Source organism: Enterobacter sp. 120016, from assembly GCF_018383635.1.
Lineage (GTDB): Bacteria > Pseudomonadota > Gammaproteobacteria > Enterobacterales > Enterobacteriaceae > Enterobacter > Enterobacter asburiae_D.
This window is the reverse complement of sequence record NZ_JAHAWC010000019.1, coordinates 1-57311: the sequence shown is the minus strand read 5'-3', so window position 1 is coordinate 57311 and position 57311 is coordinate 1. Positions and strand designations below refer to the sequence as shown.

54 protein-coding genes, 6 tRNA genes and 1 rRNA gene (2 of these 61 only partly in view) are annotated in these 57311 nt (G+C 56.5%); 16 read left to right on the top strand and 45 right to left on the bottom strand.

The annotated features are described in order from the left end of the window. Window positions 1-17, top strand: partial view of an HTH-type transcriptional regulator MetR gene (gene metR / locus KIF87_RS20275; RefSeq protein WP_023333797.1) — the end only. It extends 937 nt beyond the left edge of the window; 17 of the gene's 954 nt are visible here — the last part of the coding sequence; its start codon lies off the left edge, out of view; it ends in the stop codon at window positions 15-17. On the opposite strand, the gene KIF87_RS20270 is transcribed toward metR, so the two are convergent. The 3 genes from KIF87_RS20270 to pldB all read right to left on the bottom strand — a co-directional run. Further along, window positions 1-804, bottom strand: partial view of a carboxylate/amino acid/amine transporter gene (locus KIF87_RS20270; protein ID WP_047652229.1) — the 5' portion only. 96 nt of this gene lie to the left of the window's left edge; only the first 804 of its 900 coding nucleotides appear in the window; the start codon lies at window positions 802-804; its stop codon lies off the left edge, out of view. The genes metR and KIF87_RS20270 overlap by 113 nt on opposite strands. A gap of 82 nt (window positions 805-886) precedes the next feature. Beyond that, window positions 887-1687, bottom strand: coding sequence for a sugar/pyridoxal phosphate phosphatase YigL (gene yigL, locus KIF87_RS20265; RefSeq protein ID WP_121423318.1), 801 nt, complete (start codon window positions 1685-1687; stop codon window positions 887-889). A 31-nt stretch (window positions 1688-1718) separates the two neighbouring features. Beyond that, window positions 1719-2711, bottom strand: a complete 993-nt coding sequence (gene pldB, locus KIF87_RS20260) for a lysophospholipase L2 (protein ID WP_121423319.1) — start codon at window positions 2709-2711, stop codon at window positions 1719-1721. Between the two features lie 109 nt (window positions 2712-2820). Between pldB and rhtB the strand changes: the two genes are divergently transcribed. Next, window positions 2821-3441 carry a homoserine/homoserine lactone efflux protein gene (rhtB, locus tag KIF87_RS20255; RefSeq protein ID WP_213330366.1) on the top strand — a complete coding sequence of 207 codons (621 nt, stop codon included), beginning with the start codon at window positions 2821-2823 and terminating at the stop codon, window positions 3439-3441. On the opposite strand, the gene rhtC is transcribed toward rhtB, so the two are convergent. From rhtC to pldA, 3 genes are all read right to left on the bottom strand, one after another. Further along, window positions 3438-4058, bottom strand: a complete 621-nt coding sequence (gene rhtC / locus KIF87_RS20250; RefSeq protein WP_010426287.1) for a threonine export protein RhtC — start codon at window positions 4056-4058, stop codon at window positions 3438-3440. The two genes, rhtB and rhtC, sit on opposite strands and share 4 nt — an antisense overlap. Window positions 4059-4119: 61 nt before the next feature. After that, window positions 4120-5949, bottom strand: coding sequence for an ATP-dependent DNA helicase RecQ (gene recQ / locus KIF87_RS20245; RefSeq protein ID WP_213330364.1), 1830 nt, complete (start codon window positions 5947-5949; stop codon window positions 4120-4122). Window positions 5950-6039: 90 nt separating this feature from the next. Beyond that, on the bottom strand, window positions 6040-6909 hold the full coding sequence (gene pldA / locus KIF87_RS20240) for a phospholipase A (RefSeq protein ID WP_023333803.1): 870 nt from the start codon (window positions 6907-6909) through the stop codon (window positions 6040-6042). Window positions 6910-7072: 163 nt separating this feature from the next. Between pldA and yigI the strand changes: the two genes are divergently transcribed. Both yigI and rarD read left to right on the top strand, forming a co-directional pair. Further along, entirely contained in the window at window positions 7073-7540 is a 468-nt protein-coding gene (gene yigI, locus KIF87_RS20235; RefSeq protein WP_032644790.1) for an acyl-CoA thioesterase YigI, read from the top strand. Window positions 7541-7591: 51 nt separating this feature from the next. Continuing rightward, window positions 7592-8488: an EamA family transporter RarD gene (gene rarD, locus KIF87_RS20230; RefSeq protein ID WP_023333804.1), complete on the top strand. Its 897-nt coding sequence runs from the start codon at window positions 7592-7594 to the stop codon at window positions 8486-8488. 84 nt (window positions 8489-8572) lie between these two features. Here rarD and corA read toward each other — a convergent pair whose 3' ends face one another. The 8 genes from corA to lptM form a co-directional block, all read right to left on the bottom strand. Continuing rightward, the gene (corA, locus tag KIF87_RS20225) at window positions 8573-9523 is read right to left on the bottom strand and encodes a magnesium/cobalt transporter CorA (protein WP_008501540.1); all 951 of its coding nucleotides are present in this window, start codon (window positions 9521-9523) and stop codon (window positions 8573-8575) included. A gap of 151 nt (window positions 9524-9674) precedes the next feature. Further along, on the bottom strand, window positions 9675-9731 hold the full coding sequence (ysgD, locus tag KIF87_RS20220) for a YsgD/CorL family protein (RefSeq protein ID WP_212743980.1): 57 nt from the start codon (window positions 9729-9731) through the stop codon (window positions 9675-9677). A 149-nt stretch (window positions 9732-9880) separates the two neighbouring features. Continuing rightward, window positions 9881-12043, bottom strand: a complete 2163-nt coding sequence (gene uvrD, locus KIF87_RS20215; RefSeq protein ID WP_213330362.1) for a DNA helicase II — start codon at window positions 12041-12043, stop codon at window positions 9881-9883. A 107-nt stretch (window positions 12044-12150) separates the two neighbouring features. Beyond that, window positions 12151-12867, bottom strand: a complete 717-nt coding sequence (yigB, locus tag KIF87_RS20210; protein ID WP_213330360.1) for a 5-amino-6-(5-phospho-D-ribitylamino)uracil phosphatase YigB — start codon at window positions 12865-12867, stop codon at window positions 12151-12153. Beyond that, complete coding sequence (gene xerC, locus KIF87_RS20205; protein ID WP_121423322.1) at window positions 12867-13769, bottom strand: tyrosine recombinase XerC; 903 nt, start codon at window positions 13767-13769, stop codon at window positions 12867-12869. The genes yigB and xerC overlap by 1 nt, the downstream gene beginning before the upstream one ends. Beyond that, complete coding sequence (locus KIF87_RS20200) at window positions 13766-14473, bottom strand: DUF484 domain-containing protein (RefSeq protein ID WP_023309626.1); 708 nt, start codon at window positions 14471-14473, stop codon at window positions 13766-13768. The genes xerC and KIF87_RS20200 overlap by 4 nt, the downstream gene beginning before the upstream one ends. Then, window positions 14470-15294: a diaminopimelate epimerase gene (dapF, locus tag KIF87_RS20195; protein ID WP_008501545.1), complete on the bottom strand. Its 825-nt coding sequence runs from the start codon at window positions 15292-15294 to the stop codon at window positions 14470-14472. Before dapF ends, KIF87_RS20200 begins: the two co-directional genes overlap by 4 nt. A 35-nt stretch (window positions 15295-15329) precedes the next feature. Continuing rightward, window positions 15330-15533: an LPS translocon maturation chaperone LptM gene (gene lptM / locus KIF87_RS20190; RefSeq protein ID WP_014885650.1), complete on the bottom strand. Its 204-nt coding sequence runs from the start codon at window positions 15531-15533 to the stop codon at window positions 15330-15332. 135 nt (window positions 15534-15668) lie between these two features. Here lptM and cyaY point away from each other — a divergent pair, with 135 nt between their 5' ends. Beyond that, on the top strand, window positions 15669-15989 hold the full coding sequence (gene cyaY / locus KIF87_RS20185) for an iron donor protein CyaY (protein ID WP_213330358.1): 321 nt from the start codon (window positions 15669-15671) through the stop codon (window positions 15987-15989). A 138-nt stretch (window positions 15990-16127) separates the two neighbouring features. Here the strand turns inward: cyaY and cyaA are convergent, their stop codons facing one another. Further along, a complete protein-coding gene (cyaA, locus tag KIF87_RS20180) occupies window positions 16128-18671 on the bottom strand; it encodes a class I adenylate cyclase (protein WP_213330356.1) in 2544 nt (847 codons plus the stop codon). A 350-nt stretch (window positions 18672-19021) separates the two neighbouring features. On the opposite strand from cyaA, the gene hemC reads away from it, so the two are divergent. Genes hemC through hemY form a run of 4 tightly spaced genes read left to right on the top strand, consistent with a single transcriptional unit; the run spans window position 19022 to window position 23119 of the window. Further along, entirely contained in the window at window positions 19022-19963 is a 942-nt protein-coding gene (gene hemC, locus KIF87_RS20175; protein ID WP_159515112.1) for a hydroxymethylbilane synthase, read from the top strand. Then, complete coding sequence (gene hemD / locus KIF87_RS20170; protein WP_148244762.1) at window positions 19960-20700, top strand: uroporphyrinogen-III synthase; 741 nt, start codon at window positions 19960-19962, stop codon at window positions 20698-20700. Before hemC ends, hemD begins: the two co-directional genes overlap by 4 nt. Before the next feature lie 20 nt (window positions 20701-20720). Continuing rightward, on the top strand, window positions 20721-21917 hold the full coding sequence (gene hemX / locus KIF87_RS20165) for a uroporphyrinogen-III C-methyltransferase (protein ID WP_063145026.1): 1197 nt from the start codon (window positions 20721-20723) through the stop codon (window positions 21915-21917). 2 nt (window positions 21918-21919) lie between these two features. Then, window positions 21920-23119, top strand: coding sequence for a protoheme IX biogenesis protein HemY (gene hemY / locus KIF87_RS20160; protein ID WP_213330390.1), 1200 nt, complete (start codon window positions 21920-21922; stop codon window positions 23117-23119). Between the two features lie 541 nt (window positions 23120-23660). Here the strand turns inward: hemY and KIF87_RS20155 are convergent. The 17 genes from KIF87_RS20155 to trxA form a co-directional block, all read right to left on the bottom strand. Next, window positions 23661-23737 (bottom strand) — tRNA-Pro (locus tag KIF87_RS20155). Window positions 23738-23783: 46 nt separating this feature from the next. Then, window positions 23784-23869: transfer RNA gene (locus KIF87_RS20150), tRNA-Leu, on the bottom strand. A 22-nt stretch (window positions 23870-23891) separates the two neighbouring features. Continuing rightward, window positions 23892-23967: transfer RNA gene (locus KIF87_RS20145), tRNA-His, on the bottom strand. A 67-nt stretch (window positions 23968-24034) separates the two neighbouring features. Beyond that, window positions 24035-24111, bottom strand: a tRNA-Arg gene (locus tag KIF87_RS20140). Between the two features lie 102 nt (window positions 24112-24213). Next, window positions 24214-25599, bottom strand: a complete 1386-nt coding sequence (thrP, locus tag KIF87_RS20135; protein ID WP_213330354.1) for a bifunctional threonine/serine APC transporter ThrP — start codon at window positions 25597-25599, stop codon at window positions 24214-24216. Window positions 25600-25796: 197 nt separating this feature from the next. Continuing rightward, a complete protein-coding gene (wecG, locus tag KIF87_RS20130) occupies window positions 25797-26537 on the bottom strand; it encodes a lipopolysaccharide N-acetylmannosaminouronosyltransferase (RefSeq protein WP_029739560.1) in 741 nt (246 codons plus the stop codon). Window positions 26538-26549: 12 nt separating this feature from the next. After that, the gene (gene wzyE, locus KIF87_RS20125; protein WP_213330352.1) at window positions 26550-27902 is read right to left on the bottom strand and encodes an ECA oligosaccharide polymerase; all 1353 of its coding nucleotides are present in this window, start codon (window positions 27900-27902) and stop codon (window positions 26550-26552) included. Then, window positions 27899-28978: a TDP-N-acetylfucosamine:lipid II N-acetylfucosaminyltransferase gene (locus KIF87_RS20120; protein WP_213330350.1), complete on the bottom strand. Its 1080-nt coding sequence runs from the start codon at window positions 28976-28978 to the stop codon at window positions 27899-27901. Before KIF87_RS20120 ends, wzyE begins: the two co-directional genes overlap by 4 nt. Then, entirely contained in the window at window positions 28975-30225 is a 1251-nt protein-coding gene (gene wzxE / locus KIF87_RS20115) for a lipid III flippase WzxE (protein ID WP_213330348.1), read from the bottom strand. The genes KIF87_RS20120 and wzxE overlap by 4 nt, the downstream gene beginning before the upstream one ends. 1 nt (window position 30226) lies before the next feature. Further along, a complete protein-coding gene (gene rffA / locus KIF87_RS20110; protein WP_023309640.1) occupies window positions 30227-31357 on the bottom strand; it encodes a dTDP-4-amino-4,6-dideoxygalactose transaminase in 1131 nt (376 codons plus the stop codon). A 4-nt stretch (window positions 31358-31361) separates the two neighbouring features. After that, on the bottom strand, window positions 31362-32039 hold the full coding sequence (rffC, locus tag KIF87_RS20105) for a dTDP-4-amino-4,6-dideoxy-D-galactose acyltransferase (protein ID WP_213330346.1): 678 nt from the start codon (window positions 32037-32039) through the stop codon (window positions 31362-31364). Beyond that, window positions 32036-33298: a UDP-N-acetyl-D-mannosamine dehydrogenase gene (gene wecC, locus KIF87_RS20100; protein WP_213330344.1), complete on the bottom strand. Its 1263-nt coding sequence runs from the start codon at window positions 33296-33298 to the stop codon at window positions 32036-32038. The genes rffC and wecC overlap by 4 nt, the downstream gene beginning before the upstream one ends. Further along, the gene (gene wecB / locus KIF87_RS20095) at window positions 33295-34425 is read right to left on the bottom strand and encodes a non-hydrolyzing UDP-N-acetylglucosamine 2-epimerase (RefSeq protein WP_121423335.1); all 1131 of its coding nucleotides are present in this window, start codon (window positions 34423-34425) and stop codon (window positions 33295-33297) included. Before wecB ends, wecC begins: the two co-directional genes overlap by 4 nt. A gap of 56 nt (window positions 34426-34481) precedes the next feature. Further along, window positions 34482-35528 carry an ECA polysaccharide chain length modulation protein gene (wzzE, locus tag KIF87_RS20090; RefSeq protein WP_213330342.1) on the bottom strand — a complete coding sequence of 349 codons (1047 nt, stop codon included), beginning with the start codon at window positions 35526-35528 and terminating at the stop codon, window positions 34482-34484. Between the two features lie 13 nt (window positions 35529-35541). Next, on the bottom strand, window positions 35542-36645 hold the full coding sequence (wecA, locus tag KIF87_RS20085) for a UDP-N-acetylglucosamine--undecaprenyl-phosphate N-acetylglucosaminephosphotransferase (RefSeq protein WP_024907962.1): 1104 nt from the start codon (window positions 36643-36645) through the stop codon (window positions 35542-35544). Between the two features lie 242 nt (window positions 36646-36887). Beyond that, the gene (gene rho, locus KIF87_RS20080; RefSeq protein ID WP_001054528.1) at window positions 36888-38147 is read right to left on the bottom strand and encodes a transcription termination factor Rho; all 1260 of its coding nucleotides are present in this window, start codon (window positions 38145-38147) and stop codon (window positions 36888-36890) included. Between the two features lie 345 nt (window positions 38148-38492). Continuing rightward, on the bottom strand, window positions 38493-38822 hold the full coding sequence (gene trxA, locus KIF87_RS20075; RefSeq protein ID WP_006179218.1) for a thioredoxin TrxA: 330 nt from the start codon (window positions 38820-38822) through the stop codon (window positions 38493-38495). A gap of 144 nt (window positions 38823-38966) precedes the next feature. Between trxA and rhlB the strand changes: the two genes are divergently transcribed. Together rhlB and gppA are read left to right on the top strand one after the other, a co-directional pair. After that, entirely contained in the window at window positions 38967-40235 is a 1269-nt protein-coding gene (rhlB, locus tag KIF87_RS20070; RefSeq protein ID WP_213330340.1) for an ATP-dependent RNA helicase RhlB, read from the top strand. A 5-nt stretch (window positions 40236-40240) separates the two neighbouring features. Continuing rightward, a complete protein-coding gene (gene gppA / locus KIF87_RS20065; protein WP_047646987.1) occupies window positions 40241-41725 on the top strand; it encodes a guanosine-5'-triphosphate,3'-diphosphate diphosphatase in 1485 nt (494 codons plus the stop codon). A gap of 59 nt (window positions 41726-41784) precedes the next feature. Here the strand turns inward: gppA and rep are convergent, their stop codons facing one another. After that, a complete protein-coding gene (gene rep, locus KIF87_RS20060; protein ID WP_213330338.1) occupies window positions 41785-43809 on the bottom strand; it encodes a DNA helicase Rep in 2025 nt (674 codons plus the stop codon). 112 nt (window positions 43810-43921) lie between these two features. On the opposite strand from rep, the gene ppiC (KIF87_RS20055) reads away from it, so the two are divergent. Further along, the gene (ppiC, locus tag KIF87_RS20055) at window positions 43922-44203 is read left to right on the top strand and encodes a peptidylprolyl isomerase PpiC (RefSeq protein WP_213330337.1); all 282 of its coding nucleotides are present in this window, start codon (window positions 43922-43924) and stop codon (window positions 44201-44203) included. Between the two features lie 50 nt (window positions 44204-44253). Further along, on the top strand, window positions 44254-44535 hold the full coding sequence (gene ppiC, locus KIF87_RS20050) for a peptidylprolyl isomerase PpiC (RefSeq protein WP_023309650.1): 282 nt from the start codon (window positions 44254-44256) through the stop codon (window positions 44533-44535). 93 nt (window positions 44536-44628) lie between these two features. Here the strand turns inward: ppiC (KIF87_RS20050) and ilvC are convergent, their stop codons facing one another. Beyond that, complete coding sequence (ilvC, locus tag KIF87_RS20045) at window positions 44629-46104, bottom strand: ketol-acid reductoisomerase (RefSeq protein WP_213330335.1); 1476 nt, start codon at window positions 46102-46104, stop codon at window positions 44629-44631. A gap of 152 nt (window positions 46105-46256) precedes the next feature. On the opposite strand from ilvC, the gene ilvY reads away from it, so the two are divergent. After that, window positions 46257-47147 carry an HTH-type transcriptional activator IlvY gene (gene ilvY / locus KIF87_RS20040; protein ID WP_032641403.1) on the top strand — a complete coding sequence of 297 codons (891 nt, stop codon included), beginning with the start codon at window positions 46257-46259 and terminating at the stop codon, window positions 47145-47147. Here ilvY and ilvA read toward each other — a convergent pair. The 7 genes from ilvA to ilvL all read right to left on the bottom strand — a co-directional run bounded on the left by ilvA (window position 47144) and on the right by ilvL (window position 53694). After that, a complete protein-coding gene (gene ilvA / locus KIF87_RS20035) occupies window positions 47144-48688 on the bottom strand; it encodes a threonine ammonia-lyase, biosynthetic (RefSeq protein ID WP_155858068.1) in 1545 nt (514 codons plus the stop codon). The two genes, ilvY and ilvA, sit on opposite strands and share 4 nt — an antisense overlap. Before the next feature lie 2 nt (window positions 48689-48690). Then, window positions 48691-50541, bottom strand: a complete 1851-nt coding sequence (ilvD, locus tag KIF87_RS20030; protein ID WP_063145043.1) for a dihydroxy-acid dehydratase — start codon at window positions 50539-50541, stop codon at window positions 48691-48693. 60 nt (window positions 50542-50601) lie between these two features. Further along, window positions 50602-51531 carry a branched-chain-amino-acid transaminase gene (gene ilvE / locus KIF87_RS20025; protein WP_023309654.1) on the bottom strand — a complete coding sequence of 310 codons (930 nt, stop codon included), beginning with the start codon at window positions 51529-51531 and terminating at the stop codon, window positions 50602-50604. 18 nt (window positions 51532-51549) lie between these two features. Next, entirely contained in the window at window positions 51550-51813 is a 264-nt protein-coding gene (gene ilvM, locus KIF87_RS20020) for an acetolactate synthase 2 small subunit (protein ID WP_003860184.1), read from the bottom strand. Beyond that, complete coding sequence (gene ilvG, locus KIF87_RS20015; RefSeq protein ID WP_213330333.1) at window positions 51810-53456, bottom strand: acetolactate synthase 2 catalytic subunit; 1647 nt, start codon at window positions 53454-53456, stop codon at window positions 51810-51812. The genes ilvM and ilvG overlap by 4 nt, the downstream gene beginning before the upstream one ends. A gap of 2 nt (window positions 53457-53458) precedes the next feature. Beyond that, window positions 53459-53509 (bottom strand): peptide IlvX, encoded by a 51-nt coding sequence (gene ilvX / locus KIF87_RS20010; RefSeq protein ID WP_211356990.1) that lies wholly within the window; start codon window positions 53507-53509, stop codon window positions 53459-53461. An 86-nt stretch (window positions 53510-53595) separates the two neighbouring features. Further along, entirely contained in the window at window positions 53596-53694 is a 99-nt protein-coding gene (ilvL, locus tag KIF87_RS20005) for an ilv operon leader peptide (protein ID WP_001311244.1), read from the bottom strand. A 341-nt stretch (window positions 53695-54035) separates the two neighbouring features. On the opposite strand from ilvL, the gene KIF87_RS20000 reads away from it, so the two are divergent. Beyond that, window positions 54036-55556 (top strand): YifB family Mg chelatase-like AAA ATPase, encoded by a 1521-nt coding sequence (locus tag KIF87_RS20000; RefSeq protein WP_159515126.1) that lies wholly within the window; start codon window positions 54036-54038, stop codon window positions 55554-55556. A gap of 30 nt (window positions 55557-55586) precedes the next feature. Here KIF87_RS20000 and KIF87_RS19995 read toward each other — a convergent pair whose 3' ends face one another. Continuing rightward, window positions 55587-55925 carry a MaoP family protein gene (locus tag KIF87_RS19995; RefSeq protein ID WP_023309658.1) on the bottom strand — a complete coding sequence of 113 codons (339 nt, stop codon included), beginning with the start codon at window positions 55923-55925 and terminating at the stop codon, window positions 55587-55589. A gap of 118 nt (window positions 55926-56043) precedes the next feature. Here KIF87_RS19995 and hdfR point away from each other — a divergent pair, with 118 nt between their 5' ends. Further along, on the top strand, window positions 56044-56865 hold the full coding sequence (gene hdfR / locus KIF87_RS19990; RefSeq protein WP_029739573.1) for an HTH-type transcriptional regulator HdfR: 822 nt from the start codon (window positions 56044-56046) through the stop codon (window positions 56863-56865). Between the two features lie 98 nt (window positions 56866-56963). Here the strand turns inward: hdfR and KIF87_RS19985 are convergent. The 3 genes from KIF87_RS19985 to rrf all read right to left on the bottom strand — a co-directional run. Next, window positions 56964-57039 (bottom strand) — tRNA-Trp (locus KIF87_RS19985). A gap of 52 nt (window positions 57040-57091) precedes the next feature. After that, window positions 57092-57168, bottom strand: a tRNA-Asp gene (locus KIF87_RS19980). A gap of 56 nt (window positions 57169-57224) precedes the next feature. Next, a 5S ribosomal RNA gene (rrf, locus tag KIF87_RS19975) occupies window positions 57225-57311 on the bottom strand; the annotation flags it as partial.

Below are 57311 nucleotides of genomic sequence, written 5' to 3'. Positions count from 1 at the left end.
CACCGCTCCCCCAATAATGAAGCTCGGCCAGTGCGGCTGTTGCTGCCAGATGGCGAGGTTGACCAGCAGCCCTGCCGGGACGTGCACGTTGTTCATGATCCCCAGCGTACCGGCGTCTACCTGCGTAGCGCCGTAGTTCCACATGAAGTACCCCAGCCCTGACGCCACCACGCCCAGCCAGACCAGAACGCCCCACTGCACGGTGGTGGTCGGCAGTTTTTGCGGGTTACCGAGCATAAACCACGCCGCCACCGCGACAATCGCGGCGCCCATATAAAACCAGGCGAATGCGTTATGCTGCGGCATCGGACGGGTTTCCATCAGGCGTTTGTAGCCCACCATGCCGATGGCAAAACTGATGTTGGCGAGCTGGACGAACATCAGCCCGGTCCAGAAGTGATCGCTGACTTTGTCATAGCGAATGATCGCCGCGCCGATCACCGCCAGCGCCGCGCTCAGCAGGTATCCCCAACGCAGGCGGCGCCTGCTGAGCAGGTCGTAAATCAGCGTGATATAGAGCGGCGTCAGCACGGTAAAGAGCAGGAACTCGGAGACAGACAGGTAGACGTAGGCCCGGAAGCTAAACAGATACATGATGCCGAGCTGCATCGCCCCCACCAGCATGTACAGCACAATCGTTTTCAGCGATTGCCCGCGCGTGCGCAGAAACGGCAGGAACACCAGCGCCGCCAGCCCCACGCGCATCAGCACCGAGAAGTAGCTGTCGACCGAACCGGCAAGGTATTCGCCAATCAGGCTAAAGGAGAAGGCCCACAGGATAGTGGTGATAATGAGTAGCGCCACAATGCTTGTCTCTCAAAAAGAAGGAGAGGCATTGTAGCGAACTCTTTAGTTGACATCTGAGCAATAAACAACCAAATGAAGATTATTCAAGGAACAGTTTGCGCAGATACTTCGGCACCGCGTTGTCTGCGTTGGTGCCGATCACTTCCAGCTCCGGGTGCAGGTCTTTCAGACGCTGGTGCGCATTTTCCATAATGCAGCCCTTGCCTGCCATCGAAAGCATTTCGGCATCGTTCATGCCGTCACCAAAGGCGATACAGTCTTTCAGCTCGAAGCCCAGACGTTTCGCGACGGCTTCCAGCGCGTGACCTTTGGAGACGCCCCCCGCCATCACTTCCAGGCAGGTCAGGGTTGAGAAGCTCACGTTGACGCGATCGCCCCAGCGGGCGTTGATCGCCTGCTCCAGCGGCAGCAATTCCTCATGGTTTACACAGGTGAAGAACACCTTACTGATCCCTTCCGGCTCCAGCAGACCCGGCTCGTACAGTGAGTACTGGAATACGGCTTCCTTGAAGAAACGCATCTCTTCCGGGCGGTGGCGGTTCATAAACCAGTCGTCGTCGCGGTAGACGTTGGTGACGATATCCGGGTTATTGTGCACCACGCCGAACAGATCGGCGGCAATATCGCGATCCAGGTTGTGGGTAAAGATCAGGTTGCCGTCAGTATCGTGCACGCGGGCACCGTTGGAGGTGATCATGTACGATTTGATTTCCAGATTATCGCGGATCTGCCCCACGTCCACGTGGTGGCGACCGGTGGCAAACACGAAGTTCACGCCACGGGCGGTCAGGAGTTTTAAGGTCTCTTTCGCGTAAGGCGAGAGGGTGTGGTCGGGGGAAAGCAGCGTGCCATCTAAATCAGATGCAACAACCTGGTACATAGGGATTTCAACCTCTGGTGGAAAACAAGAATCAATTATGCCTGTTGAAAAATTCAACAATGGCGTTGAGCGCGACTGAGCGCATAGCGTCCTTTTCAAAAAGGATCTCATGGTACGCGCCGTTAATGACCAGCGGTTTTCCCCCTTCACAAGGGTGACCGGCGGCAGCGCGCAGTTCGCAATAACGGTCATGCATGCGGTTATCCACCACACGCTCTTCTTCAGCCTGAATCAGGAGCGTTGGCGTGTCGTCATTGCCGACGCCAGCCAGCACCTGCTCACCGGCAAGAATACCTTCCCGCACCCAGTGATAGGTCGGGCCGCCCACGCGCAGGCGCGGTTCATCGGCATAAAAACGCAGGTTACGACGATAGCGCTGTCGGCTGTGGGTCAGCACGTTCATCGCAAACGGCAGTGCACGCCAGCGCCCCGTCCCGATGGCATAGCCTTCTCGAATGCGCTGATGGCCCTCAGCCCAGTCAAGAATATGACGCACCATCCAGTCAGGAAAACGCATGACGATGCCATACATCGGCGCGGTGAGCGCAATGGCGTCGCACTGGTGCGCGTGGCGCTGTAAAAACAGCGTTGAAATCGCGCCGCCCATTGAGTGCGCCAGAATATAGCGCTTCCGCCAGGGGCCAGGCTCGACCTCCTGCTGCCAGAACGCGGCGAGATCGTCGACGTAATCGCTGAAGTTATCCACGTGGCCGCGATGCGTATCCGATAGCAGGCGGCCAGAAAGCCCCTGCCCGCGGTGATCGATAATCAACACATCGAAGCCCAGATGGAACAGGTCATAGGCCAGTTCGGCGTATTTGATATAGCTCTCAATACGCCCGGGGCAGACCACAATGACCCGGTCATTTTTCTTATCGTGAAAACGCACAAAGCGTACCGGAATTTCACCGACGCCCGTAAACTCATCTTCCTCACGCTGGCGCCAGAAATCGGTCAGCGGCCCCATGGAGAAAGCAGCAAATGCGTTTTCTCGTGTTTCCCAGTCCTTTTTCTGCTGAAACATCGGGTTTCTACTCACCTAAGCCAAGGAATATCGTTTTTTCGTAACCGGTCACAAAATGACTCAACAATAGCGTATTGTGGCATAAAAACAGACGATTCGGGAGTTTCAAATGACCTTCGAGTGGTGGTTCGCTTACCTGCTAACATCCATCATCCTTAGTCTTTCACCGGGCTCGGGCGCCATTAACACCATGACCACCTCCATCAACCACGGCTATCGCGGTGCGGCGGCGTCGATTGCCGGTTTGCAGACCGGGCTGGGCATTCATATTGTGCTGGTCGGGATTGGTCTGGGGACCCTGTTCTCCCGCTCCGTACTGGCCTTTGAGGTGCTGAAATGGGCCGGGGCAGCGTATCTGATTTGGCTCGGTATCCAGCAGTGGCGCGCGGCAGGCTCCATCAACCTGAATACGCTCGCTCAGACGCAAAACCGCGGCCATCTGTTTAAGCGCGCGGTGTTCGTCAACCTGACCAACCCGAAGAGCATCGTTTTCCTCGCCGCGCTGTTCCCGCAGTTTATCGTGCCGCACCAGCCCCAGGTGATGCAGTACGTGGTGCTGGGCGCGACCACCATTATCGTCGATATCATCGTGATGATTGGCTATGCGACGCTGGCGCAGCGAATTGCGGCGTGGCTTAAAGGGCCTAAGCAGATGAAGGCCCTGAATAAAGTCTTTGGCTCGCTGTTTATGCTGGTTGGCGCGCTGCTTGCGTCAGCGCGTCACGCTTAGCGAGAAATGATGAGATGAATGCCGAAGCCGGCGAACAGCGCGCCGGCGAAGCCGTCAATCCACTTCGCGATACGCTGGTAGCCGCGGCGCATCGCCGGTAAGGCAAACAGGCTGGCCACGATGGTAAACCAGGCAAAGGTTTCAACGACGATCAGCAGGAAGATGCCCCAGCGCGCGCCCGCACCGACGCTATCGCCGACAAACAGCGAGAACACGGAGCCGAAATAGATAATCGCTTTTGGGTTCGCCAGATTGGTCAGCAGCCCTTTTACAAAGCTGCGGCCGCCCGTTGCCAGCTCCACCTTTGGCTCTTCCGGTTTTTTCTCTTCTTTCTTCAGCGCCCCGCGCAGCATCTGGTAGCCCATCCAGCACAGGTACAGCCCGCCGCCGACCATGATGATGTTATGCAGCCAGGCCATCTTCGCCAGGATAAGGTTCAGACCGAGCAGCGCAACGGCCGCCCAGACCATAACGCCCATGGTGATACCGAGCACGCCCATCATCGCCTCTTTGCGGGAGCGGCTAACGGCCGTTTGTGATACGAAGAAAAAGTCTGGGCCGGGGCTCATCAGCGCAACGATGTGCACTAACGCCACGGTGAGAAATAGCATCAACATAATTAACTCGCGGGGAAATAATTCAGTGAGTCATCATCCTGGCACTTTTTCGCCCGGCTGACTACTCCTCATCATCACCATCGGCGTGAGAGCGGATGAGCGCCATAAACTCTTTACCGAAGCGCTCCAGCTTGCGCGTCCCCACGCCGTTGACGCTGAGCATCTCGCTGGCGCTCAGCGGCATCTGCTCGGCCATCTCAATCAGCGTCGCGTCGTTGAACACCACGTAAGGCGGGATGTTTTCTTCGTCGGCGATGGCTTTACGCAGCTTGCGCAGTTTGGCGAACAGCTTGCGGTCGTAGTTGCCGCCGTAGGATTTCTGCATCACGCGCGGCTTCAGGGCGATGACGCGCGGCACGGCGAGCTTCAGTTCAATTTCACCACGCAGAACGGGGCGAGCGGCCTCCGTAAGCTGAAGCGCGGAGTGCTGGGCAATATTTTGCGTGGCGAAGCCGAGGTGGATCAGCTGGCGAATGATGCTCACCCAGTGCTCGTGGCTCTGCTCCTTGCCAATACCGTAGACCGGCAGCTTGTCATGCCCCATATCGCGGATACGCTGGTTGTTGGCACCGCGCAGAACTTCCACCACGTAGCCCATCCCGAAGCGCTGGTTCACACGGTAAATGGTCGAGAGCGCCTTACGCGCGTCCATCAGGCCATCGTACTGCTTCGGCGGATCCAGGCAGATATCGCAGTTGCCGCACGGCTCCTGTCGCCCTTCACCAAAGTAGTTGAGCAACACCAGACGGCGGCAGGTTTGCGCTTCGGCAAACGCGCCCATCGCGTTGAGCTTGTGGCGCTCGATATCCTGCAGCTGTCCCTGCGGTTTTTCCTCCAGGCAGCGGCGCAGCCACGCCATATCGGCCGGATCGTAAAACAGCATCGCTTCCGCAGGCAGCCCGTCACGCCCGGCGCGGCCGGTTTCCTGATAGTAGGATTCGATATTGCGCGGGATGTCGAAATGCACCACAAAGCGCACGTTCGGCTTGTTAATGCCCATTCCGAACGCCACCGTCGCGACGACGATCTGCAGGTCGTCGCGCTGGAATTTTTCCTGCACGTCGGCGCGGATGTGGTTCTCTAACCCGGCATGATACGCGGCGGCGCTAAAGCCGCGGTTTTGCAGACGCGCGGCGGTGTCTTCCACCTTCGCACGGCTGTTGCAGTAGATGATGCCGGACTTGCCGCGCTGCTCCTGGACGTAGCGCAGGAGCTGATCCAGCGGCTTGAACTTTTCCATCAGCATATAGCGGATGTTAGGGCGGTCGAAGCTGCTGACCTGAATATAGGGGTCGTTCAGCCCCAGCAGACGAACGATATCCTGCCGCGTTGTGTCATCCGCCGTGGCGGTGAGCGCCATAAACGGCAGCTCGGGGAAGCGCTGACGCAGCTGGCCGAGGGCAGCGTATTCCGGGCGGAAATCGTGTCCCCACTGGGAAATACAGTGCGCTTCATCCACCGCCAGCAGCACCGGGTTCCAGTGCGCAAGATGGTCGAGGAAGTTATCCAGCATCAGGCGTTCCGGGGCGATATACAGCAGGCGGATCTGCCCGGTGCGGCACCCGGCCATCACCTCTTGCTGCTGCTCCCGGGTTTGCGTGGAGTTAAGACAGGCTGCCGCCACGCCGTTGGCGAGCAGTTGGTCAACCTGGTCTTTCATCAGAGAAATGAGAGGGGATACCACGACCGTCAGGCCGTTAAGCACCAGCGCGGGCACCTGATAACAGAGGGACTTACCGCCGCCGGTCGGCATCACCACCAGGCAATCACGACCTTCCAGCACCGTTTCAATGATGGTTTCCTGGCCGGGGCGGAACTGCTGGTAGCCAAAGGTTTCATGCAAAACCTGTTTAGCCAGCGACTCCTGATTCAATACTTCCGCCTGCGCCACGTTAACCCCATATGCCTGAAATGAAACAGGCGCTATTTTCAGCGCCTGAGAGAGAAACTTCAACGTTTAACGCAAAAACATTCGAGCAGCCTAGAGAATATCGTTCAGCATCACGCCCACGCCGACGCGGGTCTGGTTGAAGTTGTAATCGATAAGCGACTCGCCGTAACCGCTGTACACCTGAGTATAGATACGGACATGCTTCGTCATTGGATAGCTTAAGCCCACTTCTGCACCGCCGTAGCCGGTGTTCCAGTTGTACTGACCTTTGGCGCTGAGCACGGCATCACCTAACTGGTAGCCGACTTTGAGCTGGTAGTAGCCCATATATTTGGTGATATCCGGGTTATCATCGGTTTCGCCCACCACATACCACGGCTTCACTTCCACCATCCAGTTACCGTTCTGCGCCATCAGACGCGTATAGGCACGGTTCCAGCTGCGCGAGGTGGGGTCAGAGCGACCGTTTGAATCGTGGTTAAAGCCCACTTCAACGTCACGCAGCGTCCAGCCCGCAAACTCATAATCCGTTGCAAAACCGAGGAACAGCTGCGGCTCATAGTTGGTTTCACGGAACGGTGAGGACTCGCCGCTGTTAGAGAGCTGCCACCAGGATTTCTGCGTGTAAGACGCCCCGAGCACCGAGTTCGGCCCCAGAATGCCGCGCCAGAACGGGAACGCGAGGCTGAGCTGGAACTTCACCTCATCTTTACGCGCATTATCAGACCAGTTATAGGAGCTTATCGCCTCTTTGTTGAGATCGCTGGTCTGGGTATAAATCACGTAGTTGGTGTCATACGGGTAGAGCGTGAACGGATTGTCATGCTCCTGAAGAAGGTTCGCGATAATGCTACCGTGAACGGCAGGTTTATCATGCACCTCTTTGATCGTCGCTTCCTGCGCATATGCTGTGAGGGGCAGCGCAACCGCCGCCAGTAACCAGGCCAGATACGTCCGCATCGGTGGTGTTCTCCTGCAAAAGAGTAAAATTAGCTGAATAGTTATGTGGCGGACATTCTACAGACTTCTGCGACAACTGCTGCATCCTCGTTTCTGAAAGTGGAATTCCTTGTTGCCGAGGCATAAAATCAACATTTCGTTAACAATAAGGATGTGATGCCTCATGTCAGCCATGCTTACCGCCGAAGAAGTGTTAAAACTCGTGGGCGAGATTTTTGTTTACCATATGCCGTTTAACCGTGCGCTGGGACTGGAGCTGGAGCGTTACGAAAAAGACTTCGCCCAACTGAGCTTCAACAACCAGCCGATGATGGTGGGTAACTGGGCGCAAAGTATTTTGCACGGCGGCGTGATCGCCTCCGCGCTGGATGTGGCGGCAGGTCTGGTCTGCGTGGGCAGTACGCTGACCCGCCATGACACCATCAACGAAGACGAACTCCGCCAGCGTCTGGCGCGCATGGGCACCATTGATTTGCGCGTCGACTACCTTCGCCCGGGGCGCGGAAATCGCTTTACCTGTTCCAGCAGCCTGCTGCGCGCGGGGAATAAAGTGGCCGTGGCGCGCGTTGAGTTACACAACGAAGAACAGGTGTATATCGCCAGCGCAACCGCCACTTATATGGTGGGTTGATACGGCAAAATCGGGTAAAATTAATTCACTTCTTTGTAACGGATTTTCCCGATGGATGCTAAACAGACGCGGCAGGGCGTTTTACTCGCCCTTGCCGCTTATTTTATTTGGGGTATCGCCCCGGCGTATTTCAAGCTTATCGCCTACGTTCCGGCCGATGAGATCCTGACTCACCGCGTTATCTGGTCGTTCTTTTTTATGATCGCGCTGATGAGCCTCAGCCGTCAGTGGTCGGGCGTCAAAACGCTGTTTAAAACCCCTAAAAAGGTCTTCCTGCTTGCGCTGTCAGCGGTTCTGATTGGCGGCAACTGGCTGCTGTTTATCTGGGCGGTGAATAACCATCACATGCTCGAAGCGAGCCTGGGGTACTTCATTAACCCGCTGGTGAACATCGTGCTGGGGATGATTTTCCTCGGAGAGCGCTTCCGCCGGATGCAGTGGGTGGCGGTGATTCTGGCCTTCTGCGGCGTACTGGTGCAGCTCTGGACCTTCGGCTCGCTGCCGATTATTGCCCTCGGTCTGGCGTTCAGCTTTGCGTTCTATGGCCTGGTGCGTAAGAAGATTGCGGTGGAAGCGCAGACGGGGATGCTGTTTGAAACCCTGTGGCTGCTGCCCGTGGCGGCGATTTATCTCTTTGGCATCGCCGACAGCGCCACCAGCCATATGGGCAGCAACCCGTGGTCGCTGAACCTGATGCTGATGGCGGCGGGCGTGGTGACCACCATTCCTCTGCTGTGCTTCACCGGTGCCGCGACGCGCCTGCGTCTCTCCACGCTGGGCTTCTTCCAGTACATTGGCCCGACGCTGATGTTCCTGCTGGCAGTGGTGTTTTACGGCGAAGTACCGGGGGCGGATAAGATGGTGACGTTCGCCTTTATCTGGGTGGCGCTGGCGATTTTCGTCGCGGATGCGATTTATACCCAGCGCAGGGTGCGCAAAGGGCTGTAGTGCCTTTTTGCCGGATGGCGGCTGCGCCTTATCCGGCCTACAAGATCTGTAGGCCCGGTAAGCGCAGCGCCACCGGGCGGATTCTCAAAGCCAGTTACGACGCTTAAAGTACAGATACGGCGCCAGCCCCGCGAGGATCATAAAGATAATCGCCCCCGGGTAGCCAAAGCTCCACTTCAGCTCCGGCATAAACTCAAAGTTCATCCCGTAGCTGGACGCCACCAGCGTCGGCGGCAGGAACACCACGGACACCACCGAGAAGATCTTGATGATGCGGTTCTGCTCGATGTTGATAAAGCCCATCGCCGCCTGCATCAGGAAGTTCACCTTCTGGAACAGAGATTCGTTGTGCGGCAGCAGGGATTCGATATCTCGTAAGATCTCGCGCGCCTGCTCCAGCTGACCGCCCGGCAGACGCGCCTTGCGCACCAGGAAGTTCAGCGCGCGCTGGGTATCCATCAGACACAAACGCACCTTCCAGCCGATATCTTCCAGCTCCGCCAGCGTGGAGAGCGCTTCGTCGTACTCATCGCCCTGATGGCCTTCCATGATCACGCGGCTCAGCTTTTCCAGATCGCTGTAGATGTTTTCAATTTCGTCCGCCAGCTGTTCAATTTTGGTCTCGAACAGATCGAGCAGCAGCTCGTAAGCGTTACCGTCCACCATTGCCTGGCTGCGGGCGCGCATGCGGTAGAGACGGAATGCCGGCAGCTCGCGCTCGCGCAGGGTAAACAGACGGCCGTCGCGAATGGTAAACGCCACGGTGGAGTTACCCGCGTGGTCTTCCGCATCTTCGAAGAAGAAGAAGGAGTGAATGTGCAGGCCGTCTTCGTCTTCAAAAAAACGCGCGGATGCTTCGATATCTTCCAGTTCCGGGCGGGTTGCCAGGCTTTGCCCCAGCTCAGATTGTACGCGAAGGCGCTCATCGTCGTCCGGCTCGACCAGATCCACCCATACGGCATCAATGAGGGGCTGTGACTCTTCGGCTTCAAGCCGAGTCAGTCGGTTATTTTCGAGTTGAAATGCGCTCAACATGACCGGGACTCCCAATGCAAAAAATATCGGACAGTTCGGTGGGCACACAGAAACAAATTGGGTTTCAGACCATTAAACAGCCTGACTCAGCGCGACGGGAATAGTGCAGGTCGCTGACAACCACTAAGGCCATCAGCAAGAGGAGATAGCCTTAGGAGTTGTTCCTGGATGACAGGGAATTGAGCCAGTATCTACTGGGTGTGTCCAAGGCGAATGTCCTCTTAGCGTAATCGTGCGCGCATGTTACGCCAGCTATAACTGTGGCGTCAACACGCAACGGAACGCTGAAGGGCATTAATTGACCTTCACTGTATAAGGCTAGCAGATTATTACAAAATAATTATATTTTTCTGAATGTTAGACTGTTTCCAGCTTCGCATAGGCCGCCACCAGCCATTTGATCCCCTGCCCCTGGAACGCCACCTGCAGACGGCTGTGCTCGCCGCTGCCTTCCAGATTCACAATGGTACCTTCGCCAAACTTCGAATGGCGCACGCGCTGGCCCAGCTTATAGCCGGTGTCGGTTTCCGCAATCGGCGAGCCCATGCGCTGATGGCTGACCGGACGGCTGATGCTCGCCCGCAGACGCACCTCTTCCACGCACTCCTCCGGCAGTTCGCCGATAAAGCGCGACGGACGGTGATAAACCTCTTTACCGTACAGGCGGCGGGTTTCGGCATAGGTCAGCGTCAGCTTTTGCATCGCGCGCGTCACGCCCACGTAGGCCAGACGACGCTCCTCTTCCAGACGACCGCCCTCATCCAGCGACATCTGGTTCGGGAACATCCCCTCTTCCATCCCGACAATAAACACCTGCGGGAACTCCAGGCCTTTGGCGGAGTGCAGGGTCATCAGCTGAACCGCATCCTGCCAGGTATCCGCCTGCCCTTCGCCCGCTTCCAGCGCGGCGTGGGAGAGGAACGCCTGCAGCGGCATCAGGTCTTCGTCTTCTTCGTTATAGCTGAACTGGCGCGTTGCCGTGACCAGTTCCTCTAAGTTCTCAATACGGGTCTGGCCCTTCTCGCCCTTTTCCTGCTCGTACATGGTGCGCAGGCCGGAGTCTTTAATCACCCGGTCGGTCTGCACGTGCAGCGGCATATCGACGGTTTCCTGCGCCAGGGCGTCAATCAGCTCAAGGAAGCGCTGTAACGCGCTGGCGGCGCGCCCGGCGAGGGCTTTTTCCTGCAGCAGCTCGCGGCACGCCTGCCACAGCGTCAGTTGGCGATCGCGCGAGGCCTGACGCACCACGTCCAGCGTGCGGTCGCCAATCCCGCGGGTCGGCGTATTGACCACGCGCTCAAACGCCGCGTCGTCGTTACGGTTCGCAATGAGGCGCAGATACGACAGCGCATCTTTGATTTCCTGGCGTTCGAAGAAGCGCATGCCGCCATAAATGCGGTACGGCATGCTCACCTGCAGGAGCGCCTCTTCCAGCACGCGCGACTGGGCGTTGCTGCGGTAGAGAATGGCGCACTGCTCCAGCGCGCCGCCGTTGTCCTGCCAGGTTTTTATGCGGTTCACCACGAAGCGGGCTTCGTCGAGCTCGTTGAAGGCGCAGTAAATCGAAATCGGTTCGCCGTCGACGCCGTCGGTCCACAGCTTTTTACCCAGACGCCCGTTGTTGTTTTCAATCAGGGCGTTGGCCGCGCTCAGAATGTTGCTGGTTGAACGGTAGTTCTGCTCCAGACGGATGGTTTCCGCGCCGGGGAAGTCGTTGAGGAAGCGCTGGATATTTTCTACCTGCGCCCCGCGCCAGCCGTAAATCGACTGGTCATCATCGCCCACGATCATCACCTTGCCGGTATCACCGGCCAGCAGGCGGATCCACGCGTACTGGATGTTGTTGGTATCCTGGAATTCGTCCACCAGGATATTGGTGAAGCGTTCACGGTAGTGCTGCAGGATGTGCGGCTTGTTGAGCCACAGCTCGTGGGCGCGCAGCAGCAGCTCGGCGAAATCCACCAGACCGGCGCGATCGCACGCTTCCTGATAGGCCTTGTAGACGTTCTGCCAGGTCTGCTCGACCGGGTTGCCGAAGCTCTGAATGTGGTGCGGGCGCAGCCCCTCGTCTTTCTGGCCGTTGATGTACCACATCGCCTGACGCGGCGGCCACTGCTTCTCGTCGAGGTTCATCGCCTTGATCAGGCGCTTCAGCAAGCGGAGCTGGTCTTCGCTGTCGAGGATCTGGAAATCCTGCGGCAGGTTGGCGTCCATATGGTGCGCGCGCAGCAGGCGGTGCGCCAGGCCGTGGAAGGTGCCGACCCACATGCCGCCCTGGCTGGTGCCCATCAGTTGGGCAATACGGTGGCGCATCTCTGCCGCCGCCTTGTTGGTAAACGTCACCGCCATAATGGAGTACGGTGAGCAGTTCTCCACGCTCTGCAGCCAGGCGATACGGTGAACCAGCACGCGCGTCTTACCACTGCCCGCCCCAGCCAGCACCAGCATGTTGGTGCGCGAGGCGGCAACCGCGTCACGCTGTTTGTCATTAAGGCTGTCGAGCAGGTAAGAAACGTCCATTGGCACCGTCACATAGTATTCAGGAACACAGCAAAACGCCCGGTGGCGCTTCGCTTACCGGGCCTACAACTGCAAACCCCTGGTAATTTATACAATATTACTGGTGATTATATCAGCGTCGTGAGGGATGCCAACCGTGAAATTTCCACGTGCGGCAGAAGACGACTGTCCAGCGTGGTCATCAGGTCGGCGTTTTCCGGCTTGATCCAGCAGGCCTGCATGCCGCAGCGGATAGCCCCGGCCACGTCCGTGGTCAGATCATCCCCCACGTGCAGAATGTTACCCAGCGGCAGGTTAAGCTTTTCCGCCGCCAGATGGTACATATCGCTGAACGGCTTCGCGCGCCCGTGAGGGCCTGCGCGCAGCACAAATTCAAAGTAATCGCTGAGGCCAAACAGCTCGGGCTGGGCATTGCCGTTGGTGATGGCCACCAGCGGCCACTTTTCAGCAAGCTTCGCCAGCGTCTCGTGGGTTTCCTGCGGCACGTCGATACGGCTGCGCCATTTGGCAAAGTTTTCCATTGCCGCTTCGGCCCCGATGGCGGCGTCCTGCACGCTCAGGCCCACGTTGAGCATCGCCTGCTCAACCGCACGACGACGCCATTCGGTCACGTCGTGGTAAATGTCCGGCTCGGTCTCACGCAGGGACTGACGCAGCTTCTGAAAATCCTTGTTCTGTATCGCTTTCAGCGCGGGATGGTAGTTCTGCACAAACGCCAGCGACTCCTGCTCGGTACGCAGGATCACCTCGCGGTTGTCATAAAGGGTGTCATCAAGGTCAAACGTCAGGGCCGAGATCTGACCAAGTGGGCGGTAAAAACGCATTATTTCCCCCGTTTGGCGCGTGGATGCGCCGCGTCATACACCGAGGCAAGGTGTTGGAAGTCTAAGTGGGTATAGATTTGAGTGGTCGACAGATTTGCGTGGCCAAGCAGTTCCTGCACGCCGCGCAGATCGCCGCTCGACTCAAGCATGTGTGTCGCAAAGGAGTGGCGCAGCTTGTGCGGGTGAACGTGGCTGTTCAGCCCCTGCTTAATGCCCCACTCCGCAAAGCGCTTCTGCACGTTACGCGCCGAGATCCGTTTGCCGAGTTTCGACAGGAACAGCGCATCCTCTTCGCTGCCAAACAGCCCGCGTAGGTCAAGCCAGTGCTCAATCCAGGAGACCGCGTTGCGGCCAATCGGCAGACGGCGCTCTTTGCTGCCCTTACCCATCACCCACACTTCACCAGATTCCAGATCGAGATGCTTGAGGTCAAGGTTGACGAGTTCAGACAGACGCAGGCCTGCGCCGTACATCACCTCCAGCATCGCGCGGTCGCGCACGGCCAGCGGATCGTTAAGGTCGATATCCAGCAGGCGGTTTACGTCATCGACGTCGATATTTTTAGGCAGATGGCGCGGCGCTTTCGGCGTGGCGATCCCCTTTGCCGGGTTGGCTTTTAAGCCCCCCTGGCTGACCAGCCAGTCGAAGAAACTGCGCAGCGCTGAGAGCCTGAGCGCCAGGCTCGCCGGGCTGAGATTTTTTTTACGGCTACGCACGACGAACCCGCGTACCGTCGCAGCGTCACATTGTTGCCAGCTTTTCAGGCCGATTTCGTCGGCAATCTGCATGATGGCATCAAGCTGACGCTGATAGTTAAGCAGGGTAATGGGGCTAAGCTGACGCTCCACGCCCAGATAGCGCAGAAAGCGCGAAACATCAGTGGCGAGCAGTCCGTCCGTCATACGCGCTCAATCCAGCGCTCCAGCAGCTCGGGCAGCATCAGGGCGATCTCCTGCAGCAGGTGCGTGGCTTGCCCCTGCTCATAGTGATGCGCGTCGCGGCTGGTAAATAACATGACCCCCAGATCGCCATCGCGCCCCATCAGCGACATCGCTACCGAGCCAATCGCTTTGGCTTCCGGTAATACCACCAGCAGCTCAGGCCCGTTCAGCGGCCCCAGATAGTGGTGCTCATGGCCCAGACGCTGAATGCGCAGCGGTTCAAACGCCTGACGGCTGAGCGCCAGATGGGTAAACCCCGACGGCGCGCCAATGCGCCAGCGGTCAGGGAACAGACGAATCGTTGCGCCTGCCAGCCCCAGCTCCCGGGCCCAGCGGTGAAAGCGGCTGAGGAACTCGTCAAGGCTATGCGCCGACGCCAGACGCGCCTGCAGGTGCAGCAGACGATAGAACAGGCTTTCGTTGGTGCTGGCCTGCTCCATCAGCAGCGTCATGTTCTCTTCAAGCTGATTGATGTGGTTACGCGAGCGCGCCATGTGCCATTCGACCAGCGACACGGTCCCGCGAACCGGATGCGGCACGCGCATCTCTTCGACGACGCGTGCATTGCGAATAAAAAACTCAGGATTGCGCAGCAGATAATCAACAACAGCTCTGTCGTCCAGTTCCGTCACTGTTTCCTGCAGTTCTTCCCCTGGTTGTTTCATAGATGGATAAACCCGTCATAGACATGTGCCGCCGGGCCAGTCATATACAGTGGATGACCCGGTCCTTTCCAGGCGATATCAAGCCGACCGCCCGGTAACTCCACGCGAACCTCTTCTGCCAGTAACCCCTGAGAGATGCCCACGGCCACCGCAGCACAGGCACCGCTTCCGCAGGCCTGAGTCTCGCCCGCGCCGCGCTCGTAAACCCGCAGGCGAATGTGCTCGCGCTTCACCACCTGCATAAAGCCGATGTTCGCGCGCTCCGGGAAACGCTCGTGGCTTTCCAGCACCGGGCCGAGCGTTTCGACCGCGGCGGTTTCCACATCATCAACCTGAATCACGCAGTGTGGGTTACCCATTGAGACGACGCCGCACAATACTGTCTGCTCGGCCGCACGCATAATATAGGTCTTTTCCGCTTTGTTTGCGCGAAACGGCACGACGGAGGGCTCGAAGTTAGGCTCGCCCATGTTCACGCGCACCAGTTCATCATCGGTGACGCTGAGCACCATGCGACCATTGGCCGTGCTGACGCGAATATCACGCTTGTTGGTCAGCCCTTTCAGGCGGACAAAGCGGGCAAAACAGCGCGCGCCGTTTCCGCACTGGTTAACTTCGCTGCCGTCCGCGTTAAAAATACGGTAGTGGAAATCGAGGTCGGGATCGTACGGTGGCTCGACCACCAGCAGCTGATCGAACCCCACGCCCAGATGCCGATCCGCCAGGCGACGGATCAGTTCCGGGGAGAAAAACACATTCTGCGTTACCGCGTCGACGACCATAAAATCGTTGCCAAGGCCATGCATTTTAGAGAACTGCATCATTTGCTCCATTGCGCGGGTACAGAACGTTGTCGTCAGAGATTAACCTGAGTCGGGCCACCGTTGTCGCCACGATCGTTAGTATTTGGCGTGGTAGACTCAATGCCGCTTTGCACGGGTTTCGTCGGCGGCGGCGCGGTTTTATCCGCAGGTGGGAAGTACAGTGGTCCCTTCAGTCCGCAGCCAGTCAGGCTAAACAGCGTGATGAGAACGGCAAGCGTTCGGAAAGCGTTTTTCATTATAAAGTTGCCCGTAAGTTCAAATCTGTTTCTATCATCGCAGGAGAAGACACAAAAGCAAGAGTTTGCCGCTTTCCTGCAACGGGAATTATTTAGGGTTATACTGCCGGCATCACGAAAAACAGGAACAAAACCATGAACGACAGTGAATTCCATCGCCTTGCCGACAACCTGTGGATGACCATCGAAGAGCGTCTTGACGACTGGGACGGCGACAGCGATATCGATTGTGAAATCAACGGCGGCATTCTGACCCTGAGCTTCGAAAATGGCAGCAAAATTATTATTAACCGCCAGGAGCCGCTTCACCAGGTCTGGCTGGCCGCGAAACAGGGCGGCTATCATTTCGATCTGAAAGCCGGGGAGTGGGTTTGCGACCGCAGCGGCGTCACGTTCTGGGATCTGCTGGAACAGGCCGCGACCGCGCAGGCGGGTGAGGCTGTGAGTTTCAGGTAGTTTTGTTGCCCGGTGGCGGCTGCGCCTTACCGGGCCTACAACGGCTCGAACCGTGGGCCGGGTAAGCGTCATCGCCACCCGGCAACAGCGACTCGGACCGTAGGCCGGGTAAGCGTCAGCGCCACCCGGCGAAAAGGCTCAGGAGAAATACTGCTGCAACAGCGGCGCGGTTTCCTGATTGGCAGGCGCGGCAGGCGTTACGGCCTGGGTCCGGAACGGGATCACCTGCGTACGACCGTCGACGTTCACAATCTGGTAGAACTGCGGCAGGTTAAAGTTGATAAAGCTTGAGCCGTAGGTGAAACGGTCATGCGAAGAGGAGTAGAAGCGGCTGACGTCGCGCACCAGCTCCTCTTTACTGCCTTCACAGTGGTGATACACCTCGGCGCGGTTGGTTTCATCCAGAATGTAGATGTTGAACCCGGCGTCCTCACCCGACTCTTCAAAGAAGAACTGAATAATCCCTTCGCTGGCGAATCCGTCCACCACCTGCGGCAGCTTAACGTGGTTAGTTTCCACCTGCACCGACAGGCCATGCAGCTTGTTGTGCGAAATCGCGCCGTAGAACTCGATGGCGTTTTCCAGCTTCTGTACCGACACGTTCAGGCGCTCGAAGAACAGGCCCCAGGTCTGACCGGAGACGCGCAGCGCTTTGAAGCGTCCGGTCTCCTGACGGGTGCTGGAAAGACGCAGTTCGATACACTCAGAAACCAGCTGCTGCACGCGAGTACGAATTAAACCGCGCAGATGCTGGCTATAGCAGAACACTTCGACGCTGTCCGGCGGGGCGGCATCCTGGTGCATCTTGCCGAGAATGGTTTTCAGCGCTTCGATCATCGCCTGCTCGCCGTTGAAATGCAGGGTACGCACTTCGTTCCACGAGTTGCGGTACAGCAGATCCACGCTGCCCACCAGACAGTTTTGCTGCTCGCCAAAGCTGAAGACGTCCAGCTTGCGGAAGTCAAAGTGAACCACCTGATTGCGGAAGGCCGCCGTCGGGTCGTATTCCAGGTTGACAATAATCGCCAGATGGCGAATCTCGCATGGGCTGTAGAGCGCTTTCGGCGTTGGGGCAGGCAGACGCAGCGGGAAGTGGTGCGACACATCCGCGACCATCTCCTGCAGCTTAGCGAGATCAACCACCTCGTTGCCTTTGATAAACAGGCGCGTGCGCGAGGTCAGCAGGCCGTTAAACCAGGCCCAGGCCACCAGCTTGTTCAGGTAGCGGTTATATTCCAGCGGCTGATGGCTGACGATCGAATCCATGCTTGGCGCACGGTTATACAGATACCACCCGGTGCGGTTCGCGCGGCCCGGCGGCACAAAGATAAAGGTCAGGTTCGGTTCTGACAGGTCTGGCGAAATCTGCGGGTTAACCAGGGTGACTTTACCCGGCAGCGCTTCAAACGCGGCGTACAGCTTACGGGTCAACACCCCGATGTCCTGCGGGCTGGCGGAAACGCTGAGGTTGTTACGACGCGCAAAGCGGATCAGGTTACGGTAGCTTTGCATCATCGCATCGAGCAGTTCGTTGTGCGCTTCACGCACCTGATCGATTTTCCAGTTGGCCCGGTTGTCGAGCATGGACAGACGCGCTTCGTCCCATCCCCACTCTTTCACTAACTGACTGACCACTTCACGACGCCAGCCCACGCAGGCGCGCTCGCGGCTCAATTTCTCACAGACTTTGAGATAGAAACATCGACGCACCAGGTCAAGACGCGTGGTGTCATCAATGGCTTTCAGGTATTCGGTCACGCGCTCCAGCATCATGCAGTAGGCGTCCAGCCCGAAGGAGACGATCTCCCCGTCGTGCAAACGCTGCTTGATATCTTTCGCCAGCAGGCGCGGCGTAGGGTATTCCCAGGAATAGGCTTCCAGCAGCAGCGTTTTCAGCACCGCTTTGTACGGTGAGTCGATACTTTTATAGAGCTGCCAGAGGCTTGCGCCAAAATACTCTTCGGCTGACAGAGAGCTCAGACCGCCGAGGTCCAGCCATTCGTTTGGCGTCAGTACGCCCTGCGCGTAAAGCGACATGACGTAGTCATCGTAATGCTCTTCTTCTTCGCACGGGACCATATTCCACAGAATACGCTTCCCGGCCAGACGCACAGCAGTACGGTAAAATTCATCCAGCAATAAGATGTGCTGAGTCGAGCCGCAGTCCTCCCCCCCCAGACTGCCGCTTTCGTTATGGCGGAAACGGTTTTCATCAATCAGGAAGAAGCTCACTTCCACGCCGAGCGAGGCCGCCCAGCTCTCCAGCAGGCTGCACTTGCGCTGCAGCAGCTGACGCTCGTCGTTATCAAGCCAGGACTGATGGCAGACCCAGATGTCCAGGTCCGAAGAACAGCTTTGCCCTACCGATGAGGTGCTCCCCATAGAGTAAACGCCGGTAATCGGCAGTTCACCTTTCGGAGACTCCTGTGGCGGCATGCCGCGGTAGAGTTCCAGCTCGTTCAGGTAATGCTGTTGGGTTTCATCAGGCGTGAAAAGGCAAATGCCCTGGGGAACGTTACCGTCAAGGTAGCCAGGCATCAGCGGATGGTGATAGTGCAATAATGTCGGCAGCAGACTGTATACCTGCTGGAAAGCAGGGCCCATGGCAGCAAGCGCGCGATCCACACGCAGTTGATTAATGGCATCCAGTCTCTGTTTCAGAGTCTCAATATAGAGGTACAAGACGTATCGCCTGATGTTTCCGGGTGTCGCAAGCTATTCAAAACACGAATAACAGCGGACCCGCAGTATTTCAAAAAGATAACCGTTACCCTTTTTCGCCCTTATCATTTTTGGTGGTAGCGACGAAAAAATGGTCTAAAACGTGATCAATTTAACACCTTGCCGGTTGACCGTAAAGAAAGATGCGCTACATACAAGTGTAGCACCGTTCTGTACGTGTAAATTCCTGAATACGGCTATGGCTGACGAATACGCCGCCTTGTCCCTCTCACGCTTCATCAACCGTAAAACTGCCATCCCAGAGTCAACAATGTTAGGATGGTTAGCGATTGATAATGACGGTAACAAGCATGTTAGACAATGTTTTGAGAATTGCCACACGCCAAAGCCCTCTCGCGCTCTGGCAGGCACATTATGTGAAGCAGCGCCTCGAAGCCTGCCACAGTGGATTGCGCGTCGAGCTGGTGCCGATGGTCACGCGCGGTGACGTGATCCTCGATACGCCCCTGGCGAAAGTGGGCGGCAAAGGCCTGTTTGTCAAAGAGCTGGAACTGGCATTGCTTGAGAACCGCGCCGATATCGCCGTACATTCGATGAAAGACGTGCCCGTCGAGTTCCCGGAAGGGCTGGGGCTGGTGACTATCTGCGAGCGCGAAGATCCGCGCGATGCGTTTGTCTCTAACCACTATGACTCCCTCGACGCGCTGCCGGAAGGGAGCGTGGTTGGCACGTCCAGTTTACGCCGTCAGTGTCAGCTGGCGGAGCGTCGTCCTGACCTAATCATTCGCTCGCTGCGCGGTAACGTCGGCACGCGTCTGGGCAAGCTGGATAACGGCGATTACGATGCCATTATCCTCGCCGTTGCCGGCCTGAAGCGTCTGGGGATGGAGTCGCGCATTCGCGTGGCGATGCCGCCAGAACTGTCGCTGCCGGCCGTGGGCCAGGGTGCCGTCGGCATCGAGTGCCGTCTGGACGATGCGCGTACCCGCGAACTGCTCGCGCCGCTGAACCACGACGAGACCGCTATTCGCGTAAAAGCCGAGCGTGCAATGAATACCCGCCTCGAAGGGGGATGCCAGGTACCGATTGGCAGCTATGCTGAATTAACAGATGGCGAACTGTGGCTGCGCGCGCTGGTGGGCGCCCCGGACGGTTCGCAGATGGTACGCGGCGAACGTCGCGGTAAAGCGCAAGATGCCGAGCAGCTTGGCGTGTCGCTGGCTGAAGAGCTGCTGGATAACGGCGCCCGCGAGATTCTGGCTGACGTTTATAATGGAGAGCCCCCTGCATGAGTATTCTCGTCACCCGCCCTTCTCCCGCAGGAGAGCAGTTAGTGAGCCGTCTGCGCGCACTGGGGCAGGTGGCCTGGAGTTTTCCGCTCATTGAATTCTCCCCCGGTCGGGAGCTCTCTGCGCTCGCCGACCAGATGAATACCCTTCAGGAAGGCGACCTGCTGTTTGCGCTGTCGCAACATGCCGTGGAATTTGCCCACGCGCAGCTGCAACAGCAGGGTTTGACCTGGCCAACCGCCCCCCGCTATTTCGCGATTGGCCGCACAACGGCACTGGCGCTGCATACCGTAAGCAGCGCGGACGTTCGTTACCCGTTAGATCGGGAAATCAGTGAAGTCTTGCTACAATTACCTGAATTACAAACTATTGCCGGAAAGCGTGCGCTCATTTTACGCGGTAATGGTGGCCGCGAACTATTGGGCGAAACGCTGCGTGAACGTGGTGCAGACGTAACGTTCATTGAGTGTTATCAGCGCTGTGCAAAACACTACGATGGCGCGGAAGAGGCGATGCGCTGGCACGCGCGCGGCATTAATACGCTGGTGGTCACCAGCGGTGAAATGTTACAACAGCTTTGGTCGCTGATACCGCTTTGGTATCGCGAAAACTGGTTACTCCGCTGTCGGCTTCTGGTCGTCAGTGAGCGTCTGGCGAACCAGGCCCGGGAACTGGGCTGGCAGGATATTCGGATCGCTGATAACGCCGACAACGATGCGCTGCTGCGCGCATTACAATAACTCTCAAATGGGAAGCCATAATGACGGAACACGACAAATCCTCCGCCGTGGTTGAAGAGACCAGGGAGACTGTGGAGACGACGCCACAGCCAGAGACGACAGAGAAAACCGCTGAGAAGAAAAACGGCAGCAATAAAACGAGCCTCACGCTGAGCGCGATTGCCATCGCCATTGCGCTGGCAGCAGGGGTTGGCCTGTACGGTCTGGTGAAGCAACAGGGTGCTAATCAAACGTCCACCAGCGATGCGCTGGTGAATCAGCTCACTGCCCTGCAAAAAGCGCAGGAGACGCAGAAAACCGAGCTGGAAGCTGTGATTAAGCAGCAGGCCGCCGCGCTTGCCGAGGCGAACAGCAAACAGGAAGAGCTGACCAAACAGCTGGGCGACGTGCAGCAGAAAGTCGCCACGATTTCCGGCACCGATGCCAAAACCTGGCTGCTCTCGCAGGCGGACTTCCTGGTGAAGCTCGCCGGACGTAAGCTCTGGAGCGATCAGGACGTCACCACTGCCGCCGCGCTGCTGAAAAGCGCCGATGCGAGCCTGGCAGACATGAACGACCCGAGCCTCATCGCGGCCCGTCGCGCGATTACCGAAGACATCGCCAGCCTCTCCGCCGTCTCGCAGGTGGATTACGACGGTATTATCCTCAAGGTGAACCAGCTTTCGAATCAGATTGATAACCTGCAGCTGGCGGATAATAACGACGACGACTCCCCGATGGATTCCGACGGTACCGAGCTTTCCAGCTCCCTGAGCGAATGGCGCATAAACCTGCAGAAAAGCTGGCAGAACTTTATGGACAGCTTCATTACTATTCGCCGTCGCGACGAAACCGCCGTGCCGCTGCTGGCGCCGAACCAGGATATCTATCTGCGCGAGAACATTCGTTCCCGCCTGCTGGTAGCGGCTCAGGCCGTACCGCGTCATCAGGAAGAGACCTACAAACAGGCACTGGATAACGTCTCAACGTGGGTACGCGCCTACTACAACACCGATGATGCGACGACCACCGCCTTCCTCGAAGACATTGATAAGCTGAGCCAGCAGAACATCACCATGAACGTGCCGGATAAGCTGGCCAGCCAGCCGATTCTGGAGAAACTGATGCAGACGCGCGTACGTAACCTGCTGGCGCAGCCGGGCGTGCCGGCAGAGCCGTCGGGCGGGGCGGCACCTGCCCCGGCTCCGGCACCTGAAAGCGCACCGCAAGGAGAGTAATGATGCTAAAAGTTCTCTTACTCTTCATCCTGCTGATCGCCGGGATCGTGCTGGGCCCCATGCTTGCGGGCCATCAGGGTTACGTCCTGATCCAGACCGATAACTACAACATCGAAACCAGCGTAACGGGCCTGGCGATCATTCTGATCCTCGGCATGGTGGTGCTGTTTGCGATCGAGTGGATCCTGCGCCGTATTTTCCGCACCGGTGCCCACACGCGCGGCTGGTTCGTTGGCCGTAAGCGCCGTCGTGCCCGTAAGCAAACGGAGCAAGCGCTGCTGAAACTGGCCGAAGGCGATTATCAGCAGGTAGAAAAGCTGATGTCGAAAAACGCCGACCATGCCGAACAGCCGGTGGTGAATTATCTGCTCGCAGCCGAAGCGGCGCAGCAGCGCGGTGACGAAGCCCGCGCCAATCAGCATCTGGAGCGAGCGGCAGAGCTGGCTCATGGTGACCCGATTCCGGTAGAAATCACGCGCGTTCGTCTGCAGCTGGCGCGCAATGAAAATCACGCGGCTCGCCACGGTATCGATCGCCTGTTGGAAGTTGCGCCACGTCATCCGGAAGTGCTGCGTCTTGCCGAGCAGGCGTATATTCGTACCGGCGCCTGGGGTTCACTACTGGACATCATTCCGTCAATGGCGAAGGCCGAGGTAGGCGACGATGAACATCGTGATGAGCTTCAGCGTCTGGCATGGATTGGCCTGATGGATCAGGCGCGCGCCGACCTGGGCAGTGACGGTCTGAAAACGTGGTGGAAGAATCAGAGCCGTAAAACGCGCCAGCAGGTTCCTCTGCAGGTTGCCATGGCGGAACATCTTATTGAATGTGACGACCATGACACGGCTCAGGAAATCCTTCTCGACGGTCTGAAGCGCCAGTATGACGATCGTCTGGTGATGGTGATCCCGCGCCTGAAAACTAATAATCCAGAGCAAATCGAAAAAGTGCTGCGTCAGCAGATTAAAACCGTCGGTGACCGCCCGCTGCTGTGGAGCACGCTTGGTCAATCGCTGATGAAGCACGGAGAATGGCAGGAGGCGAGCCTCGCCTTCCGCGCGGCGCTGAAACAGCGTCCGGATGCCTTCGACTACGCATGGCTTGCCGATACGCTGGACAAGCAGCATAAGCCGGAAGAGGCAGCCGCCATGCGGCGAGATGGGTTGTTGTTGACGCTGCAAAATAACGGTACGCAGCAGTAAATAAAAAGGAGGCCATCTGGCCTCCTTTTTTACGCCCATAAAAAAACGCCTGCTATAAAAGCAGGCGTTAAAACAGGTCTGTAAGACAACATATTTGGTGCTTCACTCAACGTTGTGTCCATGGTGTCTGATGAGGCCGAAGCGACATCTGTCAGTGGACGATAAGCACCGTAAATGGCTCTGCGTCATTCCTGAGTTTATGAGGCACTAAGGCGAACATAAGAGATGGAATGAGCATCTACACGCATATTATTGCACGTAACGTGCCAACATGACACCCAGAACTTTTACATGACGCAACATTTTAAGATAAAAGGAAATTATGCTGTTAAGCGCCGTCTTAAGCGCTAGAACGTATCGGGAAAAGACGGGAATATGTCGCCAGGAGGAGACAGCAAAACGCATAACTGGTTTTTTATCTATCTTTCAATGAGTTGTATGTCGCTGGATTGCGACAATGAAAAAGGACGTTGTTGGGAAAAGACGACAGGGATGAAGAATCGCAGAAAACAAAAAACCCCGCCGAAGCGGGGTTCAAAATTGGTCGGCGAGAGAGGATTCGAACCTCCGACCCACTGGTCCCAAACCAGTTGCGCTACCAAGCTGCGCTACTCGCCGATGTACTGCTTTTTTGAATTTTTAGTTCAATTCATTTAAAAAGTCGTGGTGCGAGGGGGGGGACTCGAACCCCCACATCCAAAGGACACTAACACCTGAAGCTAGCGCGTCTACCAATTCCGCCACCTTCGCAATTCACAACTCTTTCAAATAATGGGGTGGCTAATGGGATTCGAACCCACGACAACTGGAATCACAATCCAGGGCTCTACCAACTGAGCTATAGCCACCACTGTATTCTTAACTCACGCGGTACTGACTACTTCTCAGACCACCGCAGCTCCAGCACCGGGTAAATGGTGCGCCCGACAGGATTCGAACCTGAGACCTCTGCCTCCGGAGGGCAGCGCTCTATCCAGCTGAGCTACGGGCGCTTAGCGCCGTTGCGGGGCTGGATATTACGTACCTCCGTCCCCGCTGTCTAGTGCTTTTTTGAAAAAAATGCGCGTTTGGTTATGGTTTGCACATTTTGCCGCTTATTCCTCCACTTTCTGCGTGGTAGCACGGCGGCCCAGGCCAAAAAGCTTATATGCAGCCGTTACAGCCGCAAGGAAGATCACCCCGACAAACAGCGACATGCGGGTATCTTCATTAAAGTACATCCCGATTAATACGCAAATCAGGAACGCCATCGTCAAATAGTTCGCATAGGGGAACAGAATTGAGCGGAACGGATGGCTTTCAATCGCCTTTTTATGCGCCTGACGGAAACGCAGCTGGCTGATGAGGATAACAAACCACGGCACCATGCCCGGCAGTACGCTGGCGCTGTAGACGTAAACGAACACGCGCTGAGGGTTAGGAATGATGTAATTCAGGCAAGAGCCAATCAGCAGGATCACTATGGAGACCGCCACCCCCGCCACCGGCACCCCGGCACGTGAGACTTTGCTCATTGCCGCAGGCAGCTGGTTGTTCTTCGAGAGCGCATAGAGCATACGCCCGCAGCTGTACATCCCACTGTTACAGCCTGACAACGCTGCCGTCAGGACCACAAAGTTGATGATACCCGCCGCCGCCGTGATACCAATTTTGGCGAAGGTTAATACAAACGGGCTACCGGTCGTGCCAATTTCGTTCCACGGGAAGATGGTCACGATGACGAAGATCGCGCCCACATAGAAAATCAGGATACGCCACAGCACTTTGCCTACTGCGCTACGCAGCGTGACCTGCGGGTTTTTCGCTTCACCGGCGGTAATACCGATCAGCTCCACGCCCTGATACGAGGCCACTACGATACACAGCGCGGTCAGGAAGCCCTTCCAGCCGCCGGCGAAGAAGCCGCCGTTTTCGGTCAGGTTGCCGAAGCCGATAGCGTGTCCACCGTTGCCAAAGCCGAAGAAAATCACGCCCAGGCCGACGACAATCATCACGATAATCGTGGTGACTTTGATCATTGCGAACCAGAACTCAATTTCACCGTAAAGGCGCACGGCGGCCAGGTTTGCCAGCGCCACCAGCCCCACGGCAATGAGCGCGGGTATCCACTGGACCATGTCCGGGAACCAGAACTGGACGTAGACCCCTATCGCGGTGATCTCAGAGATGCCCACCGCCATCCACATAAACCAGTATGACCAGGCCGTCAGGTAGCCGAAGAACGGGCTCATATAACGATGCGCGTATACGGCGAAGGAGCCGGTTACCGGCTCCAGGAAGAGCATTTCACCCATGGAACGCATAATGAAGAAAACAAACAGCCCGGCGATAATATACGCCAGTAATACGGAAGGGCCTGCCCATTTGAGCGTACTTGCGGAGCCCATAAACAGGCCCACGCCGATAGTGCCGCCCAGCGCTATCAGTTCAATATGACGAGCTTCCAGCCCACGCTGTAGCTCCGGTTTTTTCTCTGCCATAGATCCTCGATTGTGTTTGCTGTTTCCCGGCTTAAGACCGGGTATTGTTTTTTAGGGGTACTAAAATACGGAGCGAATGGTTTCTTAAAATCTGCCAAATGGCAAACGATGCATTAAAAAAATGAATGCATTGCACAGATTATCAGCAGTTTTGCAGGCGAGTTGCAGCGCGAATAGCATATCGCGCTACATTTTGATTACATTTTCCCGGTGTAATGCCAGGCGAGGTAGCGAAGCAGACGGATCTGTCGTTTAATGCGCGTCGGTTGCGATAGCAGGCGGTACAGCCACTCCAGCCCCAGATTTTGCCAGACCTTGGGCGCACGCTTAACGTGGCCGGTAAAGACGTCGTACGTGCCGCCGACGCCCATGTAGAGGGCATCCGGACAGACCAGACGGCAGTCGCGCATCAGGATCTCCTGGCGCGGGGACCCCATCGCCACGGTGACAATTTTCGCCCCGCTGTCACGAACGCGCTCAAACAGAGCCTGCCGATCTTCCGGCTTGAAGTAACCATCCTGGCTGCCGACAATATTAACATTCCATTGACGACGCAGTTTCTCCTCCGTCTGGGCCAGTATCTCCGGCTTACCGCCAATAAGGAACACGGGCGTGCCCTGCGCACCTGCGCGGGCCATAAGCTGCTCCCAGAGATCGGCACCCGCCACGCGGGAAACATTAGCGTCAGGATACTTTTTACGGATAGAGCGGACCACGCTGATCCCGTCCGCATATTTAAATTCAGCCGCTTCAATCAGGCTTTTGACTTCCGCATTATCCTCAACCGCCAGCATTTTTTCCGCGTTGATGGCCACCAGCGTACCGGATTTCATCTGGCCGTCGGCGAACAGAAAGTCCAGCGCGTGCTGCATGTCGCGCCAGCCAATAAGCTGCAGGCCACGTAGCGCATAGCGCGGTGCAGAAATTTTATCAGTCATTACTATCCTTACTCAGACTTGCGACAGCGTTGTGCTGCCCTGCCGCTCGCGCTTGTGCACAAGCCCTGCGCTGTCAAACAGCCAGTACAGCAGTTTGGCCAGTAACAGGCAGATGCCGAACACGACCATGAAAAACACCACGCGCGACACGAAAGAGTCCAGCCCTTCGCGCGCCAGAACGATCATATTGAAAATGGCACCAAAGCAGAAGCTGTGCAAAATGGCGGCTTTATAGCGGTTGGTCTCTTCGTTGCCACGCACGTAAAGCCAGTCGAACCACTTGATAATCAGCCCCACGGCAACCGCCCCGGGGAGTATGAACCACGCCCCTCCCATCACCACCAGGGAACCAATCAGCGTTGGCGAGATTGCCAGACCGGAATGGTTATTCAGCACTTCCCAGGTAAAGTAATTTGCCGTGTTAAGCACCACGCCAGGCCGGTCCGGCCATAGCCAGGAAGGGATAAAGACGTAGAAGTCGCGAACAATCGGTGCCAGCCCCTGGAAATCAATCTTGTCGTAGTTTTGCAGCAGCAATGCCAGGTTTTCCCACGGCGAGAAGGTATCGCGCGTCAGGTAGAGGAACGTGTAAAACGCCTCATCGCCCGCCACGTTCATCCCGTAGCGCTTCAGCGCCAGCCAGAACATCCCCACAATGCCAAACACCCCTGCCGCAACCAGCATCCACAGCGAGATCCAGCCGCGGATGATGCCGATAAACAGGAAGATAGCGAAGGCGATAATAATGTTCGCGCGCGTACCGCCCACAATCATGTAGGTCAGAATGCCAAACGCGACGGTGCTAACCAGGAAGAACAGCCACGCTTTGCTGTCCTGACGCAGAAAAAAGATCACCAGCATCGCCGGAATGAAGAAGTAGAAGAAACGCTTAAGCGCCACGCCCGAGACTTCTGCCGAAAAAATCTGGCTGTAAGAGTGGAGCTTAAACAGCAGGAAGCCGTTGTGCATGAAGAAGATACCGACGCTGACCAGGGCGATGGTCATCAGCATCACCCACGTCAGGTGGGTCTCCACCCGATTCATGGTAAAAAGCGCCCGACGCGGGGCTGCAGCCTGCGCTGAACGCAGACGCGTTTTATAGGTGACGTAGTAGACCGCATAGAAGCAGGTCGCCGCCAGAAGCGCCTGGAGCAGGATTTCCGGCGGCGCGACGCTCACGTCAAAACGGAAGACCAGGATGCTGGTGAGCGGGAAGCCGAAAAAGAAGGTCAGCAGAAACAGTAACGAGAAGAACACGTTAAAGTTGAAGCGCACCCGGCGGAACTCAAACCAGGTAAGCGTGGCGATAAACAGGGTGCTCAGAAGCCAGACAACCAGTAAGCCGCTGAATTGCAACTGACTCATGCTTTGTCTCCTGAAGCGATACGCAGCGCGCGATGCCACGGCGTGAGGTAGTTCGGGCTGAAAAAATCGATGCTATTTTTATCCACCAGCGTGAGCTGGCGTTGGGCTTCCCGTACCACCTCGACATTCAGCGTGTCAGAGGTAAACAGCACCGGAATATGCTGCTCGGCCATGTCCTGCCAGAACGGGTTGTCGCGGTTGAGCACGCACGGTACACCCGCCTGAATCAGCAGACACAGCGTGCCGATTCCCTGCTGTCGGGCAAAGATGAAATAGCCGAGATCGCATTTTCTCAGCAGCGCAAGATACTCATCAAATTCCAGCTTATCGCTGAGGATGTGCAGATTTTCTGCACTAAACAGCGCAAGTCCCTGTTGGCGAACCTCATCAATATAGGCGTCGTTGTTGGCGGGATAGCCCATCGGCACCACCACGTTCACCGTGTCGCCGAACTGCTGATGCACCGCCCTGAGCGCCGCGACGTGTTCGTTACTGCGATCGCCGGAATTCCCCACCAGGATCGTTAGCTTGCCTTCACGCACCGCGTCATTCGCCATGGCGTTCAGCGCCGGATCCATGCGGGTTGGGAAATAGAGTAATTCTCCGCGCACGTTCGGGTGCTGTTTAGCAAAATAGTTGAGATCGCCTCGGGTGGCAAACACGCAGCCTACGCGCCCCTGCGCCATGCGGCGCAGCGGATAGAAAAGACGGAATTTCCAGCCGCGGGAGACTTCGTAGAGATCGGCTCCCCAGATATGCCAGCTGCACTGGGAGGGTTTAATCCCCCCGCTGAGCAGCGCCAGCCACAGGCCGGTATTGAACTGCCCGTGGAAAAAGAAACGTTGCTTACGATCCGCTTTGGCTTTGGCAACAACCGCCTTCGCCAGCGCGGCCTTATCCGGCCAGAAGCGAACAGTTAGCGCCGGAAATGCTGCGCTCAGGCCCTTATCCTGACCTGCAACCATAAACTCACGCGCATCAGGATTACCCGATGCCAGCTCGTCGTTGAAGAACCGCAAAACGGTCTGGTTATGGTGTGGGATATCCGATCCCAGGATGTGAATCAGTGCAGTCATGCGCGTTTACGCCACAATAAAAATACGCCGCAACAGGCGGCGAAATAAACGATATAGGTTGCCATGTAGGCCTGAGCCGCCCCCAGCGCACCGTGCGCGGGTATCAGCCAGTGTGAAAATGCTGTCAGTAACGCAAACTGGCTAATTTCCGCCAGGATATACAGCCGCAGGGACGCTTTTGCAATCACCAGATAGCCGAAAACGTAAGCACCCACTTTCAGCACATCACCCACCAGCTGCCAGGCAAAGAGATCGCGCATGGCGGTGAACTTCGCCGAGAACAGCAGCCAGATGGCGACATCGCGCAATAACCAGACGGTAAAGCTGGCCGCCGCAACGGCCGGCAACACAAAGCGCAGCGATCGGAAAATCTCACGGGTAATATCCTGTCTGGACGTCAGACGCGATAAGGTTGGCAGCAGGTAAACGCTAAAGGAAGCCGTAATAAACTGGAGATAGGCGTCGGAAATACTGCTTACGCCCTGCCAGATCCCCACTTCATCCCAGCTATAATGCGCCGCCAGCAGGTTTCGCATCATCACGTAGGCTACCGGCATCGTGACGGAGGTGATGAGCGCCATCAGGGTAAATTTACCCAGCTGGCTGGCAATCATCGTGTCCCATTGCGGTTTGAGGTAGCTCAGAGGGATGACGCCCCGACGCATCAGCATAAACGCCGCTGGCACAACAACCAGCGCCGGGACCAGCGCCAGCCCCAGCAGTGCGCCTTCATAGCCGCCCAGGCGAAAGCAGAAGTAATAGGCAATCACGCCGATGACGCTGCCCAGGATTAAGGCAAGCGCGTTCCCGGCAGCATCACGAAACCCTTTCATCAGCGCCAGCAGCAGGTTAGCCCAGGCAATGCCCATCTGGACCAGCGCAACCAGACGCACCAGCCCCTGGTAATGAGTGTGCCCGAACAACCCCTGGCTGATGGGCGCCGCCGCCAGCAGAAATATCATCGCCATCAGGGTCGAAAAACCCGTGACCATCGCCGAAGAGGTGCCCACCACTCTGCGCAGCTGAGCCGCATCATCGTGATACTGCGCAACGTATTTGGTCACGCCGTTGAAGATACCGGCACCGGCCAGCACCCCAAGGACGGTGACAAGCTGGCGGAAATTACCCGCCAGCCCCACGCCAGAGGGGCCAAATGAGACGGCCAGCAGCTTGACGACCAGCAGCCCGGCGCCAATTTTTACAAGCGTGGACGCGGCGGTCCACACCGATGCTTTTGCCAGAGACATATCAGCCGAAATAACTCAGAAGGGTATTAATCACCGTACGCTGGTTAACAGGCGCGAGGTTGTAAAACAGCGGCAAGCGAAGCAAACGCTCACTTTCTTTCGTGGTGTAACGATCTTCACCCGCGAACGTGCCAAACGCTTCTCCGGCCGGGCTGGAGTGCAGCGGGATATAGTGGAACACCGCCATAATCTCGGCCTCTTTCAGCCAGGCGATAAGCTCGCTGCGGTCGTCGTTATCGCGCAGCTTGATGTAGAACATATGCGCATTGTGGACGCAATCTGCCGGGATGGTCGGCAGTTCAATACGCCCTGCTTTGGCCAGAGGCTCAAGCGCATCGTAATACGTTTGCCACAGGGAAAGACGCTGAAGGTTGATACGTTCCGCCGCTTCCAGCTGCGCCCACAGGTACGCCGCCTGCAGATCCGCCATCAGATAGCTGGAGCCGATATCGCGCCAGGTGTATTTGTCTACCTGCCCCCGGAAGAACTGGCTGCGGTTGGTGCCTTTTTCGCGGATCACTTCCGCGCGCTCCACGAGAGCCCGGTCGTTAATCAGCGTCGCGCCACCTTCTCCACCCGCCGTGTAGTTTTTGGTTTCGTGGAAGCTAAAGCAGCCAATGTGGCCGATAGTGCCCAGCGCGCGTCCCTTGTAGGTGGACATCACGCCCTGCGCGGCATCTTCCACCACGAACAGATTATGTTTTTTGGCGATGGCCATGATGGTGTCCATTTCACAGGCCACGCCCGCGTAGTGAACCGGCACGATCGCGCGCGTTTTGTCAGTGATCGCCGCTTCAATCAGCGTCTCATCAATGTTCATGGTATCCGGGCGGATATCCACAAAGACGATTTTCGCTCCGCGCAGGACAAAGGCGTTCGCGGTGGAAACGAAGGTATAGCTCGGCATAATCACTTCATCACCGGGCTGGATATCCAGCAGCAGCGCCGCCATTTCCAGAGATGCCGTACAGGACGGGGTCAGCAGCACTTTGGCGCTGCGAAAACGCTGTTCCATCCACTGCTGACAGCGACGGGTAAAACCGCCGTCACCACAGAGTTTGCCGCTGCCCATGGCAGACTGCATATAGTCGAGTTCAGTTCCGACAACGGGTGGTGCGTTAAATGGAATCATCTTGTCACCTGTATAACCAGTAGGCGGTGGCGTCGATGTTGGCACCACTCGCAATATAACGTTTAAGCGCGGCGGTGTTGCCCAGTTGGGTCGCAACCCGCAGCGTCACAAGCTGCTGCTGCTGCGCCCAGTGCAGCGCCGCCTGCATGAGTTTCTCACCCATGCCGTGCCCGGCTAATAAGCCAATGCGCGCCTCGCGCTCGTTGAGCTTACGCAGAGAGACGAACCCCTGGATTTGACCGTCCCCTGCACGGAAAACCAGGCAGACGTGGTCAAAGGTGCCTTTGACCGCATTCTCTATCCACTGGGCATAGAAACGCCCGCTATCGTCAGGTGCATACCAGGGCGCACGAAAGCGGCTCTGCGCAAACGCCCGGGTCGCCATCTGACGCAGCACGGGGATGTCCCGATCCGTTGCAATTTCCGCGCCGGACGCATCGTGCCGGGTGAGGGAAATGGAAAGATCGACCTCACCTTCAACCAGCTGAAAGCCATGCTGCTGGAGCGCGTCAAGCAGATCGGCACGCTCCGCAGGGATCTTCGCCTGCACCCGTTGCCAGGCGATAAAATCTGATTCAGCCAGCACCGGCGCGTCATCGCGCAGACGCACGATGGCCGACGGCAGGCCGAAAAAGGCACTCTCCCACTGCAGGGACTCGAGCACCCCATTCAGGCTATTCAACGCCAGACACCTTTGGTATCCACAATATACTGCTGACGAACGGCATCGCCGGACGTCGCTTTAAACTCTTTATGATCCACCAGCAGCACCAGCACGTCCGCCGCCGCCAGCGCGTCGTCCAACGCCGTCAGCGTGCAGTGCCCCGCCAGTTTTGCCGGTAATTCATGAATATTCGGCTCAACCACCAGCGTTTCCCCCTTGTGCCATTCGGCAATCATCTCGGCAATTTCCATCGCCGGGCTTTCACGCAGATCGTCAATATTGGGTTTAAATGCCAGACCAAAGCAGGCAATTTTCAGCTCGCTGGCGCGCTTGCCGCTCTCTGTCAGGCAATCCGCTACCGTCGCTTTAACCTGATTGAGCACCCAGTGAGGCTTGCTGTCGTTCACTTCACGCGCGGTGCGAATCAGACGCGCCTGCGCCGGATTCTGCGCCACGATAAACCACGGATCGACGGCGATACAGTGTCCGCCCACGCCCGGGCCTGGCTGGAGAATGTTTACACGCGGATGGCGATTTGCCAGGCTAATCAGCTCCCAGACGTTAATCCCCTGATCGGCGCAGATCAGCGACAGTTCGTTCGCAAAGGCGATATTGACGTCGCGGAAGCTGTTTTCCGTCAGCTTGCACATCTCGGCGGTGCGGGAGTTGGTCACCACACACTCGCCTTCCAGGAAAATCTTGTACAGCGCGCTGGCACGTTCGGAACAGACGGGCGTCATACCGCCAATGACGCGGTCGTTTTTAATCAGTTCGACCATGACCTGGCCCGGCAGGACGCGCTCCGGACAGTAGGCGATGTTGATATCTGCCTGCTCACCCGCCTGCTGCGGGAAGCTTAAATCAGGGCGCGCGTCGGCCAGCCACTGTGCCATCTGCTCGGTAGCACCGACCGGAGAGGTCGATTCCAGGATCACCAGCGCCCCTTTCTTCAGCACAGGTGCGATGGATTTTGCCGCCGCCTCGACGAACGCCATGTCGGGCTCGTGGTCGCCTTTAAACGGGGTGGGGACGGCAATCAGGTATGCATCCGCTTCAACTGGGGTCGTGCTGGCACGCAGGAAGCCCCCCTCTACCGCCTCTTTCACCACGCGGTCAAGATCGGGTTCCACAATATGAATTTCGCCACGGTTGATGGTTTCCACCGCGCGTGCGTTGATATCCACACCGACAACCTGTTTTTGACGAGAGGCAAACGCCGCCGCGGTGGGCAAGCCAATGTAGCCAAGACCAATGACAGAGATGGTAGTAAAACTCATAGCGATACCCGATTGTGTTTAAGTGCATGCAAAATACGACCACAAGCCTGCCCGTCTCCATACGGATTGTGGGCCCGGCTCATCGCCTGATACGCTTCATCGTCGTGCAGCAGGCGCGTGACCTCTTCGACGATCAGCTGTGCGTTGGTGCCGACCAGACGCACCGTACCGGCCTTGACGGCTTCCGGACGTTCGGTCGTTTCACGCATCACCAGCACCGGTTTGCCGAGGGATGGCGCTTCTTCCTGAATTCCGCCGGAATCGGTGAGGATCAGCCAGGCATGGTTCATCAGCCAGACAAACGGCATGTAGTCCTGCGGTTCGATCAGCAGAACGTTTTCGACGTGGCCCAGGATGCGGTTAACCGGCTCGCTGACGTTAGGGTTAAGGTGTACTGGATAGACAATTTGCACATCGTCGTTCTGCGCGGCGATTTCAGCCAGCGCATGGCAGATTTGCTCAAAACCCCGGCCAAAACTTTCGCGTCGGTGGCCAGTGACCAGAATGGTTTTTTTGCCGTTGTGAAGGAACGGATAGCGGGCAGCGAGTTCTTTCTGAAGATCGCTATTTGCCAGGACGCGGTCACGTACCCAAATTAACGCGTCAATGACCGTATTGCCGGTCACAAAGATTTTGTTATCGGCGATATTTTCACGCAGCAGGTTCTGACGCGAGTTTTCCGTTGGCGCAAAGTGGTACATCGCCAGATGACCCGTTAACGTGCGGTTGGCCTCTTCCGGCCACGGCGAATAAAGATTGCCGGTACGCAGACCCGCCTCAACATGCCCCACGGGAATTCGCTGGTAAAACGCGGCCAGGCTTGTCGCCACGGTAGTGGTGGTGTCACCGTGTACCAGCACCACGTCAGGTTTGAATGACTCCAGGATCGGCTTAAGCTCTTGCAGAATGCGACAGGTTATCTCCGTTAGCCCTTGTCCCGGCTTCATAATATTAAGGTCGTAATCCGGGACGATGGAGAAGAGCGTTAAAACCTGATCGAGCATCTCACGGTGTTGGGCCGTGACGCAGACTTTCGCTTCAATATCAGGATCGCTGGCCAGCGCATGAACCAGAGGTGCCATCTTAATGGCCTCCGGCCTGGTGCCAAATACGGTAAGTACTTTCACATCGATTCTCTTCGATTAGGCGATGAAGGCCGCAGCCTTCATCGTAGACGGCGTTCTTAGTTTTTGCGACGACGCGTTAACGCCACGCCAGCGCCCGTCAGTGCGCCTACAATCCCCCACATAATCATCAGGAATGCACGACGCGGACTATCGCGTTTTACAGGTTCTTCAGGCGTTCGCAAATAACGATAGGTCTGAAAACGCGGGTCCAGGGATGGACCGACATTAAGCGTATTGAGCATCGCGCGATTTTGATCGTAATCGAGGTCAAAATCAGGCCCAACGGCCTTCAGGTTTTCCAGACGCGCCTGCAGCATAGGGCGACCAAGAAGGAACATTTCAGAGTCAGGCAGTTCATCAGCCGGCACGTCCGTCTCAGTACGGGAAATATTGTGCTGTTCCGCAATTTTCAGCGCCTGCTCAATGTTATGCACGCGGCGACCGAAAATGGTATTCGCCACCTCTTCCTGACGTTTCACCTGCGCTTTCATCTGGATGGTACGAGCCGCCCAGGCACCTTTAAGCTCTTCGTTAAGATGGCTTGCGGCACGCTGGCTGGCAAATGCGACGTACTGACGCAACAGGTTGTTGGCATCCGGCGCGGTTTCTGCAATCAGCTTGACGCTGTCGTTGACGTTACGCAGCGCGTCGCCCGGCATGAACTGAATATTGTTAATCAGATCGTCCAGCAGGGCGGCATCGGCTTTGGTGTTATCAACCCGGCGCTGCTTGTAGTAATCCGTCTGGGACCAGAAGTCGCGGCGGGTATCCCACGAAGCCAGCTGCATCACAAACTCTTTATAGGCTTCATCCATAACGGAGGCCTGGTCTGGCGTTGCAAGACTGGCTTTGATGTCCAGGTTTCGCAGGAATTGCTGCTGGGAATAGTATCCCCCAAGCATATTAACCGTTGGCCTGTCTGTGATTGCCGTGGCGCTCCACTCTTGTTTTGCAAAGAACGTATAGGCCAGCGCTAACAGTGCAAACCCCAGCGCGATCCCCGCAATCCAAAGTTTGCCTGCCCATAACACGCGAAACAAACCCCGAATATCCAGTTCATTCTCAGTTACCACTGATTTCGCTCCCGCCAACGGTTGAGTCATCATAGTCCCGGTTTTACTTAGTTAATGTTGTATTTTTGCCACTGTTACGACGCATCCTGCGTTTAAGACGTTTAATAAATCGCGCTACTTTCCATGCGCGCTTAATGCAGTAGCCGTACAGGAAAAATGCCAGCAAGAATAATGCCAACATAACCCATTCAGGAATAATATGAGAATATTCTGCAGCTACACCAATCGCGGCCAAAATAGCGGCGGCAAGCGTAATCAGCACAAATGCCTGACGAGAAGTAAAACCCGCGCGCATAATGAGATGATGAATGTGTTGGCGGTCGGGAGAGAAAGGACTCATCCCTTTGCGCAGGCGGCGGTACATAATCGCCACCATATCCATTAATGGGATGGCAATAATCCACAGCGCTGTTACGGGACTTATCGGATGGGTTTGACCCTGTGTGGTTTCAAGCAGGATCCAGATAACCGTAAAACCAATCAGCGTACTGCCCGCGTCTCCCATAAAGACTTTATAGCGGCGGCCCAGCACTCCGAGGTTTAAGAGGATATAAGGCAGAATGGCGGCAATCATGGCGAAACACCACATTGCCAGACTGTACTGGCCATCAAACCATAAAATAATGCCGATAGCGGCGAACGAGACGGATGACAACCCACCGAGCAGGCCGTCGATGCCATCCACCATGTTGAAAGCATTGATTGCCGCCCAGACGGCAAAGAGTGTCAGGAAGAAGCCAAATGGGCCCAGAACTAATTCCCAGGGGCCGAACACATAGCCGAGGCTTCGCAGATACAGTCCGCCCACAACCATCATCACCACGCCAATGCCCGCCTGAACGGTGGCGCGTATTTTCACCGCGATATCGAACCGGTCATCAAGAGCACCGACTAACACCAGTACACCGGCACAGGCAATGTAGAGGGCGGCATGCGGGATATAATAATCGGCAATACCAAACGTGAAGCAAATCCCTGCGTAAACAGAAATCCCGCCGACTAAAGGAATAAGTCCCTGATGGCGTTTACGAAAATTAGGCTTATCCACCAACCCTATTCGTTTTGCCACCTTGCGCGCAATGAACAAAAAACAGGTTGTGAATAAAAAAATACTGATCAGTTCAGTAACGGCGGTGAATAGATTCACAATGGATTGCTCTCAACAAATGTTAGTCCCGGAAGTATAACCATGAAGCCACAGCCTCAGAAGTAATAAAGATGGCTTCTTACAACTCCCTTTGTATATTTTTCAATCAATTATTTCTTTAGCTGCACAAACGGCCCTATTGTCGCACCGACCGGTCAAAATTGGGAGTAGATGGTACTAGCGTATAGTCCAAAAATGAAAAACGCCACGTAAAAACGTGGCGTTTGCTGGCTTTATTTGCGTTACGAGCGTTTCATCATGTCGAAGAAATCGTCGTTGGTTTTGGTCATCGCCAGTTTGTTAATGAGGAACTCCATCGCGTCAATTTCACCCATTGGATGGATGATTTTGCGCAGGATCCACATTTTCTGCAGCTCTTCCTGCGTGGTGAGCAGCTCTTCTTTACGGGTACCGGAACGGTTGTAGTCGATAGCCGGGAAGACGCGTTTTTCAGCGATTTTACGAGAGAGGTGCAGTTCCATGTTACCTGTACCTTTAAATTCTTCGTAAATCACTTCGTCCATTTTTGAACCGGTATCGATCAGCGCCGTCGCGATGATGGTCAGGCTGCCGCCCTCTTCCACGTTACGTGCGGCACCGAAGAAGCGTTTCGGACGATGCAGGGCGTTAGCATCCACACCACCGGTCAGCACTTTACCGGACGCCGGCACCACGGTGTTGTAGGCACGCGCCAGACGGGTGATGGAGTCGAGCAGGATGATCACGTCTTTCTTGTGCTCAACCAGGCGTTTCGCCTTCTCGATAACCATTTCCGCAACCTGAACGTGGCGAGAGGCTGGCTCGTCGAAGGTAGAAGCAACCACTTCACCTTTAACCAGACGCTGCATCTCGGTCACTTCTTCCGGACGTTCGTCAATCAGCAGCACCATCAGCACGCAGTCTGGGTGGTTGTAAGCGATGCTCTGCGCGATGTTCTGCAGCAGCATGGTTTTACCCGCTTTCGGCGGTGCCACAATCAGACCACGCTGGCCACGACCAATTGGTGATGCCAGATCCAGAACACGTGCGGTTAAGTCTTCGGTAGAACCGTTACCACGCTCCATGCGCAGGCGAGAGTTCGCGTGCAGCGGCGTTAAGTTCTCAAAGAGGATCTTATTACGCGAGTTTTCCGGCTTGTCGTAGTTAACTTCGTTAACTTTCAACAGCGCAAAGTAGCGTTCACCCTCTTTAGGAGGACGAATCTTACCTGAAATGGTGTCACCAGTGCGGAGGTTGAAACGGCGGATTTGGCTAGGAGATACGTAGATGTCGTCAGGGCCGGCGAGGTAGGAGCTGTCTGCAGAGCGGAGGAAACCAAATCCGTCTTGCAATATCTCCAGCACACCGTCGCCAAAGATATCTTCGCCACTCTTAGCGTGCTGCTTCAGGATGGCGAAAATGATGTCCTGCTTGCGCATACGAGCCTGGTTTTCCAGCCCCATATTTTCGCCGAGAGTGATCAGCTCAGAAACCGGCGTATTCTTTAATTCGGTAAGATTCATAATGGTGTGGGTTCTTAAACTCGGGGTGATTCTCGAACTTAATGTTGTGAATGGTATGGCAGGGTCATCCATGCCTGTTTAGCGGCCATCAACTCATGTCTGTTCGCTGTCTGGTCACAGGGAAAGAACGCAGAACTGAAACGACAAGACGGATTGAGTGACAAGCCCGGAATTTAGCCACTTCACGCACTGTTCATGTCAACAACGGGAAGTATCGGGTAAAACAAGATTCAAACAACAAGATATGTTTAAAATGAAGTCATAGCTAACTTAGCACGACTTCAGCCGGGCGTCCAGAGTTCCACATCATTTAGCCGGGAGCTCTGAACGCACAGCGGAGAAACCTTACGCCAGGTTAGCGTCCAGGAACTCTTTCAGTTGACCTTTGGACAGCGCGCCCACTTTGGTCGCCGCCACTTCGCCGTTTTTGAACAGCAGCAGGGTCGGAATGCCACGGATACCGTATTTTGGTGCGGTGCCCGGGTTCTGGTCGATGTTCAGCTTGGCAACGGTCAGTTTGCCCTGATATTCGTCGGCGATCTCATCCAGAATCGGGGCGATCATTTTGCAAGGACCACACCATTCAGCCCAGAAATCGACGAGGATCAGCCCGTCAGCCTTAAGTACGTCCGTGTCAAAACTGTCGTCAGTCAGGTGAATAATTTTATCGCTCATATATAACTCCACAGGAATAAGCCTGGTACGTTGGTTTTGTCTCCACCAACGACGTGTTGATGTCGCATTAACCAACTAAAGGTTGACTTTATTTCACCGGATACGCTTTCGTAAAGCAATAGTAAGCTGATATTCTACCACACTATGAGCAAAACACATTTAACAGAACAGAAGTTTTCCGACTTCGCGCTGCACCCGCAGGTGATTGAAGCCCTTGAAAATAAAGGGTTTCATAACTGCACGCCCATTCAGGCCCTCGCGCTGCCGCTGACGCTGGCCGGTCGCGATGTTGCCGGGCAGGCGCAAACCGGTACCGGCAAAACGATGGCGTTTTTAACGTCAACGTTTCATTATTTACTTTCTCACCCAGCGATTGCAGACCGCAAAGTTAACCAGCCGCGCGCGCTAATTATGGCCCCGACGCGAGAACTGGCGGTACAGATCCACGCAGACGCTGAACCCCTGGCGCAGTCTACCGGCCTGAAGCTTGGCCTGGCCTATGGCGGCGACGGCTACGATAAACAGCTGAAAGTGCTGGAAAGCGGTGTGGATATCCTGATCGGTACCACCGGTCGTCTTATCGACTACGCTAAACAGAACCACATCAACCTCGGCGCAATCCAGGTTGTGGTGCTCGATGAAGCTGACCGCATGTACGATCTGGGCTTCATTAAAGACATCCGCTGGCTGTTCCGCCGTATGCCTCCGGCCAATCAGCGTCTGAATATGCTGTTCTCTGCAACCCTCTCATACCGCGTTCGCGAACTGGCGTTCGAACAGATGAACAACGCCGAATATGTAGAAGTGGAACCTGAGCAGAAAACGGGTCACCGCATTAAAGAAGAGCTCTTCTATCCTTCCAATGAAGAGAAAATGCGTCTGCTGCAAACGCTGATCGAAGAAGAGTGGCCAGATCGCGCCATTATCTTCGCGAACACCAAACACCGTTGTGAAGACATCTGGGGCCATCTGGCTGCAGACGGTCACCGTGTTGGCCTGCTGACCGGCGACGTGGCGCAGAAAAAACGCCTGCGTATTCTTGAAGAATTTACCTGTGGCGATCTCGATATTCTGGTCGCAACCGACGTTGCTGCTCGTGGTCTGCACATTCCGGCCGTGACGCACGTCTTTAACTACGATCTGCCAGACGACTGCGAAGACTACGTACACCGTATCGGTCGTACCGGTCGTGCGGGCGCAAGCGGTCACTCGATTAGCCTTGCGTGTGAAGAGTATGCGCTGAATCTTCCAGCCATTGAGACTTATATCGGTCACTCTATTCCGCAGAGCAAATACAATCCGGAAGCGCTGTTAAGCGAACTGCCGCCGCCTAAGCGTCTAACCCGCCCACGCTCCGGCAATGGTCCGCGTCGTTCAGGCGGCGCACCGCGTAATCGTCGTCGTTCAGGTTAAAAAATATGCTCAGCTCCACCTCGCTTTATGCGGCAATTGATCTCGGTTCGAATAGTTTTCATATGCTGGTTGTGCGCGAGGTGGCGGGAAGCATACAAACGCTGACGCGCATCAAGCGCAAGGTCCGCCTCGCGGCGGGCCTGAGCAGTGACAATCACCTATCACCTGAAGCCATGGAACGTGGCTGGCAGTGTCTGCGACTCTTTGCCGAGCGTCTGCAGGATATCCCGCATGCCCAAATCACCGTGGTCGCCACTGCGACACTCCGCCTGGCGGTTAACGCCGTGGATTTTATTGCCAGAGCGCAGGAAATTCTCGGTTGTCCGGTTCAGGTTATCAGCGGTGAAGAAGAAGCTCGCCTGATTTATCAGGGTGTTGCACACACCACGGGGGGTGACGACCGTCGCCTGGTAGTGGATATTGGCGGTGCCAGTACCGAGCTTGTGACCGGCACCGGCGCGCAGGCAACGTCGCTGTTCAGCCTGTCGATGGGCTGCGTGACCTGGCTTGAGCGCTACTTTACCGATCGAAACCTGGGTAAAGAGAACTTCGACGAGGCAGAAAACGCCGCGCGCGAAGTGTTACGCCCGGTGATGGACGAGCTGCGCTATCACGGCTGGAAAGTCTGCGTGGGTGCCTCGGGTACCGTGCAGGCTCTGCAGGAAATCATGATGGCGCAGGGAATGGACGAGCGGATTACGCTTGCCAAACTTCAGCAGCTGAAACAGCGCGCTATTCAGTGCGGACGCCTGGAAGAGCTGGAAATTGAAGGCCTGACGCTGGAACGCGCGCTGGTCTTCCCGAGCGGGCTGGCCATTCTTATCGCCATTTTCACCGAGTTGAACATCCAGTGTATGACCCTGGCCGGCGGCGCGCTGCGCGAAGGTCTGGTCTACGGGATGTTGCATCTGTCGGTCGATCAGGATATCCGCAGCCGTACCCTGCGCAACGTGCAGCGTCGTTTTCTGGTTGATATCGATCAGGCAGGACGCGTATCGCAGCTGGCGTCACGCTTCGCCGATCGGGTCGCTAACGTCTGGGATCTTGATCATCTGAGCCGGGATTTATTGCTGAGCGCCTGCGCGCTCCATGAAGTCGGGCTGAGTATTGATTTTAAGCAGGCACCGGCTCACGCAGCGTATCTGGTGCGCAACCTTGATTTACCGGGCTATACACCCGCGCAGAAAAAATTGCTGGCAACGCTGCTGCTGAACCAGACCAATGCCGTCGATCTCTCCTCTTTGCATCAGCAAAACGCCGTACCGCCGCGCGTGGCCGAGCATATGTGCCGCCTGCTGCGTCTGGCGATCCTGTTTGCCAGCCGCCGCCGCGATGATTTGCTGCCCGCCATTAATCTGGTGGCCGATGACGAGAAGCTTTCGCTGACGCTGCCGGAGAACTGGATTGATCGTCACCCGTTAGGGGCCGAGATGATCGAGCAGGAGTGCCAGTGGCAGAGCTATGTGCACTGGGTGCTTGAGGTAAAGTAATACGCTGAACCTTGCCGGGTGGCGGCTTCGCCTTACCCGGCCTACAGGTCCCTTCGGACTTATCCTTTCTCTTTGGCTTTTGCCAGCATGGCGCGGATGTTTGCCACGTTAGCCTGCCCCTTGTGCATCCGCTCTTCTGCGGTAATCACTTTACGCTCCTGTTCCCAGATAACGTCATCCTGCGGCAGTTCCAGCAGGAAACGACTCGGCTCCGGGCGTACCAGTTCACCATACTGGCGGCGCTCTTTACACAGCGTGAACGTCAGCTCTTTCTGCGCACGGGTGATCCCCACGTAGGCCAGGCGGCGCTCCTCGTCGACGTTGTCTTCATCAATGCTGCTCTGGTGCGGCAACAATCCCTCTTCCATGCCGACCAGATACACATACGGGAACTCCAGCCCTTTGGACGCATGCAGCGTCATCAGCTGAACCTGATCGGCCTCTTCTTCGCTCTCGCCGCGCTCCATCATGTCGCGCAGGGTAAAGCGGGTGACCACCTGCGTCAGGGTCATTGGCTCGTCGATTTCAGATCCTTCCAGCATTTCGGTCATCCAGCTGAAGAGCTGGTTAACGTTTTTCATGCGCATCTCAGCCGCTTTCGGGCTGGCTGAGGTTTCATAAAGCCAGGACTCATAGTCGATGCCGTGAATGAGATTGCGCACTGCCGCCACCGGCTCGCGCTCCGCGAGACGCTGCACTTCGCCGAGCCAGTGGGTGAAGCGGGTTAACGAGTCATACCCGCGTCCGGTTAACGTCTGGCTCAGCCCCATGTCGAAGCTGGCGGTAAACATACTTTTGTTGCGGGTCATCGCCCACTCGCCGAGCTTTTGCAGCGTCGCCGGGCCAATCTCGCGCTTTGGCGTATTCACGATGCGCAGAAACGCGCTGTCGTCATCCGGGTTAGTGAGCACGCGCAGATAGGCCAGCAGATCTTTGATTTCTGGTCGTGAGAAGAACGACGTGCCGCCCGAGATTTTGTACGGAATGCGGTTCTGCATTAGCATCTTTTCAAAGACGCGCGACTGGTGATTGCCGCGATAGAGGATCGCGTAATCCTTATATTCGGTTTTGTTGACGAAGTGGTGAGCGATGAGCTCGCCCGTCACGCGCTCCGCTTCATGATCCTCATTGTTGGCGCTGAGCACTTTCAGCTCCGTGCCGTAGCCCAGTTCGGAGAAGAGACGCTTCTCAAATACGTGCGGGTTATTGGCAATCAGGATGTTTGCTGCCTTCAGGATACGCCCGGAGGAGCGGTAGTTTTGCTCCAGCTTAATCACCTGCAGGGCGGGGAAATCTTTGCTCAGCAGCACCAGGTTTTGCGGGCGCGCACCGCGCCAGGAGTAAATTGACTGGTCGTCGTCGCCTACCACGGTGAAACGCGCGCGCTGCCCCACCAGCAGCTTCACCAGCTCGTACTGGCTGGTGTTGGTGTCCTGATATTCATCCACCAGCAGGTAGCGGATTTTATTCTGCCAGCGCTCGCGCACCTCTTCATTGCGCTGCAGCAGCAGCGTGGGCAGCAGGATCAGGTCGTCAAAGTCCAGCACGTTGCACGCTTTCATATGCGCATCGTACAGACCGTAGCAGTGGGCGAAGATCCGATCCCGTTCGCCTTTGGCGATCGCCGCGGCCTGGGCCGGCGTCATCAGATCGTTTTTCCAGTTCGAGATCGTCGAGATCAGCTGCTGCAACAGCACTTTATCATCTTCGATCAGCCCCTCGGTGAGCTCTTTGAGCAGCGCCACCTGATCGGTATCATCAAAGAGCGAGAAGTTGGACTTCATTCCCAGCGCCGCATACTCGCGTTTGATGATATCCAGCCCCAGCGTGTGGAAGGTGGAGATCATCAGGCCGCGCGCCTCTTTACGGCCCAGCGTCTGACCGACACGCTCTTTCATCTCGCGCGCCGCTTTATTGGTAAAAGTGACCGCCGCAATGTGTCGCGCCTGATACCCGCAGTTGTGGATCAGATGGGCGATTTTGTTGGTGATCACGCGGGTTTTACCCGAACCGGCCCCTGCCAGCACCAGGCATGGTCCAGTAACGAATTCGACCGCTTGTTGTTGTCCAGGGTTTAAACGCATGGGAGTGTTGCTCAATCTTCGAACGGGGTGTGGATTGTAGCAGAAAGCCGGGCGCAGATTTACCGGCTAATGATAAAGTGGAGAAATCGCGTTTAACCCGTAGAGCAGAACCATGAAAAAGACCGCAGCAGCCCTGCATATTCTGGTAAAAGAAGAGAAACTGGCTCAGGAGATCTTGGCCAAGCTGGAGCGCGGCATCAGCTTTGATCATCTGGCGAAGCGTTACTCTAAATGCCCTTCCGGGCGCAATGGCGGTGATCTCGGCGAGTTTCAACAAGGTGCGATGGTCGTCCCGTTCGATCAGGCGGTCTTTAGCTGCCCGCTTCTGAAGCCCTACGGCCCGGTAAAAACCAAATTTGGCTACCATATCATTAAGGTGCTTTATCGCCGCTGACGCGTGGTATATTGCGCCCCGATTTATTTCAACCTATTCAAGGCACGATCATGGCAAAAACAGCAGCAGCAGTGCACATTCTCGTTAAAGAAGAGAAACTGGCTTTAGATCTTCTGGAGCAGATTAAAAACGGTGCCGACTTCGGCAAGCTGGCTAAGAAGCACTCCATCTGCCCGTCAGGCAAACGCGGCGGCGATCTGGGTGAGTTCCGCCAGGGTCAGATGGTTCCGGCGTTCGATAAAGTGGTGTTCTCCTGCCCGGTGCTGGAGCCAACCGGCCCGCTGCATACCCAGTTCGGTTATCACATTATCAAAGTGCTGTATCGGAAATAAACAGCAAGGCCTTCTCTAAGAGAAGGCCTTTAATGTTTGCACCCTCTCCCCGTGGGAGAGGGTCGGGGTGAGGGCATCAGCCCGCACCTGGTGTTAACCCGCTACCGCGATACGCTTCATATCGGTCATGTAGCCACGCAGTTTGTGGCCCACTTTCTCGATCTGGTGGCTGCGAATCGCTTCGTTCACATCGCGCAGCTGCGCGTTATCCACGGCACCTTCCGCAATCGCTTTGCCCAGATCGCCCGTCTGCAGAGTGGTCATAAACTCTTTCAGCAGCGGTACGCAGGCGTAAGAGAACAGGTAGTTACCGTATTCTGCGGTATCAGAGATCACCACGTTCATTTCGTACAGACGCTTACGGGCGATGGTGTTCGCAATCAGCGGCAGCTCGTGCAGAGATTCGTAGTACGCAGACTCTTCGATGATGCCGGAATCCACCATGGTTTCGAACGCCAGCTCAACGCCTGCTTTCACCATGGCGATCATCAGTACGCCTTTATCGAAGTACTCCTGCTCGCCGATTTTACCTTCATACTGTGGCGCGGTTTCGAATGCGGTTTTACCGGTCTCTTCACGCCAGGTCAGCAGGTTTTTATCGTCGTTCGCCCAGTCCGCCATCATGCCGGAAGAGAATTCGCCGGAGATGATGTCGTCCATATGTTTCTGGAACAGCGGTGCCATGATGGTTTTCAGCTGTTCAGACAGCGCGTAAGCACGCAGTTTTGCCGGGTTGGACAGACGGTCCATCATCAGCGTAATACCGCCCTGCTTCAGCGCTTCGGTGATGGTTTCCCATCCGAACTGAATCAGTTTTTCCGCGTAGGCCGGGTCGGTACCTTCTTCCACCAGCTTGTCGAAGCACAGCAGAGAACCGGCCTGCAGCATACCGCAGAGGATAGTCTGCTCACCCATCAGGTCAGATTTCACTTCGGCAACGAAGGACGATTCCAGAACGCCCGCGCGGTGGCCGCCGGTCGCCGCTGCCCATGCTTTGGCAATCGCCATGCCTTCGCCTTTTGGATCGTTTTCCGGGTGAACTGCGATAAGCGTCGGCACGCCGAAGCCGCGTTTGTACTCTTCGCGTACTTCCGTACCCGGGCACTTCGGTGCCACCATCACTACGGTGATGTCTTTACGGATCTGCTCGCCCACTTCAACGATGTTGAAGCCGTGGGAGTAACCCAGCGCGGCGCCGTCTTTCATCAGCGGCTGTACGGAACGCACAACGTCTGAGTGCTGCTTGTCTGGCGTCAGGTTAACCACCAGATCCGCCTGCGGGATCAGCTCTTCGTAGGTACCCACTTTGAAGCCGTTTTCGGTCGCTTTGCGCCAGGAAGCACGCTTCTCAGCAATCGCTTCTTTACGCAGGGAGTAGGAGATATCCAGACCGGAGTCACGCATATTCAGGCCCTGGTTCAGACCCTGTGCGCCACAGCCGACGATGACCACTTTTTTACCCTGAAGGTAGCTCGCGCCATCGGCAAATTCGTCGCGCGCCATGAAGCGGCATTTGCCCAGCTGCGCCAGCTGCTGGCGCAAGTTCAGTGTATTAAAGTAGTTAGCCATGGGTGATACCTCGTGATGTTGTGTGTCTTATTGTTCGGTTCGCGCTTCAGCGAGAATGTACCCACATTACAACAGGAAATTTATTGCGGAAATTGATATATTCACAACGTCATGTTGCAATTTTTGCAATGTAAAAAGAGGGAGTGGAATCGGTGGATTTACGCGATCTAAAAATGTTCCTGCACCTGGCGGAAAGCCGCCATTTTGGCCGCAGCGCCCGGGCAATGCACGTTAGCCCCTCCACGCTTTCACGCCAGATCCAGCGCCTTGAGGAAGACCTCGGCCAGCCGCTGTTCGTGCGCGACAACCGCACCGTCACCCTCACGGAAGCGGGTGAAGAACTGCGCATTTTTGCCCAGCAGACGCTGTTGCAGTACCAGCAGCTGCGGCACTCGATTGACCAGCAGGGGCCGTCACTCTCCGGCGAGCTGCATATTTTCTGCTCCGTGACCGCCGCCTATAGCCATCTGCCGCCAATTCTGGACCGCTTCCGCGCGGCGCATCCGTCGGTTGAAATTAAGCTCACGACCGGCGACGCCTCCGACGCAATGGAAAAAGTGGTGACGGGCGAAGCGGATCTCGCCATTGCCGGGAAACCTGAAACCCTGCCGGGCGCGGTGGCATTCTCAATGCTGGAGAATCTGGCGGTGGTGCTGATTGCCCCGGCGCTGCCCTGCCCGGTGCGTAACCAGGTGTCGGTGGAAAAACCGGACTGGTCCACGGTACCGTTTATCATGGCCGATCAGGGGCCGGTGCGCCGCCGCATTGAGCTGTGGTTCCGTCGTCAGAAGATCAGCAACCCGTCGATTTACGCCACGGTTAGCGGCCATGAGGCGATGGTGTCGATGGTGGCGCTGGGCTGCGGCGTGGCGCTGCTGCCGGAAGTGGTGCTGGAGAACAGCCCGGAACCGGTGCGCAATCGCGTGATGATTCTGGAACGCAGCGACGAGAAGACGCCGTTTGAGCTTGGCGTGTGCGCACAAAAAAAGCGGCTGCATGAGCCGCTTATTGATGCGTTCTGGCAGATATTGCCGAACCACTAGCCTGCCAGGAAGAAGCGGAAGGCCGGGTTATGGGTTTCGTCGTGACACTCATAGCCCAGCTCGTTCAGCCGCGTTTCGAAATCCGGCTCGTGCTCGCCCAGTTCAAACGCCGCCAGCACGCGGCCGTAGTCGGTGCCGTGGCTGCGGTAGTGGAACAGAGAGATGTTCCAGTGCGTGCCCAGCGTGTGCAGGAACTTGAGCAGCGCGCCCGGCGATTCCGGGAACTCAAAGCTGAACAGACGTTCCCTGAGCGGCTTCGATGGACGCCCGCCGACCATGTAGCGCACGTGCAGCTTCGCCATCTCGTCGTCAGAGAGATCGACCACGCTGTAGCCGCCCTCATGCAGCAGGTTGAGGATCTCTTTGCGCTCCTCCACGCCGCGGCTCAGGCGCACGCCGACAAAAATACAGGCGTCTTTGGCATCGGCAAAACGGTAGTTAAACTCCGTCACCGAACGACCGCCCAGCAGCTGGCAGAACTTCAGGAAACTGCCCTTCTCTTCCGGAATCGTCACCGCCAGCAGCGCTTCCCGCTGTTCTCCCAGCTCGCAGCGCTCGGAAACGTAGCGCAGGCCGTGGAAGTTCACGTTGGCACCAGACAGCACGTGCGCCAGCCGCTCGCCGCGAATGTTGTGCTGCGCGACGTATTTTTTCATCCCCGCCAGCGCCAGCGCGCCGGAAGGTTCCGCCACCGCTCGCACATCCTCGAACAGATCTTTCATCGCCGCGCAGATAGCATCGCTATCAACCGTGACGATATCGTCGAGATATTCCTGGCACAGGCGGAAGGTTTCATCTCCAATGCGCTTCACCGCCACGCCCTCGGCAAACAGCCCGACGCGCGGCAGATCTACCGGATGCCCCGCATCCAGCGCCGCCTTCAGGCAGGCAGAGTCTTCCGCTTCAACGGCGATGACTTTGATCTGCGGCATCAGCTGTTTGATCAGCACCGCCACGCCCGCGGCTAAGCCACCGCCGCCCACCGGGACGAAGACGCGGTCGAGATGGGCATCCTGCTGCAGCAGTTCAAGCGCCAGCGTGCCCTGCCCGGCAATCACCATCGGGTGATCAAACGGCGGCACCCAGGTGAAACCCTGCTGCTGAGCCAGCTCAATCGCTTTGGCTTTTGCTTCGTCGAAGTTAGCCCCGTGGAGCAGCACTTCGCCGCCGAAGCCGCGGACCGCATCGACTTTGATGTCTGCGGTAGCGACCGGCATCACGATCAGCGCCTTCAGCCCCAGACGGGCAGACGAGAACGCAACGCCCTGGGCGTGGTTGCCCGCCGACGCGGTAATCACGCCGCGCGCTTTTTGCTCATCGGTCAGCCCGGCCATCATCGCGTAAGCGCCGCGCAGCTTGAAGCTGTGCACCGGCTGACGGTCTTCGCGCTTGACCAGAATGACGTTGTCGAGGCGCGAAGAGAGTTTTTCCATTTTCTGCAGGGGCGTAACCTGCACGGCTTCATAGACCGGCGCGCGCAGCACCGCTCTCAGGTATTCCGCCCCCTCGGGGGCGGCGGACAAGGGTTGTGACTCGGCCATCATTAGCCCCCCAGTTTAGATTTATCGCGCACCGCGCCTTTATCTGCACTGGTGGCAAGGCTCGCGTAGGCGCGAAGGGCGAAGGAGACTTCACGCTGGCGATCTTTCGGCGTCCAGGCTTTGTCGCCGCGGGCTTCCTGCGCTTCACGACGGGCCGCAATCTCCTGGTCGCTCAGCTTGAGCTGAATGCCGCGATTCGGAATGTCGATTTCGATCAGGTCGCCGTCTTCGATGATGGCGATGTTGCCGCCGCTTGCCGCTTCCGGCGAAACGTGGCCGATAGAGAGGCCGGAGGTGCCGCCGGAGAAACGTCCGTCGGTGATCAGCGCGCAGGCTTTACCGAGCCCCATGGATTTCAGGAAGGTGGTTGGGTAGAGCATCTCCTGCATGCCCGGACCGCCTTTCGGCCCTTCGTAGCGAATAACAACCACGTCGCCTGCCACCACTTTGCCACCGAGGATGGCTTCTACCGCATCGTCCTGGCTTTCGTACACTTTCGCCGGACCGGTGAATTTCAGGATGCTGTCGTCCACGCCTGCGGTTTTCACGATGCAGCCATTTTCCGCAAAGTTACCGTACAGCACGGCCAGACCGCCGTCTTTGCTGTAGGCGTGTTCCAGCGAGCGGATGCAGCCTTCGGCGCGGTCATCGTCCAGGGTATCCCAGCGACAGTCCTGCGAGAACGCCTGGGTGGTACGAATACCGGCAGGGCCGGCGCGGAACATCTTTTTCACCGCGTCGTCTTTGGTCAGCATCACGTCGTACTGGTCCAGCGACTCAGGCAGCGTCAGGCCGAGCACGTTTTTCACTTCACGGTTCAGCAGCCCGGCGCGATCCAGCTCGCCCAGAATGCCCAGCACGCCGCCCGCGCGGTGTACGTCTTCCATATGGTACTTCTGGGTACTCGGCGCGACCTTACACAGCTGCGGCACTTTGCGGGACAGCTTGTCGATGTCGCTCATGGTGAAGTCGATTTCGGCTTCCTGCGCGGCGGCCAGCAGGTGCAGAACGGTGTTGGTGGAGCCGCCCATGGCGATATCCAGCGTCATCGCGTTTTCGAACGCGGCCTTGCTGGCGATGTTGCGCGGCAGCGCGCTGGCGTCGTCCTGCTCGTAGTAGCGTTTGGTCAGCTCAACGATGCGCTTACCGGCGTTGAGGAACAGCTGCTTACGGTCGGCGTGGGTCGCCAGCAGCGAGCCGTTGCCCGGCTGAGAAAGACCCAGCGCTTCGGTCAGGCAGTTCATGGAGTTCGCCGTGAACATCCCGGAACAGGAGCCGCAGGTCGGACACGCGGAGCGTTCCACCTGGTCACTCTGCTCGTCAGAGACTTTCGGGTCCGCGCCCTGGATCATCGCATCAACCAGATCGAGCTTGATGATTTTGTCGGAGAGCTTGGTTTTCCCCGCTTCCATTGGACCACCGGAGACGAAGATCACCGGAATATTCAGGCGCAGGGAGGCCATCAGCATCCCCGGGGTGATTTTATCGCAGTTGGAGATGCAGACCATCGCATCGGCGCAGTGGGCGTTAACCATGTACTCAACCGAGTCGGCGATCAGCTCGCGCGACGGCAGTGAATAGAGCATGCCCCCGTGACCCATCGCGATACCGTCATCCACCGCAATGGTGTTGAACTCTTTCGCCACGCCGCCGGAGGCTTCGATTTGCTCGGCAACCAGTTTGCCGAGATCGCGCAGGTGCACGTGGCCCGGTACGAACTGGGTGAAGGAGTTCACTACGGCGATAATCGGCTTGCCGAAATCGGCGTCGGTCATCCCGGTGGCGCGCCACAGTGCGCGGGCACCCGCCATATTACGGCCGTGGGTGGTGGTGGCTGAACGATACTTAGGCATGCTTTATTTACTCCCGTCTGACTATTTAATGGGACGGTGCGTGCCGTCCCAAATTTATGCTTAGTGATTAACCTGATCCAACCAGCCGTATTTATCTTCTGTTTCGCCGGTGAAGAGGCCAAAGAACGCTTGCTGAATACGTTTGGTGACCGGACCACAGCGGCCTTCGCCCACCTGGATACCGTCTACGCTGCGTACCGGCGTAATTTCAGCCGCGGTACCGGACATAAACACTTCATCGGCCAGATACAGGGATTCGCGGGACAGCACCTGCTCGCGTACTTCGATACCCAGATCTTTCGCCAGCTTGATGATGGCGTCACGGGTGATGCCCGGCAGCGCGGACGAGGTAAACGGCGGCGTGAACAGGATGCCGTCTTTCACTTCAAACAGGTTTTCGCCCGCACCTTCAGAGATGTAGCCGTTCACGTCCAGCGCGATACCTTCCTGATAGCCGTGGCGGCGCGCTTCGCTACCGACCAGCAGGGAAGAAAGGTAGTTACCGCCTGCTTTCGCGGCGGTCGGGATGGTGTTTGGCGCCACGCGGTTCCAGGAAGAGACCATTGCGTCGATCCCCTGCTCCAGGGCTTCGGCACCCAAGTAGGCACCCCATGGGAACGCGGCAATGATCACATCAGTGGTATAGCCGGCTGGCGGGTTCACGCCCATACCGACGTCACCCACGAACACCAGCGGACGAATATAGGCGCTGGTCAGGTTGTTCTTACGGATCACGTCGCGACAGGCTTCCATCAGCTCGTCGACGCTTTGAGAAACCGGGAAACGATAAATTTTGGCTGAGTCATGCAGACGCTGCATGTGTTCGCGATGGCGGAACACCACTGGCCCTTTGTGAGAATCGTAGCAGCGGATGCCTTCAAATACGGAGGTACCGTAGTGCAGCGCGTGGGACATCACGTGGACCTTCGCGTCCTCCCAGCGAACCATCTCACCGTTGAACCAAATGTAATCAGCTTTTTTTGTCGTCATTTTTTCGTCCTGTCACGCTTAAGCGCGGATTTGTTGTGATGTGGTTGTGCTCTGGCAGATGGCAACATGGGCAACGTCTACCAGCTTTGATAACTGACTAAACAGTAAGTCGACCGGCCGAGGGCTGGCAACGGTTAATTCGATACTGATGTTTTGGGCGTCAGTGGCCGTCTCCATATTCATAGAGCAAATCTGAAAACCACGATGACGCACCACGCGCAAAACGCGTTCTAAGGTTTCCGGGTTGAAGCGAGCCTGTACGGCGACCTGATGCTGCATCATGATAATTTCTCCATCATTTGTGAGTTACTGGCACCAGGCGGTACCAACGGCCAGACGTTCTCGAGTTCGTCGATTGAGACATGAAGCAGGTAAGGCCCATCGCTGTTCAGCATGGTGTCGAGCGCCGCTTCAACCTGATCTTTACGGGTGATGTGCTGGCCAGGGATGCCAAAGGCGCTGGCCAGGGTGAGGAAATCGGGGTTATCGGTGAGAGTCGTTTCGCTGTAGCGCTCCTGGAAGAACAGCTGTTGCCACTGGCGAACCATCCCTAAACGCTGGTTGTCGAGCAAGACGATTTTCAGCGGCAACTGCTTACGCTTAACGGTGCCCAGCTCCTGAACGTTCATCATGAAGGAGCCGTCACCGGAGATACAGATAACGGTATCGTTCGGGCGGGCAACCTGTGCGCCAACGGCTGCTGGCAGACCGAAGCCCATCGTCCCTAACCCGCTGGAGGTGATGAAATTTTCCGGGCGGGTGTAGGTCATGTGCTGCGCGGACCACATCTGATGCTGGCCTACGTCGGTGGTGACAACGCTGTCAGCCGGTTTACGGTCGGACAACTGCTTCAACAGCAGCGGCGCGTAGATGGCCTCGCCGGGGTGGTCGTAACGCCAGGCGTGCTCGGCGCGCATGTCTGCGGTGTGCCGACGCCATGCGTTGATATCCAGCGGCTGCTGCAATGCCGGTAACAGCGCGTTGAGACTGCCCTGCAAGGCGACGTGCGCCTGACGCAGCTTGTTCATCTCCGCCGGGTCGATATCCATATGAATGACTTTGGCGTTCGGCGCAAAGGTATTCAGCTTGCCGGTGACGCGGTCGTCAAAACGGGCGCCTACGGCGATGAGCAGATCGCACTCCTGCACCGCCAGGTTTGCCGCTTTGGTGCCGTGCATCCCCAGCATGCCCAGGTAGTATGGGTAATCCGCGTCGACAGCACCGAGACCTTTCAGCGTGCAGGTCGCAGGCATCTGCGTTGTTGCGATAAATTCGCGCAGGGCTGGAACGGCCTGCGCCATGCCGACGCCACCGCCGACGTACAGCATCGGCTGTTTCGCCTGCGCCAGCATCTGACGGGCCTCTTCCACTTCCGCATCCGGAAACGCATCGTCGCTTTCAACGGTGGAGAAGTGCGGCTCCAGATCGCCGAGTGCCACCTGGATATCTTTTGGGATATCGACCAGAACCGGACCAGGACGGCCGGAGCTTGCCACTTCGAACGCTTCTGCCATTACGCGCGGCAGTTCTTCGAGAGACTGGACGAGGAAGCTGTGTTTGGTGCAGGCCAGCGATAAACCGAGGACGTCGACTTCCTGGAAAGCATCGGTACCGATGAACGGAGACGCCACCTGGCCGGTGATGGCGACAACGGGAACGGAATCCAGCAGCGCGTCAGCCAGGCCGGTGATGAGGTTAGTTGCGCCCGGGCCTGAAGTCGCCATACACACGCCGGTTTTGCCCGTGGCACGGGCGTAACCAATAGCTGCCATCGCTGCGCCCTGCTCGTGTCGGCACAAGAGATGTTCCACGCCGCCGTCATACAGTGCATCGTAAATCGGCATAATTGCGCCACCCGGATAACCGAATACTGTTTCGACTCCCTGCGCGCGCAACGCATGTACTACCCACTGTGCCCCATTCATAGTTAGTTCCCCGTCATAAATCGGGAGAAACAGAATTTTGTGCTAGTCATCATTCTCTGCTCCTCATTTACGTTTTTTAGTCATAAAAAAACCCCCGGACCTTTCGGTGCGGGGGTCTTAGTTCGTTAAGGCTTGATTTCTAAGCCTTTCCTCGTCCAAGTGCAGCCCCGCACGGTGGGATAATAATCACCACCACGCTAATCACGACCAGGCTAATCACTCGTAGAAGGGCTGTCATTTTCAGTTCTTTCTGCATCTTGTTCGAAGGAATACCTAAAGAGGTATCACAGAATTCAAAACAAACACAAGATTTATTTATGGCTCATTTGATTAGCCAGCAAATCATATTTCTTAAAATCGTTGTTTTATATGAGGAAAATAGAAAATGAATATTTTTCATTTTTTTACTGCGGTTTTAAGCGTCAAAACGGGGCTTTTTACATTCTGCGAGGAGGCTTCCACGGTTATGCAAGGATTTCATTGTGCGCTTAAAATCTCTGAACAGGCGGCGTAAATTCGCAAAATGACGCTAAACAGACAAAACAGGCGCTGGCATAGTTACCCCAGGAGGTAGTGCAAATGTCACTGTCAGTTGTTTATACGCGTGCGGCTCTCGGGGTAAAGGCACCGCTTATTTCCGTCGAGGTTCATTTGAGTAACGGACTCCCCGGACTCACGCTTGTCGGGTTACCTGAAACGACGGTTAAAGAGGCCAGGGATCGCGTTCGCAGCGCAATAATAAATAGCGGTTATGCCTTCCCCGCGAAGAAGATCACCATCAACCTTGCGCCCGCCGATCTGCCTAAAGAGGGGGGACGATACGATTTACCTATCGCAATTGCCCTTCTCGCGGCTTCTGAGCAGCTTAATACGACACGGCTAGGCTCGTATGAGTTCGTTGGCGAACTCGCGCTTACAGGCGCGTTAAGAGGCGTTCCCGGTGCGATATCGGGAGCGCTGGAAGCCATACGTGCAGGGCGGCAAATCATTGTCGCCAATGAAAACGCATCAGAAGTGAGTCTTATCGCCGAGAAGGGGTGTCTCATCGCGGGGCATTTACAGGAAGTTTGTGCCTGGCTGGAAGGGCGGCATGAACTGTCCGAGCCGGAGGAGTGTGATGATGCTATAGCAGATGCTCCAGAGGATCTCAGCGAGATTATGGGGCAGGAGCAAGGGAAACGGGCGCTGGAGATTACGGCTGCAGGTGGACACAATCTTCTGTTAATTGGTCCGCCGGGTACGGGTAAAACGATGCTGGCAAGCAGGCTGAGTGGGTTGCTGCCACCGCTCAATAATCATGAAGCGCTGGAAAGTGCCGCCATATACAGCCTTATCAGTTCGACGTCGTTGCAAAAACAGTGGCGCCGTCGTCCTTTTCGTTCTCCGCATCATAGCGCTTCACTGACGGCAATGGTCGGCGGAGGGTCTATCCCCGGGCCGGGAGAGATCTCGCTGGCACACAATGGCATTCTGTTTCTTGATGAGCTGCCTGAGTTTGAGCGCCGCGTGCTGGATGCTCTGAGGGAACCCATTGAATCCGGTGAGATACATATCTCACGCACGCGAGCCAAAATAAGCTATCCCGCGCGGTTTCAGCTGGTCGCGGCGATGAACCCCAGCCCGACGGGTCACTACCAGGGCAACCATAACCGCTGTACGCCAGAGCAGACGTTGCGCTATCTGGGTAAGTTATCCGGCCCGTTCCTCGACCGTTTCGATTTATCCCTCGAAATCCCCCTTCCCCCGCCGGGTCTGCTCAGGCAAACGGGTATAACGGGTGAAAGCTCAGCGGATGTACGCGAGCGGGTGATTGCAGCCCAGACGCGGCAGTACGCTCGTCAGAACAGGCTGAATGCGCGGCTGGATAATGCCGGGATCCGGCAATTTTGTTCTCTTAACGTTGAGGATGCGGGATGGCTGGAGGAGACGTTGACGCGGTTCGGGCTGTCTATACGTGCGTGGCAGCGTTTGTTGAAAGTGGCCAGAACCATTGCTGACGTGGAGGGGTGCACTGACATTGAGAGGAAACATTTGCAGGAGGCGCTGAGCTATCGCGCTATCGATCGTTTACTGCTGCATTTGCAGAAATTGCTGGCATAAAAAAAGGGGCCGTAGCCCCTTCTCTTCATTCTAGTCATCAGACTCGGTGTAGTCTTCTGCACCTTCCATCTGCGGCTTGCCGCCAGACAGCGTATGGAAGCGTTTTGGACGCTTAATGCGCGCCATGTACTTGATCCATACACGTTCCGCTTCAGACTCCGGCTCACGCTCACCACGGCAAACAGAAACAAACTGTTTCTCGTCTTCGGTAGCAGGTTCACGCTTCCCCAGATCCAGCTCGTTAAAGGCATAACCATGGCGCTCAAGCAGTTGAGCTTCTTTGATGGTGAAATCGCCGTGACGAGAGAACCCGCGCGGATAATGTTTATTGTCGAAAAAACGATTAGTCGTCGTAAAGCTTTCCGCCATCCTACACGCTCCTAATTCTTTGGCCGAGCTATTTATGGCGCGGAGTATTAGTTACGCTTGACAGAGTGTAAAACAAAACATTTAAATCATAACGACAAATAATTTTGCGGAGAAAGATGTGGATACGGAATTGCTTAAAACTTTCCTTGAAGTGAGCAGAACACGCCACTTTGGGCGAGCAGCTGAAGCCCTTTACCTGACGCAGTCAGCAGTCAGTTTTCGTATTCGACAGCTGGAAAATCAATTGGGTGTGAATCTTTTTACCCGCCATCGTAACAATATTCGCTTAACGCCTGCCGGCGAGAAACTGCTGCCGTACGCAGAAACGCTGATGAATACCTGGCAGGCGGCACGTAAAGAGGTGGCACATACTTCGAGGCATAATGAGTTCTCGATAGGGGCCAGCGCTTCTCTGTGGGAATGCATGCTAAGTCAGTGGCTTACCCGGCTATATCACTCACACGGGCACCTGCAATTTGAGGCCAGGATTGCACAACGGCAGTCGCTGGTTAAGCAACTTCATGAGCGCCAGCTTGATCTTCTGATCACCACCGAAGCACCCAAGATGGACGAATTTAGCAGCCAGATTGTGGGGCAGTTTGGCCTGGCGCTTTACGCCTCTGAACCTTCGATGATGAAGGCAGACCTGACCTATTTACGCCTTGAGTGGGGGCCGGATTTTCAGCAGCATGAGACGGGATTGATTGCACCTGATGATGTTCCGCAGTTAACGACCAGCTCTGCAGAGATCGCCTGTCAGCAGCTGTCCCTGCTGAAAGGTTGTACCTGGTTACCCGTTCGCTGGGCAGACACTAAAGCCGGGCTGCATACCGTGATGGATTCCACCACGCTTACCAGGCCGCTGTATGCGATTTGGCTGCAAAACAGTGATAAGCAATCGCAGATAAAAGATCTGTTAAAAATCAACGTAATGGATTGATACATCAGCCAGCAGAAATGCTGGCTGAAAATTAAGAAGAGCGTTTTCTGCCGTGTTTCAGGCAAAAAAAATCCTTTGCCGAAGCAAAGGATTCTATATGGCAGGGGCGGAGAGACTCGAACTCGCGACACCCGGTTTTGGAGACCGGTGCTCTACCAACTGAGCTACGCCCCTAAAGTTTTTGCCATTAAGCCTGCCAATAAGGCAGGCTTAATGTCTTAATAAGTGGCGGAACGGACGGGACTCGAACCCGCGACCCCCTGCGTGACAGGCAGGTATTCTAACCGACTGAACTACCGCTCCACCGAAGACTGCTTGTAACCACCGGATTTATGCACCGGCTTACTACTTAATTTGATGCCTGGCAGTTCCCTACTCTCACATGGGGAGACCCCACACTACCATCGGCGCTACGGCGTTTCACTTCTGAGTTCGGCATGGGGTCA

Coding starts and splice junctions, on each gene's coding strand:
- yigL (WP_121423318.1), bottom strand. CDS start 1,687: ATGTACCAGGTTGTTGCATCTGATTTAGATGGCACGCTGCTTTCCCCC.
- pldB (WP_121423319.1), bottom strand. CDS start 2,711: ATGTTTCAGCAGAAAAAGGACTGGGAAACACGAGAAAACGCATTTGCT.
- rhtB (WP_213330366.1), top strand. CDS start 2,821: ATGACCTTCGAGTGGTGGTTCGCTTACCTGCTAACATCCATCATCCTT.
- rhtC (WP_010426287.1), bottom strand. CDS start 4,058: ATGTTGATGCTATTTCTCACCGTGGCGTTAGTGCACATCGTTGCGCTG.
- pldA (WP_023333803.1), bottom strand. CDS start 6,909: ATGCGGACGTATCTGGCCTGGTTACTGGCGGCGGTTGCGCTGCCCCTC.
- yigI (WP_032644790.1), top strand. CDS start 7,073: ATGTCAGCCATGCTTACCGCCGAAGAAGTGTTAAAACTCGTGGGCGAG.
- rarD (WP_023333804.1), top strand. CDS start 7,592: ATGGATGCTAAACAGACGCGGCAGGGCGTTTTACTCGCCCTTGCCGCT.
- corA (WP_008501540.1), bottom strand. CDS start 9,523: ATGTTGAGCGCATTTCAACTCGAAAATAACCGACTGACTCGGCTTGAA.
- uvrD (WP_213330362.1), bottom strand. CDS start 12,043: ATGGACGTTTCTTACCTGCTCGACAGCCTTAATGACAAACAGCGTGAC.
- yigB (WP_213330360.1), bottom strand. CDS start 12,867: ATGCGTTTTTACCGCCCACTTGGTCAGATCTCGGCCCTGACGTTTGAC.
- xerC (WP_121423322.1), bottom strand. CDS start 13,769: ATGACGGACGGACTGCTCGCCACTGATGTTTCGCGCTTTCTGCGCTAT.
- KIF87_RS20200 (WP_023309626.1), bottom strand. CDS start 14,473: ATGAAACAACCAGGGGAAGAACTGCAGGAAACAGTGACGGAACTGGAC.
- dapF (WP_008501545.1), bottom strand. CDS start 15,294: ATGCAGTTCTCTAAAATGCATGGCCTTGGCAACGATTTTATGGTCGTC.
- lptM (WP_014885650.1), bottom strand. CDS start 15,533: ATGAAAAACGCTTTCCGAACGCTTGCCGTTCTCATCACGCTGTTTAGC.
- cyaY (WP_213330358.1), top strand. CDS start 15,669: ATGAACGACAGTGAATTCCATCGCCTTGCCGACAACCTGTGGATGACC.
- hemC (WP_159515112.1), top strand. CDS start 19,022: ATGTTAGACAATGTTTTGAGAATTGCCACACGCCAAAGCCCTCTCGCG.
- hemD (WP_148244762.1), top strand. CDS start 19,960: ATGAGTATTCTCGTCACCCGCCCTTCTCCCGCAGGAGAGCAGTTAGTG.
- hemX (WP_063145026.1), top strand. CDS start 20,721: ATGACGGAACACGACAAATCCTCCGCCGTGGTTGAAGAGACCAGGGAG.
- hemY (WP_213330390.1), top strand. CDS start 21,920: ATGCTAAAAGTTCTCTTACTCTTCATCCTGCTGATCGCCGGGATCGTG.
- thrP (WP_213330354.1), bottom strand. CDS start 25,599: ATGGCAGAGAAAAAACCGGAGCTACAGCGTGGGCTGGAAGCTCGTCAT.
- wecG (WP_029739560.1), bottom strand. CDS start 26,537: ATGACTGATAAAATTTCTGCACCGCGCTATGCGCTACGTGGCCTGCAG.
- wzyE (WP_213330352.1), bottom strand. CDS start 27,902: ATGAGTCAGTTGCAATTCAGCGGCTTACTGGTTGTCTGGCTTCTGAGC.
- KIF87_RS20120 (WP_213330350.1), bottom strand. CDS start 28,978: ATGACTGCACTGATTCACATCCTGGGATCGGATATCCCACACCATAAC.
- wzxE (WP_213330348.1), bottom strand. CDS start 30,225: ATGTCTCTGGCAAAAGCATCGGTGTGGACCGCCGCGTCCACGCTTGTA.
- rffA (WP_023309640.1), bottom strand. CDS start 31,357: ATGATTCCATTTAACGCACCACCCGTTGTCGGAACTGAACTCGACTAT.
- wecC (WP_213330344.1), bottom strand. CDS start 33,298: ATGAGTTTTACTACCATCTCTGTCATTGGTCTTGGCTACATTGGCTTG.
- wzzE (WP_213330342.1), bottom strand. CDS start 35,528: ATGACTCAACCGTTGGCGGGAGCGAAATCAGTGGTAACTGAGAATGAA.
- rho (WP_001054528.1), bottom strand. CDS start 38,147: ATGAATCTTACCGAATTAAAGAATACGCCGGTTTCTGAGCTGATCACT.
- trxA (WP_006179218.1), bottom strand. CDS start 38,822: ATGAGCGATAAAATTATTCACCTGACTGACGACAGTTTTGACACGGAC.
- rhlB (WP_213330340.1), top strand. CDS start 38,967: ATGAGCAAAACACATTTAACAGAACAGAAGTTTTCCGACTTCGCGCTG.
- gppA (WP_047646987.1), top strand. CDS start 40,241: ATGCTCAGCTCCACCTCGCTTTATGCGGCAATTGATCTCGGTTCGAAT.
- rep (WP_213330338.1), bottom strand. CDS start 43,809: ATGCGTTTAAACCCTGGACAACAACAAGCGGTCGAATTCGTTACTGGA.
- ppiC (WP_213330337.1), top strand. CDS start 43,922: ATGAAAAAGACCGCAGCAGCCCTGCATATTCTGGTAAAAGAAGAGAAA.
- ppiC (WP_023309650.1), top strand. CDS start 44,254: ATGGCAAAAACAGCAGCAGCAGTGCACATTCTCGTTAAAGAAGAGAAA.
- ilvC (WP_213330335.1), bottom strand. CDS start 46,104: ATGGCTAACTACTTTAATACACTGAACTTGCGCCAGCAGCTGGCGCAG.
- ilvA (WP_155858068.1), bottom strand. CDS start 48,688: ATGGCCGAGTCACAACCCTTGTCCGCCGCCCCCGAGGGGGCGGAATAC.
- ilvD (WP_063145043.1), bottom strand. CDS start 50,541: ATGCCTAAGTATCGTTCAGCCACCACCACCCACGGCCGTAATATGGCG.
- ilvE (WP_023309654.1), bottom strand. CDS start 51,531: ATGACGACAAAAAAAGCTGATTACATTTGGTTCAACGGTGAGATGGTT.
- ilvM (WP_003860184.1), bottom strand. CDS start 51,813: ATGATGCAGCATCAGGTCGCCGTACAGGCTCGCTTCAACCCGGAAACC.
- ilvG (WP_213330333.1), bottom strand. CDS start 53,456: ATGAATGGGGCACAGTGGGTAGTACATGCGTTGCGCGCGCAGGGAGTC.
- ilvL (WP_001311244.1), bottom strand. CDS start 53,694: ATGACAGCCCTTCTACGAGTGATTAGCCTGGTCGTGATTAGCGTGGTG.
- KIF87_RS20000 (WP_159515126.1), top strand. CDS start 54,036: ATGTCACTGTCAGTTGTTTATACGCGTGCGGCTCTCGGGGTAAAGGCA.
- KIF87_RS19995 (WP_023309658.1), bottom strand. CDS start 55,925: ATGGCGGAAAGCTTTACGACGACTAATCGTTTTTTCGACAATAAACAT.